Source organism: Streptomyces sp. NPDC057616, from assembly GCF_042800575.1.
In the GTDB taxonomy this organism is placed as follows: domain Bacteria; phylum Actinomycetota; class Actinomycetes; order Streptomycetales; family Streptomycetaceae; genus Streptomyces.
The window spans coordinates 2,202-58,584 of the sequence record NZ_JBHVGU010000041.1; the positions used below are offsets into that span (position 1 = coordinate 2,202).

49 protein-coding genes, 1 pseudogene and 1 riboswitch are annotated in these 56,383 nt (G+C 71.0%); of the genes and pseudogenes, 15 read left to right on the plus strand and 35 right to left on the minus strand.

Annotation, left to right across the window (positions count from 1 at the left end):
- Positions 1–39: 39 nt before the first annotated feature.
- The 6 genes and pseudogenes from ACFU97_RS37390 to ACFU97_RS37415 form a co-directional block, all read right to left on the minus strand.
- A pseudogene (locus tag ACFU97_RS37390) lies at positions 40–2,388 on the minus strand (DUF4118 domain-containing protein); the annotation flags it as partial.
- Positions 2,389–2,514: 126 nt separating this feature from the next.
- Entirely contained in the window at positions 2,515–3,207 is a 693-nt protein-coding gene (locus ACFU97_RS37395) for an ABC transporter ATP-binding protein (RefSeq protein WP_384265369.1), read from the minus strand.
- A gap of 71 nt (positions 3,208–3,278) precedes the next feature.
- Positions 3,279–4,457 (minus strand): alginate lyase family protein, encoded by a 1,179-nt coding sequence (locus tag ACFU97_RS37400; RefSeq protein WP_384265371.1) that lies wholly within the window; start codon positions 4,455–4,457, stop codon positions 3,279–3,281.
- 198 nt (positions 4,458–4,655) lie between these two features.
- Entirely contained in the window at positions 4,656–5,411 is a 756-nt protein-coding gene (locus ACFU97_RS37405; protein WP_384265374.1) for a DUF3710 domain-containing protein, read from the minus strand.
- Between the two features lies 1 nt (position 5,412).
- A complete protein-coding gene (gene dut, locus ACFU97_RS37410; RefSeq protein ID WP_384265376.1) occupies positions 5,413–5,973 on the minus strand; it encodes a dUTP diphosphatase in 561 nt (186 codons plus the stop codon).
- A complete protein-coding gene (locus ACFU97_RS37415) occupies positions 5,970–6,554 on the minus strand; it encodes a PaaI family thioesterase (RefSeq protein WP_384265379.1) in 585 nt (194 codons plus the stop codon). The genes dut and ACFU97_RS37415 overlap by 4 nt, the downstream gene beginning before the upstream one ends.
- Positions 6,555–6,612: 58 nt before the next feature.
- On the opposite strand from ACFU97_RS37415, the gene ACFU97_RS37420 reads away from it, so the two are divergent.
- Positions 6,613–7,077, plus strand: a complete 465-nt coding sequence (locus tag ACFU97_RS37420) for a DUF3093 domain-containing protein (protein ID WP_384265381.1) — start codon at positions 6,613–6,615, stop codon at positions 7,075–7,077.
- Between the two features lie 22 nt (positions 7,078–7,099).
- Here ACFU97_RS37420 and ACFU97_RS37425 read toward each other — a convergent pair whose 3' ends face one another.
- The 4 genes from ACFU97_RS37425 to ACFU97_RS37440 form a co-directional block, all read right to left on the minus strand.
- The gene (locus tag ACFU97_RS37425; RefSeq protein ID WP_384265383.1) at positions 7,100–8,026 is read right to left on the minus strand and encodes a hypothetical protein; all 927 of its coding nucleotides are present in this window, start codon (positions 8,024–8,026) and stop codon (positions 7,100–7,102) included.
- Positions 8,027–8,039: 13 nt separating this feature from the next.
- Positions 8,040–8,336, minus strand: a complete 297-nt coding sequence (locus ACFU97_RS37430) for a DUF4193 domain-containing protein (protein WP_005481602.1) — start codon at positions 8,334–8,336, stop codon at positions 8,040–8,042.
- Positions 8,337–8,729: 393 nt separating this feature from the next.
- Positions 8,730–9,968 (minus strand): sensor histidine kinase, encoded by a 1,239-nt coding sequence (locus ACFU97_RS37435; protein WP_384265385.1) that lies wholly within the window; start codon positions 9,966–9,968, stop codon positions 8,730–8,732.
- A gap of 6 nt (positions 9,969–9,974) precedes the next feature.
- Positions 9,975–10,628: a response regulator transcription factor gene (locus ACFU97_RS37440; RefSeq protein WP_016432179.1), complete on the minus strand. Its 654-nt coding sequence runs from the start codon at positions 10,626–10,628 to the stop codon at positions 9,975–9,977.
- A gap of 424 nt (positions 10,629–11,052) precedes the next feature.
- Between ACFU97_RS37440 and ACFU97_RS37445 the strand changes: the two genes are divergently transcribed.
- Positions 11,053–11,217: a hypothetical protein gene (locus ACFU97_RS37445; RefSeq protein ID WP_164932146.1), complete on the plus strand. Its 165-nt coding sequence runs from the start codon at positions 11,053–11,055 to the stop codon at positions 11,215–11,217.
- A 126-nt stretch (positions 11,218–11,343) separates the two neighbouring features.
- Here the strand turns inward: ACFU97_RS37445 and ACFU97_RS37450 are convergent, their stop codons facing one another.
- Both ACFU97_RS37450 and ACFU97_RS37455 read right to left on the minus strand, forming a co-directional pair.
- Positions 11,344–12,159 (minus strand): inositol monophosphatase family protein, encoded by an 816-nt coding sequence (locus ACFU97_RS37450; protein WP_384265389.1) that lies wholly within the window; start codon positions 12,157–12,159, stop codon positions 11,344–11,346.
- An 8-nt stretch (positions 12,160–12,167) separates the two neighbouring features.
- The gene (locus ACFU97_RS37455; RefSeq protein ID WP_384265392.1) at positions 12,168–13,295 is read right to left on the minus strand and encodes a ferrochelatase; all 1,128 of its coding nucleotides are present in this window, start codon (positions 13,293–13,295) and stop codon (positions 12,168–12,170) included.
- Between the two features lie 196 nt (positions 13,296–13,491).
- Between ACFU97_RS37455 and ACFU97_RS37460 the strand changes: the two genes are divergently transcribed.
- The 3 genes from ACFU97_RS37460 (at position 13,492) to sepH (ending at position 17,467) form a co-directional block, all read left to right on the plus strand.
- Positions 13,492–14,730: an MFS transporter gene (locus tag ACFU97_RS37460; RefSeq protein WP_384265393.1), complete on the plus strand. Its 1,239-nt coding sequence runs from the start codon at positions 13,492–13,494 to the stop codon at positions 14,728–14,730.
- Positions 14,690–16,009, plus strand: a complete 1,320-nt coding sequence (locus tag ACFU97_RS37465) for a D-arabinono-1,4-lactone oxidase (RefSeq protein ID WP_384265395.1) — start codon at positions 14,690–14,692, stop codon at positions 16,007–16,009. Before ACFU97_RS37460 ends, ACFU97_RS37465 begins: the two co-directional genes overlap by 41 nt.
- Before the next feature lie 402 nt (positions 16,010–16,411).
- Positions 16,412–17,467: a septation protein SepH gene (sepH, locus tag ACFU97_RS37470; RefSeq protein ID WP_384265398.1), complete on the plus strand. Its 1,056-nt coding sequence runs from the start codon at positions 16,412–16,414 to the stop codon at positions 17,465–17,467.
- A gap of 66 nt (positions 17,468–17,533) precedes the next feature.
- On the opposite strand, the gene ACFU97_RS37475 is transcribed toward sepH, so the two are convergent.
- Positions 17,534–18,385, minus strand: coding sequence for a sulfurtransferase (locus ACFU97_RS37475; RefSeq protein ID WP_384265400.1), 852 nt, complete (start codon positions 18,383–18,385; stop codon positions 17,534–17,536).
- A gap of 284 nt (positions 18,386–18,669) precedes the next feature.
- Here ACFU97_RS37475 and ACFU97_RS37480 point away from each other — a divergent pair, with 284 nt between their 5' ends.
- Positions 18,670–19,473, plus strand: coding sequence for a VOC family protein (locus ACFU97_RS37480; protein ID WP_384265403.1), 804 nt, complete (start codon positions 18,670–18,672; stop codon positions 19,471–19,473).
- A 25-nt stretch (positions 19,474–19,498) separates the two neighbouring features.
- Here the strand turns inward: ACFU97_RS37480 and ACFU97_RS37485 are convergent, their stop codons facing one another.
- The 4 genes from ACFU97_RS37485 to ACFU97_RS37500 are packed head-to-tail and all read right to left on the minus strand — an operon-like array spanning position 19,499 to position 24,919.
- Positions 19,499–20,146: a thymidine kinase gene (locus ACFU97_RS37485; protein ID WP_384265405.1), complete on the minus strand. Its 648-nt coding sequence runs from the start codon at positions 20,144–20,146 to the stop codon at positions 19,499–19,501.
- A 44-nt stretch (positions 20,147–20,190) separates the two neighbouring features.
- On the minus strand, positions 20,191–21,438 hold the full coding sequence (locus ACFU97_RS37490) for an alkaline phosphatase family protein (protein ID WP_384265408.1): 1,248 nt from the start codon (positions 21,436–21,438) through the stop codon (positions 20,191–20,193).
- A complete protein-coding gene (locus ACFU97_RS37495; RefSeq protein WP_384265410.1) occupies positions 21,438–22,034 on the minus strand; it encodes a DUF5998 family protein in 597 nt (198 codons plus the stop codon). The genes ACFU97_RS37490 and ACFU97_RS37495 overlap by 1 nt, the downstream gene beginning before the upstream one ends.
- 56 nt (positions 22,035–22,090) lie before the next feature.
- Positions 22,091–24,919, minus strand: a complete 2,829-nt coding sequence (locus ACFU97_RS37500; protein ID WP_384265413.1) for a GNAT family N-acetyltransferase — start codon at positions 24,917–24,919, stop codon at positions 22,091–22,093.
- A 208-nt stretch (positions 24,920–25,127) separates the two neighbouring features.
- Between ACFU97_RS37500 and ACFU97_RS37505 the strand changes: the two genes are divergently transcribed.
- Positions 25,128–25,409, plus strand: a complete 282-nt coding sequence (locus ACFU97_RS37505; protein WP_016432192.1) for an HPr family phosphocarrier protein — start codon at positions 25,128–25,130, stop codon at positions 25,407–25,409.
- Positions 25,410–25,571: 162 nt separating this feature from the next.
- Here ACFU97_RS37505 and ACFU97_RS37510 read toward each other — a convergent pair whose 3' ends face one another.
- The 4 genes from ACFU97_RS37510 to ACFU97_RS37525 form a co-directional block, all read right to left on the minus strand.
- The gene (locus ACFU97_RS37510; protein WP_384265416.1) at positions 25,572–26,267 is read right to left on the minus strand and encodes a GntR family transcriptional regulator; all 696 of its coding nucleotides are present in this window, start codon (positions 26,265–26,267) and stop codon (positions 25,572–25,574) included.
- A gap of 188 nt (positions 26,268–26,455) precedes the next feature.
- Positions 26,456–27,232, minus strand: coding sequence for a M23 family metallopeptidase (locus ACFU97_RS37515; protein WP_384265419.1), 777 nt, complete (start codon positions 27,230–27,232; stop codon positions 26,456–26,458).
- A gap of 12 nt (positions 27,233–27,244) precedes the next feature.
- A riboswitch (cyclic di-AMP (ydaO/yuaA leader) is annotated at positions 27,245–27,408 on the minus strand.
- 190 nt (positions 27,409–27,598) lie between these two features.
- A complete protein-coding gene (locus ACFU97_RS37520; protein WP_384265421.1) occupies positions 27,599–28,987 on the minus strand; it encodes a M16 family metallopeptidase in 1,389 nt (462 codons plus the stop codon).
- Positions 28,984–30,378, minus strand: coding sequence for a M16 family metallopeptidase (locus tag ACFU97_RS37525; protein WP_384265424.1), 1,395 nt, complete (start codon positions 30,376–30,378; stop codon positions 28,984–28,986). The genes ACFU97_RS37520 and ACFU97_RS37525 overlap by 4 nt, the downstream gene beginning before the upstream one ends.
- Before the next feature lie 317 nt (positions 30,379–30,695).
- On the opposite strand from ACFU97_RS37525, the gene ACFU97_RS37530 reads away from it, so the two are divergent.
- The gene (locus ACFU97_RS37530) at positions 30,696–33,152 is read left to right on the plus strand and encodes a DNA topoisomerase (ATP-hydrolyzing) subunit A (RefSeq protein WP_384265427.1); all 2,457 of its coding nucleotides are present in this window, start codon (positions 30,696–30,698) and stop codon (positions 33,150–33,152) included.
- Here the strand turns inward: ACFU97_RS37530 and ACFU97_RS37535 are convergent.
- The gene (locus ACFU97_RS37535) at positions 33,149–34,285 is read right to left on the minus strand and encodes a CobW family GTP-binding protein (protein WP_384265430.1); all 1,137 of its coding nucleotides are present in this window, start codon (positions 34,283–34,285) and stop codon (positions 33,149–33,151) included. The genes ACFU97_RS37530 and ACFU97_RS37535 overlap by 4 nt on opposite strands.
- 321 nt (positions 34,286–34,606) lie before the next feature.
- Between ACFU97_RS37535 and ACFU97_RS37540 the strand changes: the two genes are divergently transcribed.
- Complete coding sequence (locus ACFU97_RS37540) at positions 34,607–35,191, plus strand: DUF6082 family protein (RefSeq protein WP_384265432.1); 585 nt, start codon at positions 34,607–34,609, stop codon at positions 35,189–35,191.
- A gap of 60 nt (positions 35,192–35,251) precedes the next feature.
- On the opposite strand, the gene ACFU97_RS37545 is transcribed toward ACFU97_RS37540, so the two are convergent.
- Positions 35,252–35,491 (minus strand): hypothetical protein, encoded by a 240-nt coding sequence (locus ACFU97_RS37545; protein ID WP_363182375.1) that lies wholly within the window; start codon positions 35,489–35,491, stop codon positions 35,252–35,254.
- Positions 35,492–35,840: 349 nt separating this feature from the next.
- Positions 35,841–37,004 (minus strand): citrate synthase/methylcitrate synthase, encoded by a 1,164-nt coding sequence (locus tag ACFU97_RS37550; RefSeq protein ID WP_384265520.1) that lies wholly within the window; start codon positions 37,002–37,004, stop codon positions 35,841–35,843.
- Positions 37,005–37,124: 120 nt separating this feature from the next.
- Between ACFU97_RS37550 and ACFU97_RS37555 the strand changes: the two genes are divergently transcribed.
- The 4 genes from ACFU97_RS37555 to ACFU97_RS37570 all read left to right on the plus strand — a co-directional run bounded on the left by ACFU97_RS37555 (position 37,125) and on the right by ACFU97_RS37570 (position 41,918).
- Positions 37,125–38,441 (plus strand): citrate synthase, encoded by a 1,317-nt coding sequence (locus ACFU97_RS37555; protein ID WP_384265435.1) that lies wholly within the window; start codon positions 37,125–37,127, stop codon positions 38,439–38,441.
- Positions 38,442–38,451: 10 nt separating this feature from the next.
- A complete protein-coding gene (locus ACFU97_RS37560) occupies positions 38,452–39,408 on the plus strand; it encodes a sucrase ferredoxin (protein WP_384265438.1) in 957 nt (318 codons plus the stop codon).
- 138 nt (positions 39,409–39,546) lie between these two features.
- Entirely contained in the window at positions 39,547–41,241 is a 1,695-nt protein-coding gene (locus tag ACFU97_RS37565; protein WP_384265441.1) for an ATP-binding protein, read from the plus strand.
- A complete protein-coding gene (locus ACFU97_RS37570) occupies positions 41,238–41,918 on the plus strand; it encodes a response regulator (protein ID WP_384265444.1) in 681 nt (226 codons plus the stop codon). The genes ACFU97_RS37565 and ACFU97_RS37570 overlap by 4 nt, the downstream gene beginning before the upstream one ends.
- 54 nt (positions 41,919–41,972) lie before the next feature.
- On the opposite strand, the gene ACFU97_RS37575 is transcribed toward ACFU97_RS37570, so the two are convergent.
- The 3 genes from ACFU97_RS37575 to ACFU97_RS37585 all read right to left on the minus strand — a co-directional run bounded on the left by ACFU97_RS37575 (position 41,973) and on the right by ACFU97_RS37585 (position 44,784).
- Positions 41,973–43,034 carry an ABC transporter substrate-binding protein gene (locus ACFU97_RS37575; RefSeq protein WP_384265447.1) on the minus strand — a complete coding sequence of 354 codons (1,062 nt, stop codon included), beginning with the start codon at positions 43,032–43,034 and terminating at the stop codon, positions 41,973–41,975.
- Between the two features lie 81 nt (positions 43,035–43,115).
- Positions 43,116–43,979: an ABC transporter permease gene (locus ACFU97_RS37580; protein ID WP_384265450.1), complete on the minus strand. Its 864-nt coding sequence runs from the start codon at positions 43,977–43,979 to the stop codon at positions 43,116–43,118.
- Positions 43,969–44,784 carry an ABC transporter ATP-binding protein gene (locus ACFU97_RS37585; RefSeq protein ID WP_384265453.1) on the minus strand — a complete coding sequence of 272 codons (816 nt, stop codon included), beginning with the start codon at positions 44,782–44,784 and terminating at the stop codon, positions 43,969–43,971. The genes ACFU97_RS37580 and ACFU97_RS37585 overlap by 11 nt, the downstream gene beginning before the upstream one ends.
- 161 nt (positions 44,785–44,945) lie before the next feature.
- On the opposite strand from ACFU97_RS37585, the gene ACFU97_RS37590 reads away from it, so the two are divergent.
- Entirely contained in the window at positions 44,946–45,638 is a 693-nt protein-coding gene (locus ACFU97_RS37590) for a response regulator (RefSeq protein WP_384265455.1), read from the plus strand.
- Positions 45,639–45,730: 92 nt separating this feature from the next.
- Here the strand turns inward: ACFU97_RS37590 and ACFU97_RS37595 are convergent, their stop codons facing one another.
- The 6 genes from ACFU97_RS37595 to ACFU97_RS37620 form a co-directional block, all read right to left on the minus strand.
- Complete coding sequence (locus ACFU97_RS37595) at positions 45,731–47,323, minus strand: cation acetate symporter (protein ID WP_384265458.1); 1,593 nt, start codon at positions 47,321–47,323, stop codon at positions 45,731–45,733.
- Positions 47,320–47,874: a DUF485 domain-containing protein gene (locus tag ACFU97_RS37600; RefSeq protein WP_384265461.1), complete on the minus strand. Its 555-nt coding sequence runs from the start codon at positions 47,872–47,874 to the stop codon at positions 47,320–47,322. Before ACFU97_RS37600 ends, ACFU97_RS37595 begins: the two co-directional genes overlap by 4 nt.
- A gap of 68 nt (positions 47,875–47,942) precedes the next feature.
- A complete protein-coding gene (locus ACFU97_RS37605; protein ID WP_384265464.1) occupies positions 47,943–48,632 on the minus strand; it encodes a response regulator in 690 nt (229 codons plus the stop codon).
- Entirely contained in the window at positions 48,629–49,780 is a 1,152-nt protein-coding gene (locus ACFU97_RS37610; protein WP_384265467.1) for a sensor histidine kinase, read from the minus strand. Before ACFU97_RS37610 ends, ACFU97_RS37605 begins: the two co-directional genes overlap by 4 nt.
- Positions 49,777–50,301 carry a DUF1453 domain-containing protein gene (locus ACFU97_RS37615; RefSeq protein ID WP_384265471.1) on the minus strand — a complete coding sequence of 175 codons (525 nt, stop codon included), beginning with the start codon at positions 50,299–50,301 and terminating at the stop codon, positions 49,777–49,779. The genes ACFU97_RS37610 and ACFU97_RS37615 overlap by 4 nt, the downstream gene beginning before the upstream one ends.
- Before the next feature lie 206 nt (positions 50,302–50,507).
- Complete coding sequence (locus ACFU97_RS37620; protein WP_384265473.1) at positions 50,508–52,631, minus strand: type IIA DNA topoisomerase subunit B; 2,124 nt, start codon at positions 52,629–52,631, stop codon at positions 50,508–50,510.
- A gap of 444 nt (positions 52,632–53,075) precedes the next feature.
- Between ACFU97_RS37620 and ACFU97_RS37625 the strand changes: the two genes are divergently transcribed.
- Entirely contained in the window at positions 53,076–53,306 is a 231-nt protein-coding gene (locus ACFU97_RS37625) for a hypothetical protein (protein ID WP_384265475.1), read from the plus strand.
- 115 nt (positions 53,307–53,421) lie between these two features.
- Here ACFU97_RS37625 and ACFU97_RS37630 read toward each other — a convergent pair whose 3' ends face one another.
- Together ACFU97_RS37630 and ACFU97_RS37635 are read right to left on the minus strand one after the other, a co-directional pair.
- Positions 53,422–54,306, minus strand: coding sequence for a serine protease (locus tag ACFU97_RS37630; RefSeq protein WP_384265478.1), 885 nt, complete (start codon positions 54,304–54,306; stop codon positions 53,422–53,424).
- 145 nt (positions 54,307–54,451) lie between these two features.
- Entirely contained in the window at positions 54,452–55,984 is a 1,533-nt protein-coding gene (locus ACFU97_RS37635) for an RNA polymerase sigma factor (RefSeq protein WP_384265479.1), read from the minus strand.
- Positions 55,985–56,383 lie beyond the last annotated feature (399 nt).

Here is a 56,383-nt window from a genome sequence, read left to right on the forward strand (position 1 = left end):
CCCGTTTCCTACGCCGTCCACCCCCGGAACTTACCCTTAGCGCTTCAAAGGCCCTAAGATGCGCTCCTTGGCCTCGTCGGGGACGCCGGGGCCGCGGTCGACGACCCGCACCTCCACCCGGTCGGCGATGGCGCTCGCGGCGACCAGGACCTCCTTGCCGGGCGGGCTGTACTTCACGGCGTTCTCGACCAGGTTCGCCATCGCCCGCTCCAGCAGCCCCGGGTCGACGGCGACCATGGGCAGGGTCTCCGGCACGTCGAGGCCGACGCTGCCCTCGGGCACTCCGACCAGCGCCATCGGCACGACCTCGTCGAGGTCGGCCTCGCGGATCAGCGGGGTGACCGTGCCGGTCTGCAGCCGGGACATGTCCAGCAGGTTGCCCACGAGGTGGTCGAGCCGGTCGGCGCCCTCCTCGATGCCCTCCAGCAGCTCCGCCTGGTCCTCCTCGGACCACGCCACGTCGTCCGAGCGCAGCGACGACACCGACGCCTTGATCCCGGCGAGCGGGGTGCGCAGGTCATGGCTGACGGCGGCCAGCAGCGCCGTACGGATGCGGTTGCCCTCGGCCAGCGCACGGGCCCGTTCGGCCTCCTCCTGCAGGCGCGTGCGGTCCAGTACGACGGCGGCCTGGGCGGCGAACGCGGCCAGCACCCGGCGGTCCTCGGCGGGCAGCACGCGGCCGGTGAGCGCCAGCGCCAGGTGGTCTCCGACCGGCACGTCCACGTCGGCGTCCTCCGGCCGCCCGACCGCCGGCCCGAGGCCCGCGCGGCCCGCGCAGGTCCACGGGTCGTGGTCGCTCGCCCGCTCCAGCAGGGCCGCCGACTCCATGCCGAAGGTCTCGCGGACCCGTTCGAGGAGGTCCTCCAGGCCGGTCTCGCCGCGCAGCACGTTGCCCGCGAGGAAGGAGAGGATCTCCGACTCGGCGCGCAGCCGGGCGGCCTGGTGGGTGCGGCGGGCGGCGAGGTCGACGACCGAGGCCACCGAGGCGCCCACGCCGACGAAGATGGCGATCGCGACGATGTTCTTGGGGTCGGCGATGGTGAAGCGGTGCAGCGGCGGTGTGTAGAAGTAGTTCAGCAGCAGGGAGCCCACCGCGGCCGAGGCCAGCGCGGGCAGCAGCCCGCCGAGCAGCGCCGCCGCGACCGTCACCGCCAGGAACAGCAGCATGTCGTTGGCGAGTCCCAGGTGGACGCTGTTGAGCAGCACCGCGAGGACGGCCGGGAGGATCACGCCGACCACCCAGCCGGCGATGATCCGGGAGCGGCCGAGCCGTGCCCCGCGGGCCACCGGCAGCCCGCGCCCCTTGCCCACCTGGCCGTGGGTGATGAGGTGGACGTCCAGGTCCGGTCCGGAGTCGCGGGCCACGGTCGCGCCGACGCCCGGCCCGAAGACGTACTGCCAGCTCTTGCGCCGGGAGACGCCGAGCACGATCTGGGTGGCGTTGGCCCCGCGCGCGAAGGCGAGCAGGGCCGCCGGTATGTCGTCGCCGACGACGTGGTGGAAGGTGCCGCCCAGGTCCTCGACGAGGGTGCGCTGCACGGCCAGTTCCTTCGGCGAGGCGGCCGTCAGCCCGTCGCTGCTGGCTATGTAGACGGCGAGCACCTCGCCACCGGCGCCCTTCTCGGCCAGGCGCGCGGCGCGCCGGATGAGGGTGCGGCCCTCGGGTCCGCCGGTCAGGCCGACCACGATCCGCTCGCGCGAGCCCCAGATCTTGGAGACGCGGTGCTCGCTGCGGTACTGCTTCAGGTACTCGTCGACCCGGTCGGCCACCCACAGCAGCGCCAGTTCCCGCAGGGCGGTGAGGTTGCCGGGCCGGAAGTAGTTGGACAGGGCCGCGTCGACCTTGTCGGGCTGGTAGATGTTGCCGTGCGCCATGCGCCGGCGCAGCGCCTCGGGCGACATGTCGACCAGCTCGATCTGGTCCGCCCGCCGCACCACCTCGTCCGGCACCGTCTCCCGCTGCCGCACCCCGGTGATCGACTCGACGACGTCGCCGAGTGACTCCAGGTGCTGGATGTTGACGGTGGAGACGACGTCGATGCCTGCGGCGAGCAGCTCCTCCACGTCCTGCCAGCGCTTGGCGTTGCGGGAGCCGGGGACGTTGCTGTGCGCGAGCTCGTCCACGAGGGCCACCTGGGGACGGCGGGCCAGTACGGCGTCCACGTCCATCTCGGTGAACGTGGTGCCGCGGTACTCCAGCTCCTGGCGCGCCACCTGCTCCAGGCCGTGCAGCATCACCTCGGTGCGCGGCCGGTCATGGTGCTCGACGAAGCCCACGACGCAGTCGGTGCCCCGCTCCACGCGCCGGTGCGCCTCGGAGAGCATGGCGTACGTCTTGCCGACGCCCGGTGCCGCACCGAGGTAGATCCGAAGCTTGCCGCGTCCCATGGCCCCTATTGTCTTCCCGTTCCCTGCGATGCACGCAGCGTCGACCTTACGGCGAGCGTTCGGGACAAAAGGGACGAGAGGCGGGGCAAGTGCCGTCTTTGACGCATCTCTGACGGGCCCGGCGGGTCAGTGCTCGACGATCTCCCCGTCGCTCAGCTCCAGGACCCGGTCGGCCAGGTCCAGCAGCGTCGCGTCGTGGGTGGCGACGAGAGCCGTGACCCGCTCGCTGTGGACGACGGCCCGCAGCAGTTCCATGACGGCGTGACCGGTCTCCGCGTCCAGCTGGCCGGTCGGCTCGTCGGCGATCAGCAGCGAGGGGCTGTTCGCCAGGGCGCGGGCGATGGCGACGCGCTGCTGCTGGCCGCCGGACAGCTCGCCGGGCCGCTGCGCCGCGTGGTCGGCGAGGCCGACCAGGGCGAGCAGCAGCTCCACGCGCTCCTCGCGCTCGCGGACCTCGGCCCGGCGCAGCCGCAGCGGCACGCCGACGTTCTCGGCGGCCGTGAGGATCGGGATGAGCCCGAAGGACTGGAAGACGAAGCCGACGCGGTCGCGGCGCAGGGCGAGGAGCCCGTCCTCGCCGAGGCCCGACAGGTCGAGGCCGTCGACGGTGACCCGGCCCTCGTCGGGCGCGTCGAGTCCGCCGACGATGTTCAGGAGCGTGGTCTTGCCCGATCCCGAGCGCCCTTTGAGGGCCACGAGCTCACCGCGCGGCACCTCGAAGGAGACGCCGCGCAGGGCGTGCACCGCGGCCGCCCCGTGACCGTAGGACTTGTGGACGTTCTCGACCCGCACCATGGTCTCGGTGACCACCTGGCTCATGCGCCCTCCCCCGTGCAGCCGTCGGCCGGGCGCCAGTATCGCCGTCCGGCGCCCGGTCCTTCAACGGTCGGTCAGCTCGGATTGTCCCCGTGGGTGAGGGTCTCCCAGGCGACGAAGAGGTTGTTGCTCCCCGCCGGGCGCTGCTGCTCGGTCAGCGTCTGGGTGTTGGTCATCGCGATGCCGAGGCGGTTGTGCAGGGCGTTGTAGCCGACCTCGGTGACCGGCCCGAGCCCGAGCTTCAGCGATCCGCCGCACAGCCAGCTCGGGGCGGCCGTGCCCAGCTGGTACTTGGACTGGAACCCGAGCGCCTGCCGCAGCCGCTCGCCGACGTCGGTGCCGTAGAGGTCCTGGCCCTGGATCCGGCTGGTCTCGGCGACGTGCGAGATCGAGGAGATGCCGTAGCCCGTGTGGGTGAAGTCGCGGCAGGTCTCCTGGGTGAGGCCGGTGACGAAGGTGGACTGCCCCTGCCAGTAGCTGACGATCTTCGCCTTCGTGTCGAGGTGCTGGCTCGGCACGGTCTTCGGCAGGTCGCCGTCGGAGGCCAGGTACACATAGGCGGCCGTACGGGTGCGGAACGTCGCCATGGCCTTGTCGTACGACGCCTTGTCGTCCAGGAAGACGGAGATGCCCACGGCGGCCTCCATCATCGTCAGTTCCCAATTGCCGTTGGAGTTGGAGCCGTTGATGATCTCCGGGAGGTAGACGTCGCGGAGCATGGTCGCGAAGCGGCCGGAGTTCGCCCAGGTTCCGGTGTACGTGTACTTGATGATCTCGGCGGCCTTGGGCCAGGAGGAGCCGGCCCAGCCCGTCTGCAGGGGCGCGTTGCTGTTGGTGTGGTCCTTGATCACGGCGGACCAGGCGTCCATCAGCTCGATGGACTTCCTCGCGTAGCGGTCGTCGCGCGTGATGTACCAGGCGAGCGCGTCGGTGTACGCGGCGATCGCGTCCTCGCGCTCGTCCGTGCAGCCGTAGTTGGGATTCGAGTACGAGCCGCACTCGACCGTCGCGCGCGGCTTCGGCGTGCGGTTCAGGTCCGCGTACTTGCTCGCCATCATCTGGTCGAAGGCGCCCTTCCAGGGCTGGGCGCCGGCGTCGACCTTGGTGCGCGCGAAGTCCAGCTGGGCTCTGGAGACGGTGACGCCGGGGTGGACGAAGGCACTGGGGGCGGCGTCCGCGTGGCGGGCGCTGGGCCACGCGAGCATGCCCACGACAAGCGCGGACGTGGCGGCGAGGAGGGCGGTTCGGCGCATGTGGGGGTGCCTTCCGTTCTCGTATGTGAACGCGAAGCGCCTTTATGAACAGACGCGTGTGAGCCGGAACGGTAGGTACAGACCAATGCACCGTCAAGGGGTCGCGTACGCGAAAGAGCCGCACCCCTGGGGGTGCGGCTCCCGATCTGTTCTTCGACCCGGTCTGTTCCCCGACCGGATCCGTGCTCCGCGGAGCGTCTAGCGGACCTCTGTGATCTCCGGGCCGCGCTGGAGCTGGCCCATGCCGCCGGCGAAGCGCGAGGACTCCTCCTGCTGCACGCCCTCGGGCACCATCTGCGCGTCGTTCGGCAGCTTCAGGACGATCGGGTCGCGGGGCGCCATCGGGCCCTCGCCGCGGACCACGACCGTGTCCCGGAAGATCTGCTCGAGCAGGCCGGCCGCCTGCGGCTGCACCGCGCCCTGCCCCGAGATCACACCGCGCAGGAACCAGCGCGGACCGTCCACACCGACGAACCGCACGACCTGGAAACCGCCCGTGCCGTCCGGCAGTTGCACCGGCACCTGGGCCCGCAGCTCCCAGCCCAACGGGCCCTCGACCTCGTCGATGATCCCACCCTGCTGGGTGATGCCGGAGCCGATCTCCTCGCGCACCTCGCCCCAGATGCCCTCGCGCTTGGGAGCGGCGAAGGCCTGCAGCTGGATGGCGCTGTCGCGCAGCACGACGGTCGCCGCGACGATCGCGTCGCCCGCGACCTCGACCCGCAGTTCCATGCCGTCGACCCCGGGCACGAACATGCCGCCCAGGTCCACGCGGCCCTCGGCGGGGTCGCGCACCTCGGAGTCGTCCCAGGGTCCGTCGGGCCGCGGCCCGGGTTCGAGCCGCACGCGCCCGCGCTCTTCCTCGTCCGCCTCAGTGTCGACGCTGTCGACGACCTGCTCGGCCTCGCCGGCCGCGTCCTCGGCGGCACCCTTCTTATTGCGACGTCCGAACACGTCACTGTCCTTCCCGGTCGGATACGACCGATGCGTATCGATTCCCACCCGCCCGGCCGCCCTCGGCGGCCTGACCGTTCGTGCTGCTGGTTCCGGCCACCGAGGCGTGGCCCCCGGTGGACCCGAAGCCCCCTTCGGCCCGCGCCGAGTCGGGAAGCTCCGCGACCTCCTGGAAGCGGACCCTCTCGACCTGCTGGACGACCAGTTGGGCAATCCGGTCGAAGCGCTCGAACCGCACGGCCTCGCGCGGGTCGAGATTCACCACGATCACCTTGATCTCCCCACGGTACCCGGCATCAACCGTCCCCGGGGCATTCACGAGGGCGACACCGCACCGGGCGGCCAGACCGGATCGAGGATGCACGAAGGCCGCGTACCCCTCGGGGAGCGCGACAGACACCCCGGTGGACAGCACGGTCCGCTCACCGGGCCCGAGTTCGCACGCCTCGGTGGTCCGCAGATCGGCTCCCGCGTCGCCGGGGTGCTCGTACGTCGGAAGCGGTACGTCCGGATCGACGCGGCGGATCAGCACGTCGAGCTCGGGACGGGGAGCAGGGCTCACGGGTTCACCTCGAAGGCGCGGGCGCGCCTTTGCTGATCGGGGTCGCTCATGGCGGCACGGATCTCCTCCGGGCGGCCGTTGTCGATGAAGTGGTCGACCTTCACCTCGATGAACAGGCCGTCCGCACGGACCGCGACGGGCCCGTCCGGGCCGCCGATGCGCCCGGTGGTGGTCGAGTAGATCTTGCGGCCCGCCACCGCGGTGACCTCGGCCGTCAGATGCAGGGTGGTGCCCACCGGGACCGGCCGCACGAAGTCGGTCTCCAGCCGTCCGGTCACGGCGATCGTCCGCAGCAGCCAGTTCAGCGAGCCGAGCGTCTCGTCGAGCGCGGTCGCGAGCACGCCGCCGTGCGCGAGACCGGGAGCGCCCTGGTGGGCGGGCTGCACGGTGAACTCGGCGGTGATCGTGACGCCTTCGCCGGCCCGCGCCTCCAGGTGCAGTCCGTGGGGCTGCTCGCCACCGCACCCGAAACACTGTTCGTAGTGGGCACCGAGAGGCTCCCCGGGCGCGGGGGCGTCGGGGTGCCGCACGGGTCGCACCGCGTCGGCGGGAGGCTGAAGAGCTGGGGAAGTACCACTCACAGCCGCAGACCTTACCCGCGCGTCCGGCGATTCCGGACACCGTGCCAAGCTTGGCCTCATGCAGCTCTCCACCGCCCCGTACGAAGAACGCCTCACGGCCCCCCGCTCGTGGTGGCTGATCTCCTTCCTGGTGGGCGTCTCCTTCGCCCTGATCCTGCTGCCGTTCGGCACCCTGCCGCTGCTCGGCGGGCTGGTCGGCGGCACCGCGGCGGCGGCCGTGGTGGCGAGCTCGTACGGCTCGGTCCGCATCCGTGTGGTGGGCGGCTCGCTGATCGCGGGCGAGGCGAAGATCCCGGTCACGGCCCTGGGCGAGGCGGAGGTGCTGGACCCGGAGGAGGCGCGCGCCTGGCGCACGTACAAGGCCGACACCCGCGCCTTCCTGCTGCTGCGCGCCTACATCCCGAGGGCCCTGCGGGTGGAGGTCACCGACCCCGAGGACCCGACGCCGTACCTGTACCTGTCGACGCGGGAGCCCGAGCGGCTCGCGGCGGCGCTGAAGGCGGCGCGGGAGGCGGCCGCGTAGGTGCGGCCAGGGCCGTAAGGGCTCAGCCCGCGGCCTCGTCGTCCAGGTCCAGCGGATCGGCGGGTGCCTCCAGCGGAGGCAGCGCGGGCAGCGCGTCCCAGGGCACCTGGACCTTGCGCAGGTCCCGGCGGATGCGTCCGGCGAGCTTCTTGGTGTCGCGGCGGTTCATGACCGCGCCCACCGCCGCGCCCACCATGAAGGGCATCAGGTTCGGCAGGTCGCGCACCGTGCGCTTCATGATCTGCTGGCGCAGCTGCTGCTTGGCGTGGCTGTTGAGCGCCGAGGTGACGGTCGCCGGCTTGGCCACGTCGATCCGGCGCTCCCCCGACCAGGAGTTCAGATACGCGGTGCTGCGCTGCTTGAGGTTGCCGGGCGGGCGTACGCCGTAGACCTCGTGGAGTTCGGCGATCAGCTTGAGCTCGATCGCGGCGACACCGGTGATCTCGGCGGCGATCTCCGTCGGCATCGCGGGCGGTACGGGCAGCATCGCCGCCGCTCCGACGCCGGCCCCGACGGTGGAGGTGGCGGCCGCCGCGCCCGCCACGAGCTTGTCCGCGAGCTGCTCGGGCCCGAGGCCCGGGAACTGTTTGCGGAGGGTGGCGAGGTCCCGCACGGGGACCCGCGGGGCGATGTCGATGATCCGGTCGGCGACGTAGGCCAGACCGGATCGCGCGGCGCTGCCGCTCTTGCGCACGCCTGCGCGCGCCTTGTCGCGGATGACCGCGGCCCGCCGCTTCGCGACGGGCGCAGACGTCGTCGGCGGGGCCGGGAGGTCACCCCGGCCGGCCGCCGGTTCGAGCGAGGCCGATCCCGTGGACCCGTCCGTACCGTCCGTCGCACCGGAGGGGCCCCGCTCGTCGTCACGCGCGCCGTGAGGGCCGTCGTACGGCCCTTCGTCCGCTCCCGCCATCGGGAAGCGGCGCTTCCAAGGTGGGGTCGAGCCAGTCACGGCCGACCCGGCCTCAGTCGCAGTCGCGGCAGATCGGCTGACCGTTCTTCTCCCGGGCCAGCTGACTGCGGTGGTGCACCAGGAAGCAGCTCATGCAGGTGAACTCGTCCTGCTGCTTCGGCAGCACCCGGACGGCCAGCTCCTCGTTGGAGAGGTCCGCGCCGGGCAGCTCCAGGCCTTCCGCGGCCTCGAACTCGTCGACGTCGACGGCGGACGTCGACTTGTCGTTCCGCCGGGCCTTCAGCTCTTCAAGGCTGTCCGAGTCGACGTCGTCGTCGGTCTTGCGTGGAGTGTCGTAATCCGTTGCCATGTCGCTCTCCCCCTCTGGGTGTCTGCGGTGTCTCCAGCGCACGTAACGCGTGAGAGGCCGGACTTGTGCCCGACCCGAGGCGGAGATTTTGCCTCACATCAAGGTCTGTTACTCAATCGACACCCAACCGGACCCCTCAAGAGTGATCGGCTTGGATGGCGAACGGGACCGTACACGGTCCCCATGCCGCTGTTCAAAGGCATCTCACCCTGTACTTCCCGTGATCAGGTGACCCGAAAACCCGGATTTTCCCGGCTTTCCGGAAGTCATCATGATCACGGAGAGTAGATGGCCAGAAAATCGCCCATGTGATCGATCACACACGGGATAGGCCATCCGGCGGCCAGAAAATTCCGCGCAAAGCGAACATCCCCGCGTGTCCGGGACATGGTCTCAGATCGGCAGTGTCACCCGCATCACGAGTCCACCCCCCTCACGCGGCCGTGCCGAGATGTGGCCGCCGTGCGCGCGGGCCACCGACCGGACGATGGACAGCCCCAGTCCGACGCCCTTGTCACTCCCCGTGCGCTCGGTGCGCAGCCGCCGGAAGGGCTCGAAGAGATTGTCGATCTCGTACGCCGGTACGACGGGTCCGGTGTTGGTCACGACGAGGACCGCCTGCCCGTGCTGGACGTCGGTGGTGACCTCGACCCAGCCGTCCTCCGGCACGTTGTACCGCACGGCGTTCTGCACGAGGTTCAGGGCGATCCGCTCCAGCAGGACGCCGTTGCCCTGGACGACGGCGGGCTTCTGCTCGCCGCGCATCTCCACGCCCTTGGCGTCCGCCTCCGCGCGCACCTGGTCGACGGCCTGCTCGGCCACCTCGGCGAGGTCCACGGGCTTGCGCTCGACGATCTGGTTGTCGCTGCGGGCGAGCAGCAGCAGGCCCTCGACGAGCTGCTCGCTGCGCTCGTTGGTCGCCAGGAGTGTCTTGCCGAGCTGCTGGAGCTCCATGGGCGCGTTCGGATCGGAGAGATGGACCTCGAGGAGCGTGCGGTTGATCGCGAGGGGCGTGCGCAGCTCGTGCGAGGCGTTGCCGACGAAGCGCTGCTGGGCGGTGAAGGCGCGCTGGAGGCGCTCCAGCATGTCGTCGAAGGTGTCGGCCAGCTCCTTGATCTCGTCGTCCGGGCCGTCCAGCTCGATCCGGCGGGACAGGTCCGAGCCGGCCACCGCACGCGCCGTGCGCAGGATCCGGCCGAGCGGGGACAGGACGCGGCCCGCCATCGCGTAGCCGAACGCGAAGGCGATCACGGCGAGGCCGAGCAGGGCCAGCAGCGAGCGGCTGAGGAGGTCGTCCAGCGCGTGCTGGCGCTGGACGGCGTCGCACTGCTTGAGGATCGAGTTCAGCTCGGCCGGCGGCGCCGAGTTCAGGGCGGGGCAGGTGGTGCTGGTCATGTCGAGGTTGGAGCCGGTCACCTGGAAGGACTGGCCACTGCCCTCGTGCAGCGCCTGGGCCGCCAGCAGATAGATGATCGACAGCAGCAGGATGCCGGCGATGAGGAACATGCCGCCGTACAGCAGGGTGAGCCGTATGCGGATGGTGGGGCGCAGCCACGGGAACGGCGGTTCGGGCTTGCGGGGGTCCCAGGTGGGTTTGGGCGGCGCGGTGGGGAGAGCGGGTGTTGCTGCCATTGCGTATCAGATCCGGTAGCCGGAGCCGGGCACGGTGACGATGACAGGGGGCTCGCCCAGCTTGCGGCGCAGTGTCATGACGGTCACGCGCACGACGTTCGTGAACGGGTCGGTGTTCTCGTCCCAGGCCTTCTCCAGGAGCTGCTCCGCGGAGACGACGGCGCCCTCGGAGCGCATCAGAACCTCCAGGACGGCGAACTCCTTGGGCGCGAGCTGGACCTCCTTGCCGTCGCGGAAGACCTCGCGGCGGTTGGGGTCGAGCTTGATGCCCGAGCGCTCCAGGACGGGCGGCAGCGGCACGCTGGTGCGCCGGCCGAGGGCACGCACGCGTGCGATCAGCTCGCTGAACGCGAAGGGCTTGGGCAGGTAGTCGTCGGCGCCGATCTCCAGGCCCTCGACCCGGTCGCTGACGTCGCCGGAGGCCGTGAGCATCAGCACGCGCGTGGGCATGCCCAGCTCGACGATCTTGCGGCACACGTCGTCGCCGTGGACGAGCGGGAGGTCGCGGTCGAGGACGACCACGTCGTAGTCGTTGACGCCGATGCGCTCCAGGGCGGCCGCACCGTCGTACACGACGTCGACGGCCATGGCCTCCCGGCGCAGTCCGGTGGCCACCGCATCGGCGAGCAGTTGCTCGTCCTCGACGACGAGTACGCGCACGTCGCAAGTCCTTCCTGTGTCCGCCCGCGCAGCCGGAAGGCACACGCGGGCAGGGGGTCCGTCTCGGGTTGGTGCCTCCATCCTGCCCTTTTCGGTCATAAGTCGGCAGTAAGACGGGTGGGCGGCGGATGAGCACCGGATGAAGGACAGGTGTGAGACCCGGGAATCAAAGATTTTGTCGTCGGGTTGAGGTTTCCACGGAAGGGAGCGGGGGGAGGACGGTTCATACCCCGCGATCACGCTCTGCTAGTGCCGCAGCACCATGCGGCACGGCGCAATCCGCTTACCGCAGAGTGGGCGTGGGTGTCCGGCACCGTCGCCGCCCGGCACGGCTGCGCCGGGCACTCGCAGGAGACGTGATCGCCCCTTCCGAACGGCACACCCCCGTGCCATCGACCCACGACCCAGGACGAGGGGGCGCAGCATGGACGCTTTCACCGCAGGACTTCTGCAGCGCATAAAGACGACCGAGTCCGACCTGACGCGGGCTCGCGACGAAGGCGACGACTTCCTCGTCGAGGTGGAGCAGGGCGAGCTCGACGACCTGCGCCGCCTCGCCGCCGAACACGGTGTGGAGGTCGGCGCCTAGCGTCCGATCAGCTCGGCAGCACGGCACCGACGGGCCCCCGGCGAATCCAGCGCCGGGGGCCCGTCGTGCTGTGCCGCGGCCACGTTCACCTGCTGTTCGCCGCGGTGCCGGCCTGCGGACACCTCGTCAGTCGTGCCAGGCGCCGAAGTCCTCCAGGAGCCGCTGGAGGGGCTCGAAGACGCCCGGGGTGCCGGCGATCGCGAGATCGCCTCCGGGGCGCTCTCCGGGCCGTCCACCGGTCAGGGCGCCCGCTTCCCGCGCGATGAGGTCCCCCGCCGCGAGATCCCACGCGTGGAGCCCCCGCTCGAAGTAGCCGTCGAGGCGGCCGGACGCCACGTCGCACAGGTCGACCGCGGCCGAGCCGCCGCGCCGGATGTCGCGCAGCAGCGGGATCAGCTTCCTGGCGACCTCGGCCTGGTGGACGCGGACCTCGGTGACGTAGTTGAAGCCCGTCGAGACCAGGGCCTGGTCGAGAGGCGGCGCGGGGCGGCAGGCCAGCGTGCGCTCGCCCTCCCAGGCGCCGGTGGCGCGGGCCCCGCCGCCGCGGACCGCGTGGTACGTCTCGCCGCGCATCGGGGCCGCCACCACCCCGACGACGGTCTCGCCGTCCTGCTCGGCCGCGATGGACACGGCCCAAGTGGGAAGGCCGTAGAGGTAGTTGACCGTGCCGTCGAGCGGGTCGATCACCCAGCGGACGCCGCTCGTGCCCTCGGTGGAGGCGCCCTCCTCGCCGAGGAAGCCGTCGTCCGGGCGGCGCTCGGAGATCAGGTCCGTGATCAGCTTCTCCGCCGCGATGTCCATCTCGGTGACCACGTCGATCGGGCTCGACTTGGTCGCGGCGACCGCGAGGTCGGCCGGGCGGCCGTCCCGCAGCAGCTCCCCGGCGCGGCGGGCGGCCTCCTGGGCGAGCGCGAGCAGGTCCTGGTGCAGGGGGTCGGTCACGGCGCTCCTCACGCGTAGGGGCTGTCGGCGCCCGCGGCGGCCGGGCGGGGTGCGCGGGCCGGGCAGCAGCCGGCCGGGCAGAGGTGGTGGCTCGGGCCGAGCGCGCCCAGGGCACAGGGCGTCACGTCCTCGCCGCGCTCCACCGAGGCGCGCTCCAGGACGAGGTCGCGGACCGCGGCGGCGAAGCGCGGGTCGTCGCCGACCGTGGCCGAGCGGCGCATCGGCAGCCCGAGCTCCTCGGCCTTGGCCCTGGCCTCGGTGTCGAGGTCGTAGAGGACCTCCATGTGGTCGGAGACGAAGCCGATGGGGGCGATGACGACCGCCGGGACGCCGGCCGCGTGCCGCTCCTCCAGGTGGTCGCAGATGTCGGGCTCGAGCCATGGGATGTGCGGGGCGCCGGAGCGCGACTGGTAGACGAGCTGCCAGGGGTGGTCGACGCCGGTGCGCTCGCGCACGGCGTCGGCGATCAGCTGCGCCACCTCCAGATGCTGCTCGACGTAGGCCCCGCCCTCGCCGTGGGCCTCGACCGGGCCGGAGGTGTCCGCCGACGCGGTCGGGATCGAGTGGGTGGAGAAGGCGATGTGCGCGCCCGCGCGCGCGTCCTCGGGAAGGTCGGCCAGGGACTGCAGCACGCCGTCCACCATGGGCCGTACGAAGCCCTCGTGGTTGAAGTAGTGCCGGAGCTTGTCGATCTTCGGCAGCTCGAGACCCTCGGCCTCCAGGGCGGCCAGCGAGTCGGCGAGGTTCTCGCGGTACTGGCGGCAGCCGGAGTACGAGGCGTACGCGCTGGTGGCCAGGACCAGGATGCGGCGGCGGCCGTCGGCGACCATCTCGCGCAGGGTGTCCGTCAGGTAGGGCGCCCAGTTGCGGTTGCCCCAGTAGACCGGCAGGTCCAGGCCGTGCTCCGCGAAGTCCTTGCGCAGGGCGTCCAGCAGGGCACGGTTCTGGTCGTTGATCGGGCTGACCCCGCCGAAGAGGAAGTAGTGCTGCCCGACTTCCTTCAGGCGTTCCTTGGGGATGCCCCGCCCGCGCGTCACGTTCTCCAGGAACGGGACCACGTCGTCCGGGCCCTCCGGGCCGCCGAACGAGAGCAGCAGAAGGGCGTCGTAGGGGCTGGCATCGAGCGCGTCTGACATGGAGCGATCCTCCCACCCGGCACCGACGGCCGGGAAACGGCGGGGTGGCGGGAGGGGGCCGGGCCCGGGTCCTGAGGCGTTCACCGGCGGAATGACGGGTGCATTAGGGTGACCTCACTCGTAAGCTGTATCAGCCGCAGTAGCACCTTACTGATCCGCACCGTCCGGTTACCGATCCGTACCCACCGGAGACCCCGTGCCCAGCCCCTACCGCGCCCTGTTCGCCGCCCCCGGCACCAAGGGTTTCTCCGCCGCGGGCCTCCTCGGCCGGATGCCGCTGTCGATGATGGGCATCGGCGTGGTCACGATGATCTCCCAGCTCACCGGGCGCTACGGGCTCGCCGGCGCGCTGTCGGCCACCATCGCGCTCGCGGCCGCGGCGATCGGGCCGCAGATCTCCCGGCTGGTGGACCAGTACGGACAGCGCCGGGTGCTGCGCCCCGCGACCCTGGTCGCGCTCTCCGCGGCGGCCGGGCTGCTGCTCGCCGCGCACTTCCGGTGGCCGGACTGGGTGCTGTTCGTCTGCGCCGCGGGCATCGGCTCGGTGCCCAGCCTCGGCGCGATGATCCGCGCCCGCTGGGCCGCCCTGTACCGGGGCACTCCGAAGCTGCACACCGCGTACTCCTTCGAATCCGTCGTCGACGAGGTGTGCTTCATCTTCGGGCCGATCATCTCGATCGGCCTGTCCACGGCCTGGTTCCCGGAGGCCGGCCCGCTGCTCGCCGCCTGCTTCCTGGCGGCCGGCGTCTTCTGGCTGACCGCGCAGCGCGCCACGGAGCCCGCACCGCACCCGCGCGAGCAGCACGGCGGCGGTACCGCACTGCGCTCCCCCGGCCTGCAGGTGCTGGTGGCCACCTTCGCGGCGACCGGGGCGATCTTCGGAGCCGTCGACGTGGTCACGGTGGCCTTCGCCGACGAGCGCGGGCACAAGGCCGCCGCGAGCCTCGTGCTCGCCCTGTACGCGGCGGGCTCCTGCGTGGCGGGGGTCGTGTTCGGGCTGCTGCACTTCGCCGGGGCGCCCGCCCGCCGCTGGCTGCTGGGCGTATGTGCGATGGGCGTGAGTATGATCCCCCTCCTACTGGTCGGAAACTTGCCGCTTCTGGCCGTGGCGCTGTTCGTTGCGGGCCTGTCCATCGCTCCCACGATGATCACGACGATGTCCCTCATCGAAGAGCACGTACCGCGCACGCAGTTGACCGAGGGCATGACCTGGGTGAGCACCGGGCTCGCGGTCGGCGTCGCGCTCGGCTCCTCGGTGGCCGGCTGGGTCATCGACGCGGCCGGCGCGCGTGCCGGGTACGGGGTCCCGGCGGTGTCCGGGGCCGTCGCGGTGGCGGTCGGTTTTCTGGGGTACCGCCGGCTGAGCAGGCCGGCTACGCAACGGGGAGGCACCGTTGAGCAGCACAGCGAGCGCGAAGAACGGCACGTGGCGTAACTGGGGCGGCAACGTCTCGGCCCGCCCGGCGCGCGAGGTCGCGCCGGCGTCCGTGGAGGAACTGTCCGCGGCGGTGCGCCGGGCCGCGGAGGACGGCCTGACCGTGAAGGCCGTCGGCAGCGGGCACTCCTTCACGTCCATCGCCGCCACCGACGGTGTGCTGATCCGCCCTCAACTGCTGACCGGCATCCGCAGGATCGACCGCGATGCCATGACGGTCACGGTCGAGGCGGGCACCCCGCTCAAGAGACTCAACATGGCCCTGGCCCGCGAGGGCCTGTCGCTCACGAACATGGGCGACATCATGGAGCAGACGGTCTCCGGCGCCACCAGCACCGGCACGCACGGCACGGGCCGCGAGTCGGCCTCCATCGCCGCCCAGATCAGGGGACTTGAGCTGGTCACCGCCGACGGCTCGGTGCTCACCTGCTCCGAGAAGGAGAATCCGGAGGTCTTCGCGGCCGCCCGGATCGGCCTCGGCGCGCTCGGCATCGTCACCGCGATCACCTTCGCCGTGGAGCCGATCTTCCTGCTCACCGCGCGCGAGGAGCCGATGCCCCTGGACAAGGTGCTCGCCGACTTCCACGAACTGTGGGCCGAGAACGAGCACTTCGAGTTCTACTGGTTCCCGCACACCGGCAACACCAACACCAAGCGCAACAACCGCAGCGCGGGCCCGGAGAAGCCGGTGTCCCCGGTCGCGGGCTGGTTCGAGGACGAGTTCCTCTCCAACGGCGTCTTCCAGGTCGCCCAGTGGGTCGGCCGCGCGGCGCCCGCCACCGTCCCGGCGATCGCCCGGCTCTCCAGCACGGCCCTGTCCGCCCGTGGTTACACCGACATTCCGTACAAGGTCTTCACCTCCCCGCGCCGGGTGCACTTCGTGGAGATGGAGTACGCCGTCCCGCGCGAGGCCCTGACCGAGACGCTGCGCGAGATCAGGGCGATGGTGGACCGCTCCGGTCTTCGGGTCAGCTTCCCGGTCGAGGTGCGCACCGCCCCGGCCGACGACATCACCCTGTCCACGGCGTCGGAGCGCGACAGCGCGTACATCGCCGTCCACATGTTCAGGGGCACGCCGTACCAGGCCTACTTCACCGCCGCCGAGCGCATCTTCACCGCGCACGAGGGCCGGCCGCACTGGGGCAAGGTGCACACACGGGACGCCGAGTACTTCTCCTCGGTCTATCCGCGCTTCGGCGAGTTCACCGCGCTGCGTGACCGGCTCGACCCGGACCGGCGCTTCCAGAACGCCTACCTGCGGCGGGTGTTGGGCTCGTAACCATTGGTTCCGTTTCTGGCGATTGCGTGAAGTACGCCACGTTCAAGATCGCCGGATCCGCTCAACCACCGGCCGGGTACCGCCCCTTGCCAGAAGTTGAGCGGCGCGCCAATCCACGCACGTGGCCCGAATGGAGTACTGTTGCGAGCCCTGGGTCCGGTCTCCCGCCAGGGCGTCCGTGACCTTCAAGGACCGCCATGAGGGGGCTAGTTGCACAGGGTGACGGAGTTGGTCACTTAGCGTTGCGAATAGGTAACCGTGCCATAACGGCGGTCCAGGGCCCGTGCCCGACACGCCGGGCAACTCGGCAAGGTTGTGGCAGGCTGCACCCGGGCAGGCCACACTCGACTAGCGGAAGCAGCGACGCACGTGACGTCGGCAGGCACCACCCGGGAGGTCCCCATGCCCGAACTGCGTGTCGTGGCCGTCTCGAATGACGGCACACGGCTGGTGCTGAAGGCTGCCGACTCAACGGAGTACACGCTTCCGATCGACGAACGCCTGCGCGCGGCGGTGCGTGGCGACCGGCCCCGCCTCGGCCAGATCGAGATCGAGGTGGAGAGCCATCTCCGCCCCCGCGACATCCAGGCACGTATACGCGCCGGTGCGACCGCCGAAGAGGTGGCCCAGCTCGCCGGCATCCCCGTCGACCGCGTCCGCCGCTTCGAGGGCCCGGTGCTCGCCGAGCGCGCGTTCATGGCCGAGCGGGCCCGCAAGACGCCCGTCCGCCGCCCCGGCGAGAACGCCGGTCCGCAGCTCGGCGAGGCCGTCCAGGAGCGGCTGCTGCTGCGCGGTGCTGAGAAGGACACCGTGCAGTGGGACTCGTGGCGCCGCGACGACGGCACCTGGGAGGTCCTGCTGGTCTACCGGGTCGCGGGCGAACCGCACTCGGCGAGCTGGACGTACGACCCGCCCCGGCGGCTCGTGCAGGCGGTCGACGACGAGGCGCGCTCGCTCATCGGCGAGTCCGAGGACCTCGCGGCCCCGGAGCCCAGCTTCCCGTTCGTGCCGCGCATCGCACGGCTGCCGCGCGACCGCCCGCTGGACCGCGCCCTGGACCGGGAGCGGCCGAGCCTGCCCGCGCAGGCGTCCGAGCCCGCAGAGGAGAGCACGGGCGAACGGGACTCGCTGACCAGCCTGTTGGAGGCCGTGCCGAGCTTCCGCGGCGACCTGGTGGTACCGGAGCGCCCGGCTCCGGACACCCCGCCGCCGCCGGCACCGCCCGCGGAGGAGCCTCCCGCCGAGCCCGAGGCGGAGGAGCCGCCGGCCCCCGCGGCCTCGGCCGGTTCCGCCTACGCGGACGTCCTCATGCCGCGCTCCGTCAGCAGCCACCGCGACCGTCTCGTCGGCGCCACCGACCGCCAGGCCGAGGCCGACGGCGTCCGCCCCGGCCGGCGCGCGGCGGTCCCGAGCTGGGACGAGATCGTGTTCGGGACGCGGCGCAAGAAGCAGGACTGACAGCCGTACGAGGACGAGGGCCGCACCCGGTGGGTGCGGCCCCTTCTCGTGCGCGACAGCGCGGTGTCACTGCGGATCGGGCCCCACGGCCACCGGGCGGGACGGGTCCGACGACCACTCCGACCACGACCCCACGTACAGCGCCGCGTCGATGCCCGCGACCGCCAGCGCGAGCACCTCGTGGGCCCCGGAGACGCCCGAGCCGCAGTAGACGCCGACCGGTGAACCGTCCGCCGCACCAAGGGCCTTGAAGCGTCCGGCCAACTCCTCCGCGGGCAGGAACCGGCCGTCGCCGCCCACGTTCTCGTTCGTGGGCGCCGACACCGCGCCCGGGATGTGCCCGCCGATCCGGTCGATCGGCTCCACCTCGCCGCGGTACCGCTCGCCGGCTCGCGCGTCGAACAGCACGCCGGCGCGGGCCAGGGCCGCGGCGCCGTCGGCGTCCAGCAGCCCCCCGGCGCCCGGCACCGGTTCGAAGTCGCCCTCGGCGGGCGTGGGCACGGACGTCTGCGACGGGCCCTCCCAGGTCGGCAGCCCGCCGTCGAGGACCCGTACGTCCGGGTGACCCGTCCAGCGCAGCAGCCACCACGCACGGGCGGCGGCCCAGCCCTGTCCGCCGTCGTACACGACCACCGGCCGCGCGGCCGTGACCCCCGCCCGCCGCATCGCGGCGCCGAACACCTCCAGGTCCGGCAGCGGATGACGGCCGTTCTCGCCGGGCTCGGAGGCGAGTTCGTCGTCCAGGTCGACGTAGACGGCACCGGGGATGTGTCCGGCCGCGTACGCGGCACGTCCGTCGAAGGCCGGCTCACCGGCCGCCTTGGCCACGCTGAGCTGCCAGCGGACGTCGAGCAGGACGGGCGGGCGCTGCCCCGCCAGATCGCTCGCGAGTTCGGAAGCGGAGATGATGGCGTTCATGGTCACCATCCTTGCGCACGGGGTGGCCGCATCGTCCATGTCCGGCTACTCTGCTCGGCCGGACAGCCTCGATCACGAGGCGTACGGGTTCGAGCACATGCTGTACAGCTGATCGACATTCGTCGGCAATCGCACAGAAACGGATGGGAAACCGCACACCGGGCATCCTCCGGGAAGGGCGGCGCGCCCGGAGCGCGCACCGGCGCCGGTGGTGCGAGCATCGGCACGGAGATCCGGAGAGCGGGGCCACGGGGCCACCGCGAGGGGTCGAGGAGAGAGCGACGATGACCGAGGCACGGGGACCGGCCGGTCCGGACGGCGGGACGCACACGCGTCACGCGCCCGGCACGCCCTGCTGGGTGAGTCTGATGGTGCACGGCTTGACCACCACCCAGGAGTTCTACGGCGCGCTGTTCGGCTGGGAGTTCAGGCCGGGCCCGCAGCAGCTCGGCCCGTACGTGCGGGCGCTGCTCGACGGCGCCGAGGTGGCCGGCATCGGCCAGCTGCCGCCGGACCGCCATCTGCCCATCGCCTGGACGCCCTACCTGGCCTCGGACGACGTGGACGTGACCGCCGAGACCGTGCGGCTGTGCGGCGGCACCATCGGCGTGGGGCCGCTGGACGCCGCCGAGGCCGGCCGGCTCGCGATCGGTTCGGACCCCTCGGGCGCCGTCTTCGGCATCTGGCAGGCGGCCGAGCACCTGGGCACGGGCATCACGGGCGTGCCCGGCACCCCCGCCTGGAACGAGCTGCTGACCTTCGAGTCGGTGAGCGTGGCCAAGTTCTACGAGACGGTCTTCGGCTACGAGGAGGAGGCGGTCGTCTCCGCCGACTTCGACTATCTGACGCTGCAGATCGAGGGCCGCCCGGTCGCCGGCATCCACGGCGTGGGCCACGCGCTGCCCCGTGACCGGGGCCCGCACTGGATCACGTACTTCGAGGCCGCCGACGTGGACGAGACGGTGGAGCGTGTGGTGGACCTGGGCGGCCATGTGCTGTCGCCGCCCAAGGACGGAGCCCACGGGCGCGTGGCCACGGTGGCCGACCCCGAGGGCGCCCGCTTCTGCCTGATCGAGAGCCCGCGCTGAGCCGCGGCCCCCGCCCGCCCGGGTCCTAGACCTGCGACATCGGCAGCACGTCCGGGGACAGCGCCGCCGACCCGGACGTCGCCGCCGTCATACGGCGGCGGTGGTGGCGCCGGCACAGGACCTCGTAGCCGATGTCCTCCGGCTGGTTGACGTCCCCGACCACGACCTGCGCACCCTCGACGACCATGGCGCCGCCTATCGTGCGGGCGTTGTGCGTGGCGCGGGCGCCGCACCAGCACAGGGCCTCCACCTGGAGGACCTCGACGCGGTCGGCCAGCTCGATCAGGCGCTGCGAGCCGGGGAAGAGCTTGGTGCGGAAGTCCGTCGTGATGCCGAAGGCGTACACGTCCAGGCCCAGGTCGTCGACCACACGCGCGAGTTGGTCGATCTGCTCGGGCGCCAGGAACTGCGCCTCGTCCGCGATGACGTAGTCCGCGCGGCCGCCCTGCGAGAGGTGGTCGACGAGGTACGCGTACAGGTCCTGCCCGTCCTCGACCTCCACCGCGTCCGTGACCAGGCCGAGCCGGGAGGAGAGCTTGCCCTCGCCCGCCCGGTCGTCGCGCGTGAAGATCATGCCCGCCAGGCCGCGCGCCGAGCGGTTGTGCTCGATCTGCAGAGCCAGCGTCGACTTCCCGCAGTCCATGGTTCCGGAGAAGAAGACCAGCTCGGGCATGGCGAGTTGAGCACCTTTCGGTGTGCGGGATCGGCGGTCGGGCTTCAGGAGCGTACTTCGAGCAGGGGGATCAGCTGCTCGGCAGGGGTCATCGAACCGTGGTTGCCGACCATCGCCGACTCCTTCGGCTCCCGCTCGGAGGCGATGATCAGGACGTCGTCACGGGCGGCCGCGACGACGTCGCCGATGCGCGCGTACACCCGCTCGTCGATGCGCGGGCCGAACCAGCCGGCCGCGATCGCCTCGTCCCGCGAGGCGATCCAGAACTGCTCGCCGAGCACCTCGCGCCAGACCGTCAGGACGTCGTTGTGGGCACCGGGGACCGCGTACACGTGCCGGGCCCGGCCCTCGCCGCCCAGCAGGGCGACGCCGGCCCGCAGTTCCCAGTCCGCGTCGAAGTCGATGCGGTGCTCCTCGTCGAAGGGGACGTCGATCATGCCGTGGTCGGCGGTGACGTACAGCGCGGTGCGCTCCGGCAGTTGCTCGGCGAGGCGCTGCACTAGCCGGTCGACGTGCATGAGCTGGCCGCGCCAGGTGTCCGACGCCACGCCGTAGCGGTGGCCGGCGCCGTCGAGCTCGGCGTAGTACGTGTAGACCAGGGAGCGGTCGCCGGCCGCCAGTTGCTCGGCGGCGAGGTCCATGCGCTCCTCGCCGGACAGCCGCCCGAGGAACGTTCCGCCACTGAGCGCGACCTTGGTCAGCGGGGTGGTCTCGAAGGTGGGCGAGGACACCTGGGCCGCGTGCACGCCCGCGTCGTGGGCCCGCTGGAAGACGGTGGGGTACGGCTGCCACTTCCGCGGCTGCGTCCAGGGCTGCCAGCGCAGCTGGTTCATCAGCTCGCCGGTCTCGGGGTTGCGCGCGGTGTAGCCGGGCAGGCCGTGCGCGCCGGGCGGCAGGCCGGTGCCGACGGAGGCCAGGGAGGTCGCCGTGGTCGCCGGGTAGCCGGTGGTCAGGGGGCGGCCGGTGCCGCCGCGCGAGCTGCCGAGGAGCGAGGTCAGGAAGGGGGCCTCGTCCGGGTGGGCCTTCAGCTGCTCCCAGCCGAGGCCGTCGATCAGGAAGACGCAGTTGCGGTCGGCAGGCGTCAGCTCGGTGATCGCGGCCGTCGTGTCCGGCACGCCCATGCCGGCGGCCAGCGTGGGCAGCAGGTCGGCGAGCGAGCCGCTGCCGTACTCGGGCAGGGGCGCGGAGTCGACGGCGAGGGGTTCGGGGTGGGCGTCCCAGGAGGCGGAATCGGCAGATGTGGGCGCGGAGCGCCCTCGATCATGGGCGGAGGGGGGAGACGGGTGGGCCATCAGCGGCCGGTGTCCGCGGTCGCCTCGGAGAGGGACTGGGCGAAGGCGAGCGCCTGGCGCACCGTCTCCGGCCCGTCCCCGGCCTCGCTGACGCGCAGGCTGAGGTCGTCCGCCGTCGAGTTGCCCGTGTACCCGTGGTCCGCCTCGCAGTTGGGGTCGCCGCAGGCGGCCGGTTCGAGGTCGATGCGGGAGACGGCGCCCCAGCCGATGGTGAGGACGACCTCGCGGGGCAGCGTGCCCGGCTGGTACTGCTCCGGGTTGGCGACCACGCGGCTGACCACGACCGACGAGATCCGGCCGAGCTTCACCGACTCCGTCGAGGTCGTCGCGTACGGCGTCGGGGAGGTGTCGTCCGCCGCCTGCTCGTCGGTGTGGCTGACGATGAAGCGGTTGCCGGTGAGGACGAGCACGGTCACGTGCCGCCGCACCTCGTTCTGGTCGAACGTCGTCTCCTGGTGGACCAGGTACGACCGGATGGGCTCGCCGCCCACGGCGGCCTCCACCGCCTCGGCCACGAGGGCCGGGTAGTAGCCGCTGCGCTCGATCGCCGCACGCAGCCCCTGGGTCGTCGTACTGGTCTTGGCCATGACGTCCATCCTAAAGGGGTGCACCGACTGCGAGGCACCGGTCATGCGGTGTCCGTGTACACGTCTCAGTACAGGGGGAGGGTGCGCGGACCGAGGTCGCCCCGGGCCGGCGGCGGCGCGAGACGGACCGAGGCGCCGAGAACGGTCAGGCCACGCGGTGCGACCACGACGGGCTCCAGGGTGACCGCCACGACCTCGGGGTGATCGTCGACCAGCCGGGACACCCGCAGCAGCAGCTCCTCCAGGGCAGGCGTGTCGACGGGTGTCGAGCCGCGCCAGCCGAACAGCAGCGGCGCCGTCCGGATCGAGCGGATCAGCGAGGTCGCCTCCCGGTCGGTGACCGGAACCAGCCGGTGCGCCATGTCGCCGAGCAGCTGGGAGGCGGCCCCCGCGAGCCCGAACGACAGCACGGCCCCGGCCGCGGGGTCGATGACGGCCCGCACGACGGTGTCCACACCGCGGGGTGCCATCTGCTGCACCACCGGACGCAGTTCCTCCGGCTTCCCGAACAGCTCGGTCAACTCGGCGTACGCGCGGCGCAGTTGCTCCTCGTCGGCGAGGTCCAGCCGTACGCCGCCCAGGTCGGCGCGGTGGCGCAGGTGCGGGGCGGTGGCCTTGAGGGCGACGGGGTAGCCGAGACCGTCGGCGGCCCGGGCGGCGTCGTCCGGGGTGAAGGCGGGGACGGCCCTGCGCACGGCGATGCCGTACCGGCCGAGCAGCTCGTGGGTCTCCTCGGTGCCGAGCGTGAGTCCCTGGCCGCGCGCGAGCATGCCGTCGATGAGCCGGGCGGCGCCCTTCTCGTCGATGTCCTCGTACTCGGGCACCTTGCCGGGCTCGGCCGCCTCGCGCCGCCACTGGGCGTAGTGCACGGCCTCGGCGAGGGCGCGGACCGCGCGCTCGGCCGCGGGGTAGGCCGGGATGAGGCGGGGGCCGGTGCCGGAGGGGGCGGGTTCCTCGGTCCGCACCGGCGGCGGCAGCTGCTGCGAGGGGCGCAGCCGGCGGGCGCCGGAGGCCTTGGCGCCCGGCTCGGGCGCGGTGCTCGTCGCCGCCGACAGGGCCTCGGCGAGACCGCCGAGTTCCACGTGCACCACGAGCACCGGCTTGCCCGGGACCTGTTCGGCCGCCGAGCGCAGCGCCTCCGCGAGCTCCGCGTCCCCCGTCGAGCCCTCACCGATCGCCGGGATCGCGGTGACCACCACCGCGTCGCACGCGTCGTCCGCCAGGGCGCGCGACAGCGCCGCGTGGAAGTCGCCCGCCGACGCCTGCGTCGTCAGGTCGAGCGGCCGCAGCGGCCGCAGCCCTTCGGACAGGCAGGCGTCGTAGGTGAGCAGTCCCAGTGATTCGGAGTTGCCGAGGATCGCCACGCGCGGTCCCGTCGGCAGCGGCTGGCGCGCGAGCAGCAGGCCCGCGTCGACCAGCTCGGTGATCGTGTCCACGCGGATGACCCCGGCCTGTCTGAGCAGTGCGGAGACCGTCGTGTACGGCAGTTGCGTGGCCCGTACCGCGTGCCCCTGGGGTGCCGAACCGGCGCCCTGCACCACGACCAGCGGCTTGGCGGCCGCGGTCCGCCGGGCGAGCCGGGTGAACTTGCGCGGGTTGCCGATGGACTCCAGGTACATGAGGACGACGTCGGTGTCGGGGTCGTCGTACCAGAACTGGAGCAGGTCGTTGCCGGACACGTCGGCGCGGTTGCCGGACGACACGAAGGTCGAGACGCCCGTGACCCCGGTGACTCCGCCGCCGCGGCGCTGCAGCCGGGACAGCAGGGCGATGCCGATGGCGCCGGACTGGGCGAACAGCCCGATCCGGCCGGGGCGGGGCATGTCGGGGGCGAGGGAGGCGTTCAGCCGTATCCCGGGCGAGGTGTTGATGATGCCGAAGGCGTTCGGGCCGACGATGCGCATGCCGTACGTGCGCGCGTGCCGCACGAGTTCGCGCTGGCGCTCGCGCCCCTCGGGCCCGCTCTCGGCGTACCCCGCGGAGACGACGACCAGGCCCTGCACGCCGTGCTCGCCGCACTCGGTGACGACCTCGGGCACGTGGTCGGCCGGGACGGCGACCACCGCGAGGTCGACGGGCCCGTCGATGTCCCGCACCGAGCGGTACGCCGGCACCCCGTCGAGCTCCTTGACCTCTTCGGGCAGCGCCTTGTTCACGGCGTACAGCGACCCGGTGAAGCCGGCGTCCCGGATGTTGTCGAGGATGCTGCGTCCCACACCTCCGGGCGTGCGGCCGGTGCCGACGACCGCGACGGAGCCGGGCAGGAGCAGCCGCCGTACGGACCGGCCCTCGGCGCGCTGCTCCCGCGCGCGCTGCACGGCGAGCGAGCGGTCGGTGGGCTCGATGCCGAACTCCAGGTGGACGACGCCGTCCTCGAAGCTGCGCTTCTGGGTGTAGCCGGCGTCGGTGAACACCTTGATCATCTTGACGTTGGCGGGGAGCACCTCGGCGGTGAAGCGGCGGATGCCCCGCTCGCGGGCGACCGCGGCGACGTGTTCGAGGAGCGCGGAGGCGACGCCGCGCCCCTGGTGGGCGTCCTGCACGAGGAAGGCCACCTCGGCCTCGTCGGCCGGTGCCGAGGCGGGCGTTCCGTCGGCGCCGATGCGGTCGTAGCGTACGGTGGCGATGAACTCGCCGCCGACCGTGGCCGCGAGTCCCACCCGGTCCACAAAGTCGTGGTGCGTGAAGCGGTGGACGTCCTTGGCGGACAGACGAGGGTACGGCGCGAAGAAGCGGTAGTACTTCGACTCGTCCGAGACCTGCTCGTAGAAGCTGACCAGGCGCTCGGCGTCATCAACGGTGATGGGGCGGATGCGCGCGGTGCCGCCGTCGCGCAGCACCACGTCGGCTTCCCAGTGGGCGGGGTACTCATGCCGGTCCGACGAGGTCTGCATGGGCCCCAGAGTACGGCTCGCGTCCGACAACGGCGCGAGGCAGTCTGTGGGGAGGACGGCAGTCGCCGAGAACGGAACAAGGACGAAGTCGGGCCGAGGCCGCGGCCCGACGACCCACCTCCAGGACGGAGCGGAGGACCGCTCCGGACATGCTTCACGTTGTGGGAAACTGGTCTAGACAACCCTGAACACCGAAGGGCAGCATCACATGGCTGAGCGCCGCGTCAACGTCGGCTGGGCCGAGGGCCTCCACGCCCGCCCCGCTTCCATCTTCGTCCGGGCCGCCACGGCCGCAGGTATCCCGGTGACGATCGCCAAGGCCGACGGCAACCCCGTCAACGCGGCCTCCATGCTGGCCGTCCTGGGCCTCGGCGCCCAGGGGGGCGAGGAGATCGTCCTCGCCTCCGACGCCGAGGGCGCCGACGCGGCGCTCGACCGGCTCGCGAAGCTGGTCTCCGAGGGTCTCGAGGAGCTTCCCGAGACCGTCTGACCACGCCACCGCAGAAGGGCTCGTCCGAATTATCGGGCGAGCCCTTCGCATTTCCCCCACCGGCCCGGCAGAAATTCCGATCAACGCCAGCGGAATTACCGGTCGAAGGCAGCAGAAATAACCCCCCGGCCAATTCCACCCTCTTTGTATACGGCGCGCATGTTAATGCCGCAGGCCCGTCACGTTTACGGCATGTTGCGAGGTCCTCACACGGTCGGTGCGATCACCGCCCGGGGCGAACCGCAGCCGGTGCGCCGCGGCGGAGCGCTCGGTGTGCAGGGTCGTCACCGCACGCGCGCGCTCGCCGTCGCCGCGGGCCACGGCGTCGACGATCGCGCCGTGCTCCGCCCAGGACTCCACGGGGCTGGCGGGCGCCTCCTCGGTGTACATCCAGGCGATCTTGTGCCGCAGCTGCGTCAGCATCGAGGTCAGCGCGGGACTGCCGGAGGCCTGGGCGAGCGTCTCGTGGAACCAGCCCTCCAGGGAGCGCAGATCCTCACTCGTGCCCCGCCTGGCCCGCTCCTGCCCCAGCCTCACCAGGCCGCGCAGCACCTTCAGATGGGCCTCGGTACGCCGCTGGGCGGCCCGGGAGGCGGCGAGCGGCTCCAGCAGCATGCGCATCTCCAGCAGGTCGGCGGCCTCCTGCTCGTTCGGCTCCGCCACGCACGCGCCCGCGTGCCGGCGGGTCACCACGAAGCCCTCCGCCTCCAGGGTGCGCAGCGCCTCGCGCACGGGGACGCGCGAGACGCCGTAGCGGCGGGCGAGGAGTTCCTCGGTGAGCCGGCTGCCGCGCTCGTAGACACCCGCGACGATGTCGTCCCGGATCGCCGTGCACACCGAGTGCGCCGGAATACGCATGACCGACCTCCGACTTAATCCCCGTGAAACGCCAAAGATTGACGTGTGTTCCGGTGACTCTATTGCACGGGGCCGGAATTTCCGACGGCGGGCGGGAATCCATGGATATTTTTTGGACACCGGGGCCGGCGAAACCGAAAGGCCCCGGCTCGGAAGCCGGGGCCTGAGGGAGATCGCGCGCGGGTTCGTCAGACGTGGACGCCGTGCGAGCGCAGGTAGGCGACGGGGTCGATGTCCGAGCCGTACTCGGGCGTCGTACGGGCCTCGAAGTGCAGGTGCGGTCCGGTGGTGTTGCCGGTCGAGCCGGAGAGGCCTATCTGCTGCCCCGGGGTGACCGTCTGGCCCACCGAGACACCGATGGACGACAGGTGGCCGTACTGGGTGTACGTGCCGTCGTGCATCTTGATGACGATCTGGTTGCCGTAGGCGCCGCCCCAGCCGGTCTGGACGACGGTGCCCGCGCCGACGGCGTGCACGGACGTGCCGCTCGCGGCGTGGAAGTCGATGCCCGTGTGGCTGCCGGAGGACCACAGGGAGCCGCCGGTCTTGTAGCCCGTCGAGACGTACGAGTTCGCTATCGGGGCGACGAAGCTGTTCAGGCGCCTGCGCTCGGCCGCGCGGGCGGCGCGCTCCTTGGCCTCACGCTCGGCCTTGGCCTTCGCGGCGGCCTTCAGGCGCGCGGCCTGTTCGGCGGCCTTCTTGCGGGCGGCCTCCTCGGCGGCACTCTTCTGGGCCTCGGCCTGGGCGTCGATCTTGTCGGCGATCGTGTTGCCGATGGTGATGACGGGGTTGAGCCCGGTCTGCTCGACGGAGTTCTCGACCGAGTTCTCCGCGGCGAACGAGGGAGCGGCGAGACCGCCGACGATGCCGGTCGTGGCGAGGGCCGCGACGCCGGCGGCCTTGACGGTGCTCCGCTTGATCCTGCTGGGACGACGGTGCTTCCCGGTGGCGCAGTTGAACGCCATGAACTGGCTGGTCCTTTCCTTCCCTCTCGCCTACCGGGTTAGCTGACGGGTTCGGAGCAGGAAGGTCTCCTACGGACCCCCTCGCCGGAGCGCGGGCGTCCGATTCACCCCAGGGACTGCGATGGGTCCCCGGCTCCCCTGGCTCGCGCCGTACGGGGACTCGGCGATGGCTGTCCGGTGCCGCGGGCGCGGCGCACTGCCTGACGAACAGCCCGGACGACGCTAGGCAGAGCCGTCTTCAATTCCCAAACGGATCCGGTCTTTTGTAGCGCATCCCACAGGGCAGACAGGCAACTCTCCCCCAATTCGGACATACAAGGGCCCTGGTGACGCATCCGTCACCAGGGCCCTCACGCGCGCGTGCCTCTACTCGGCGGACACCACGGTGACTTCGCCGATGCCGAGGGCCTCGACGGGCTCCTTGATCTGGGCCGCGTCACCGACGAGGACCGTGACCAGGCGGTCCACCGGGAAGGCGTTCACGGCGGCCGCGGTGGCCTCCACGGTGCCGGTGGCGGCGAGCTGCTGATACAGCGTCGCCTGGTAGTCGTCGGGCAGGTGCTGCTCGACCTGGTCGGCCAGCGTGCTCGCGACGGCCGCCGCGGTCTCGTACTTCAGCGGCGCCACCCCGACGAGGTTCTGCACGGCGACGTCGCGCTCGGCGTCCGTCAGGCCGCCCTCGGCCAGCGTGCGCAGCACCGTCCACAGATCCTGCAGCGCCGGGCCGGTGTTGGGCGTGTCGACGGAGCCGCTGATGGCGAGCATCGCGGCACCGGTGCCGTCCGGGGCGGACCTGAGGACCTGGCCGAAGGCGCGCACGCCGTAGGTGTAGCCCTTCTCCTCGCGCAGGACGCGGTCCAGGCGCGAGGTGAGGGTGCCGCCCAGGCAGTACGTGCCGAGCACCTGCGCGGGCCAGACGCGGTCGTGCCGGTCGGCGCCGACGCGGCCGATGAGCAGCTGCGTCTGGACGGCTCCGGGGCGGTCCACGACGACCACGCGACCGGTGTCGTCGGCGGTCACCGGCGGCACCGGACGGGGCTCGGCCGAGGAACCCGTCCAGGCGCCCAGGGTGTCGCCGAGCAGCGCGTCCAGGTCGATGCCGGTGAGGTCGCCGACGACCACCACGGTGGCGGTGGCGGGCCGGACATGGCGGTCGTAGAAAGTGCGTACGGCCGCGGCGTCGATCTTCTCGACCGTCTCCTCGGTGCCCTGGCGCGGGCGCGACATGCGCGACGTCGCCGGGAACAGCTGCTTGGAGAGCTCCTTGGCGGCGCGGCGGGAGGGGTTGGCCAGCTCGTGCGGGATCTCGTCCAGGCGGTTGCGGACCAGCCGCTCCACCTCGCTGTCGGCGAACGCGGGCGCCCTGAGGGCGTCGGACATCAGGCCGAGCGCCTTGGCCAGGCGGGAGGCCGGGACCTCGAGGCTCAGGCGCACACCCGGGTGGTCGGCGTGCGCGTCGAGGGTGGCGCCGCAGCGCTCCAGCTCGGCGGCGAACTCCTCGGCGGAGTGCTTGTCGGTGCCCTCCGAGAAGGCCCGCGCCATGATCGTGGCGACGCCCTCGACGGCGGCCGGCTCGGCCTCCAGGGGCGCGTCCAGGGACACCTCCACGGCGACGACCTGCTGGCCGGGGCGGTGGCAGCGCAGCACGGTCATGCCGTTGCCGAGCGCGCCGCGCTCCGGGGCCGGGAACGCCCAGGGCCGGGCCTCGCCCGCCTGGGGCTGCGGGTGGAACTCCATCGTGGCGAGCTCGGTCACTTGGCCGCCTCCTCGTTGTCGTCGCCGGCTTCGACCGTGGCCTCGGCCTCGGGGTCTTCCGGGGGATTCGCGTCCTCGGCGGCCTCCGCCGAGACGGGCTCGTAGACGAGCACCGCGCGGTTGTCGGGGCGCAGGCGCGCCTTGGCGACCTCCTGGACCTCCTCGGCCGTCACCTCCAGGACGCGCTGCACGGCGGTGAGGGCGAGCTGCGGGTCGCCGAACAGGACCGCGAACCGGCACAGTTCGTCCGCGCGGCCCGCGACCGTGCCGAGCCGGTCGAGCCACTCGCGCTCCAACTGCGCCTGGGCGCGCTCCATCTCCTCGGCCGTCGGGCCCTCCTCGGCGAACCGGGCGAGCTCCTCGTCGATGGCGGCCTCGATGACCGGCACCTCGACGTCACCGGAGGTCTTCACGTCCAGCCAGCCCAGCGAGGGGGCTCCGGCGAGGCGCAGCAGTCCGAACCCGGCCGCGACGGCCGTACGGTCACGCCGTACGAGCCGGTTGTAGAGGCGGGAGGACTCGCCGCCGCCGAGGACGGTGAGCGCGAGGTCCGCCGCGTCGCACGCGCGCGTGCCGTCGTGCGGCAGCCGGTAGGCGGCCATCAGGGCGCGCGCCGGGACCTCTTCCTCGACGACCTCGCGCAGCTGCTCGCCGATCACGTCGGGCAGCGAGCCGTCCCGGGGCGCGGGCTTGGCGTCGTGCGCGGCGATGGAACCGAAGTACTTCTCGACCCAGGCGAGCGTCTGCTCGGGGTCGATGTCGCCGACGATCGACAGGACCGCGTTGCCCGGCGCGTAGTACGTGCGGAAGAACGCGCGCGCGTCCTCGAGCGTCGCCGCGTCCAGGTCGGCCATGGAGCCGATGGGGGTGTGGTGGTAGGGGTGACCCTCGGGGTAGGTGAGGGCGGTGAGCTTCTCGAAGGCCGTGCCGTAGGGCACGTTGTCGTAGCGTTGCCGGCGTTCGTTCTTGACGACGTCCCGCTGGTTCTCCATGGACTCCTCGTCCAGGGCGGCGAGCAGGGAGCCCATGCGGTCGGCCTCCAGCCAGAGGGCGAGCTCCAGCTGGTGGGTGGGCATGGTCTCGAAGTAGTTGGTGCGCTCGAAGCTGGTGGTGCCGTTGAGCGAACCGCCCGCACCCTGCACCAGCTCGAAGTGGCCGTTGCCCTTCACCTGTCCCGAGCCCTGGAACATCAGGTGCTCGAAAAGGTGAGCCAGGCCGGTACGCCCCTTGACTTCGTGCCGGGAACCCACGTCGTACCAGAGGCACACCGCCGCGACCGGGGTCAGATGGTCCTCGGAGAGCACCACGCGCAGGCCGTTGGCCAGGCGGTGCTCCGTCGCTGTCAGGCCCCCGGAGCCTGCCTGGTCTGTGGCCGTGTGACCCATGGTCATGTACGTCCCTTCGATCGCCGAGGCGGTGGTTCGAACCGCGGTTTTCCTGCCGTTCCTGCCACTGTATGCAAGCGTGCGGAGCGTGGGCGAAGTTCCCGGACGACGTACGCCCACAGCGGATCGCGTAACCTGCGGGCAGCCGCGGCGAGGGTGATCCCCGAGCGCCGGGCCGGGCCGCCCGCACCGGGTCCTGGCCCGCGTTGTCAGTGCCGCGGTCCACAATGGTCCGCGTCAGAACTCGTTTCACGCTTCAGGCAAGAGTGAGCCGAAGGGGCGCGACCCGTAGGCGAGCGACCAGAAAAGAGGAGCCGGCAGCGATGGCCCGCCGCAGCACGAAGACCCCGCCGCCCGACGACTCGTACGAGGAGAAGATCCTCGACATCGACGTCGTCGACGAAATGCAGGGCTCCTTCCTCGAGTACGCGTACTCGGTCATCTACTCGCGAGCCCTGCCCGACGCCCGCGACGGCCTCAAGCCGGTGCACCGCCGCATCGTCTACCAGATGAACGAGATGGGGCTGCGCCCCGACCGCGGCTATGTGAAGTGCGCCCGCGTCGTCGGCGAGGTCATGGGCAAGTTGCACCCGCACGGCGACGCGTCGATCTACGACGCCCTCGTGCGCATGGCCCAGCCCTTCTCCATGCGCGTGCCGCTCGTCGACGGCCACGGCAACTTCGGTTCGCTGGGCAACGACGACCCGCCGGCCGCCATGCGGTACACGGAGTGCCGCCAGGCCGCCGCGACGAGCCTGATGACCGAGTCGATCGACGAGGACACGGTCGACTTCGCGCCCAACTACGACGGCCAGGAGCAGGAGCCGGTCGCGCTGCCGGCGGCCTTCCCGAACCTGCTGGTCAACGGCGCCTCGGGCATCGCGGTCGGCATGGCCACGAACATGCCGCCGCACAACCTCTCCGAGGTCATCTCGGCCGCCCGCCACCTGATCCGCCACCCGAACGCGGACCTGGACACGCTGATGAAGCATGTCCCGGGCCCCGACCTGCCCACCGGCGGCCGCATCGTCGGCCTCGCCGGCATCCGGGACGCGTACGAGACCGGCCGCGGCACCTTCAAGATCCGCGCCACCGTCGAGATCGAGACCGTCACCGCCCGCCGCAAGGGCCTGGTCGTCACCGAACTGCCCTTCACGGTCGGCCCGGAGAAGGTGATCGCCAAGATCAAGGACCTGGTCGGCTCGAAGAAGATCCAGGGCATCGCCGACGTCAAGGACCTCACCGACCGCGAGCACGGCCTGCGCCTGGTCATCGAGATCAAGAACGGCTTCGTGCCGGAGGCCGTCCTGGAGCAGCTGTACAAGCTGACGCCGATGGAGGAGTCCTTCGGCATCAACAACGTCGCGCTGGTGGACGGCCAGCCGCTCACGCTGGGCCTCAAGGAGCTCCTGGAGGTCTACCTCGACCACCGCTTCGAGGTCGTGCGCCGCCGCAGCGAGTTCCGCCGCACCAAGCGCCGCGACCGCCTGCACCTGGTGGAGGGCCTGCTGACGGCGCTCGTCGACATCGACGAGGTCATCCGCCTGATCCGCTCCAGCGAGAACAGCGCGCAGGCCAAGGAGCGCCTGATGGAGCGCTTCTCCCTGTCGGACGTCCAGACCCAGTACATCCTCGACACGCCGCTGCGCCGCCTCACCAAGTACGACCGCATCGAGCTGGAGTCCGAGAAGGACCGGCTCAACGAGGAGATCGCGGAGCTGACCCGGATCCTCGACTCGGACGCGGAGCTGCGCAAGCTGGTCTCCGCCGAACTGGCCCAGGTGGCCAAGAAGTTCGGCACCGACCGGCGCACGATCCTGCTGGAGTCGTCCGGCGCCCCGGCGTCCGTGGTGCCGCTCCAGGTCGCGGACGACCCCTGCCGCGTCCTGCTCTCCTCCACCGGCCTGCTGGCCCGTACGGCGAACGGCGAGCCCTTCCCCGAGGACAAGGCCGCCAAGCGCGTCAAGCACGACGTGATCGTCTCGGCGGTCCCGGCGACGGCGCGCGGCGAGATCGGCGCCGTGACCTCGCTCGGCCGTCTGCTGCGCATCAACGTCGTCGACCTGCCGCAGCTCCCGGAGACGGCGTCGGCGCCGAACCTCTCGGGCGGAGCGCCGCTCACGGAGTTCGTCTCGCTGGACGGCCCCGAGACGGTGGTCTGCCTGATCACGCTCGACGAGTCCTCCCCCGGCCTCGCCCTCGGCACGGAACAGGGCGTGGTCAAGCGCGTGGTCCCCGACTACCCCACCAACAAGGAGGAGTTGGAGGTCATCACGCTCAAGGAGGGCGACCGGATCGTCGGCGCGGTCGAGCTGCGCACGGGCGAGGAGGACCTGGTCTTCATCACCGACGACGCCCAGCTGCTGCGCTACCAGGCCTCGCAGGTCCGTCCCCAGGGCCGTCCCGCGGGCGGCATGGCGGGCATCAAGCTGACGGACGGCGCCAAGGTCATCTCCTTCACGGCGGTGGACCCGGCGGCCGACGCGGTGGTCTTCACGGTCGCGGGCTCGCGCGGCACGCTCGACGACTCGGTCCAGACGACGGCCAAGCTGACCCCGTTCGACCAGTACCCGCGCAAGGGCCGCGCCACCGGCGGCGTCCGCTGCCAGCGCTTCCTCAAGGGCGAGGACTGCCTCTCCCTGGCCTGGGCGGGCGCCGTCCCGGCCAAGGCGGCCCAGAAGAACGGCACACCGGCCGACCTCCCGGACATCGACCCGCGGCGCGACGGCTCCGGGGTGTCGCTGGCGAGGACGGTGTCGGTGGTGGCGGGACCGGTCTAGCCCGGAGGCTCCATGGGAGCGGCCTCGTCCGGATCCTGTACGTCCTCGGGGTCCTGGACGTCCTCCGGATCCTGTACGTAGCGGAGAACGCCCCACATACCGGCCTCGTCGGCGGTGTGCGGGGCGTCGCTCCTGCACGCGTCGAGCCCCTTGCCGAGGGCGTGCGCGTCGATGCCGGAGCCGATGAGGACGAGCTGGGTGAGGCGTGCGCGGTCGGCGCCGCCGAAGCCGTTGGGGTTCCCGGGCCACGGCTCGGGATAGAACCGCAGGAAGGGTCCCACGGCGTGCACGGCGTAGCGGTTGCGGACGTCGTACGCCCCGAAGTCCACGTACCCCTTGATCCGGTACAGCCCCGCGGGCCTGCTGTCGAGGAACTCCATCAACCGGCGTGGGTCCATGGCCACTTCGGAGGTGAAGGAGAGGGTGTCGTAGGCGGCGTGCAGATGCTGCGCGTGCTCGTGGGATTCCTCGCCGTCCCGTACGTGCAGGTCGTCGAAGGACAGCTGCCCGACGCGCTCCTCGCCGGGCCGGCAGTCGAAGAGGAACTCGGGGTCGATACGGCCGTAGGAGGCCGGGACGACGGCAGCGCGGTCGACGAGGGACCGGACGAGCCCGAGGACGCGCTCGGCGTCCGGCGCGCGGTCGAGCTTGTTGACGACGACGAGATCGGCGAGGGCGAGATGCCGGTCCACCTCGGGATGCCTGGCGCGGGTGTCGTCGAACTCGGCGGCGTCGACGACCTCGACCAGCCCGCCGTAGACGATCCCCTGGAGCTCGCTGGCGAGCACCATGCGCACGAGTTCCTGCGGTTCGGCGAGTCCGCTGGCCTCGATGACGATGACGTCGATACCGGCGGAGGGGCGGACGAGCCGCTCGAGGTAGTCGTCGAGCTCACTGGCGTCGACGGCGCAGCACAGGCATCCGTTGCCGAGGGAGACGGTGGAGTCCCCGAGCGCGCCGGCGACGGCCATGGCGTCGATCTCGATGGCCCCGAAGTCGTTGACGACGGCGCCGATGCGGCTGCCACCGCTGCGGTGCAGGAGGTGGTTGAGGAGGGTGGTTTTGCCGGAACCCAGGAATCCGGCGAGTACGACGACCGGGATCTGCCGACTGCTGTGGCTCGGCTGACTCAACGTGCGACCTCTTCCACGCTTCCTTGTGCGCCGGATCGCGGCTGCGGCGCACGTGCGACTTGTGAATGCCGGACCAGGATACGAGCCGGAACAATCACTCCTGAGTGAACGATTGTTAGCAGCTCCTACGGGGCAGACGTTGGGCAAGGCGCCGGAGTGTGCGACCCTCGCTTCCCTCCGTGCGCCGCCTCTCCGCCTCCCTGCCGATCAGAGCCGCTCGGCATCCTGGGAGACGGCAAGCGCCGCCCACCGCTCGCCGGTCCCCCACAGTCGACCCGCACCCCGACGACCGGCGGACGGCCGCCTGATTCGGGGGTTGACATGGCCACACAGAACATGGGTTCGCGGGGACTGAAGTCTGCCGCCGCGGTCGGTATCGGTGTTGTGGCGGGAGTTCTCGCCACGCTGGTCCTGCAGCGCCAAGCACTCGAAGCGCTGCGCACCCGCTTGCAACACCTGGAGCGGCACACACACGCCGACCAGAACGCGGACGCCCGGCAAGCCGCCAACCTGGCCACTCAGCAACGCCAGCACTGGGAGCTCCTCAGCAAAGCGATCGACGATCCCGAACTCGCCGAGGTCCTGGACCTCTACGAACCGCCTGTCTCCCTCAAGCAGCGCCGCCAGTACCTCTTCGCAAACGCTCTCTACACCAACCTGCTTCTCTACTACCGCATCGGCAATCTGAGCAAGGACGAGTTCTTCAAGCACGTGCGCGGCATGTTCCAGAACCCGATCGTCAGGGAGTACTGGTACGCCACCCAGCAGCATCGGGCGAGTCTCGCGGACACCGATGAGGCAGAACTCGGACTGCTGGTGGACGACCTGCTGCGCCAACTCGAGGACGCGGACACCGAGGAGTGGTGGGTGGTGGGGGAGCCGCCGGGCGAGCCAAGCGGCGAATGACGCCTCGGACCGGCCCGGAGCGGAGGTGTGTCGCTCGGGCCGACCCTCTGCGAGATCGAGCTAGGCGTCCGGGATGTCCGTCTTGGCCTTTACCAGAGTTTCGCGAGTAATCACGACAATGCGCTCATAGTCAGCACGTGCCGCATCAGGCGGAAGCTGGGATTCCAGCGAATCGGTCATATCCGTGCCGATTACGGCGAAATTCCCATCCGCCAATTCGAAGATATCGGGGCAGGTGGCCCCGGTGGTGCTACCTCGATGGCGTGGAGCCACGCCAAGGCGGCGGACGATCTGACTCACTGTTGAAGTTCCCATCTCATACCAACAAGGCGACCAAGCACCTGCGCACGCAATGCCGTGCGCGGTGGCATCCTTGCAGGTCTGAGCGCAATCTCTGTCACACAGGCCGTTCACCCCACCGCATGGTGCGGGCAGAAACACTCGGGCAGAGCACCGATGGCGCCCATGCCCTCGTAGTGAACACTCCACCACCCCGGCAGGGTACGGCCATTTATTGGTTTGTTATCACCAAGGCGCGAGTTCCGCCTACAGGTCGAATGAACGACCCAAGAGTGACCGAAGTTGTCGAAGTCTCTCCATTTCGGCCTTGCAGGGAGACAAAACACCCGACACGAGTCGGCGAAGCACGTCAGAACAGCGGCACCGCCACCGGCGCCCCCGGCCCCACATACCGTGCCACCGGCCGGATGATCTTTCGGTCCTCCGCCTGTTCCAGGATGTTCGCGCTCCAGCCCACCACCCGCGCCGCGGCGAAGGTCGGGGTGAACATCTCGCGGGGCAGACCGCACAGCTCCATGACCACGCCCGCATAGAACTCGACGTTCGTGTGCAGCTCACGCCCAGGCTTCAACTCCGCCAGGATCGCCTCCACATGGCGTTCGACCTCCAGGGCGAAGTTCACCCGCGGACCCCCGAAGCGCTGCGCCACATCACGGAGCATGCGGGAGCGCGGGTCCTCGGTGCGGTAGACCGCGTGACCGAAGCCCATGATGCGGTCACCTGCGAGGACACGTTCACGGATCCACGCGTCGATGCGGTCCGGCGTACCGATCGCGTCCAGCGTGTCCAGCGCACGACTCGGCGCACCCCCGTGCAGCGGCCCGGACAACGCCCCCACGGCCCCCACCAGACACGCGGCCACATCCGCCCCCGTCGACGCGATCACTCGCGCAGTGAAGGTTGATGCATTGAAGCCGTGATCAATGGTTGAGATCAAGTACTGCTCGATCGCCCGCGCCCGCGCGGCGTCCGGCTCCGAACCGGTCAGCATGTAGAGGTAGTTGGCCGCGAAGGACAGATCCTCACGCGGCTCCACCGGATCGAGCCCGCGCCCCAGCCGGTACAGCGCCGTGAGCAGTGTCGGTACGGCCGCGGCGGCCACCAGCGTGTCCCCGCGCCGCGCGTCCGCGTCGATGTCGTACACCGGCCGGAACCCCTTCGCCGCGCCGAGCAGCGACAGCGCCGTCCGCATCCCGGCCAGCGGCCCGGACCCGGCGCTCGCCGCCGCGATCGCCGGCAGCGCCGCCCACACCTCCTCCGGCAGCCTCCGCAGAGCGGCCGTCTCGGCGACGAACCCCACGCGGCGCGCCGCGTCCGGCAGTTCGCCGTGGACCAGGAGGTACCAGACGTCCTCGAAGCCCCGGGTCTGCGCGAGCTCGACGGCCGAGTACTGCCGGTAGTGGTAGAAGCCCTCGAGCCCTCGGACGTCCCCGACCTCGGTGTCGGTGACGACGACGCCGGCGAGCCCGCGCGGCACATCGATGGTGGCGGCTGCTGACCTGTTGACGGACATGATTCCTCCCTGGACTTGATTCGACTGTCCATGCTTGACTATTTCTCTGTCAATATTGATTGAATCAATCTTAGTCAACGCAACCAATCCATGCATCGTCATGCCGATACGGTGACCCCCATGCGCGATCCAGAGCCCTCCCCCGGTCACGCCGAACGGCGGCTGACCACCAAGGAAGCCGCCGAACTGCTGGGCGTGAAGCCCGAGACCGTGTACGCGTACGTGAGCCGCGGCCAGCTCAGCAGCCGCCGTGTGCCCGGCGGCCGGGGCAGCACCTTCGACGCCCAGGAGGTGGAGACGCTCGCGAAGCGCAACCGGCGTGAGAGCAGCGGGAGTTCATCCTCGGGAGGCGAGCTGTCCGTCCGGACCCGGATCACCCTCATCGAGCCGAACGCGTACTACTTCCGGGGCGTCGACGCCACCGAGCTGGCCACGCACCACACCTACGAAGAGGTCGCCGAGTGGCTGTGGACCGGCCGCCTGCGCCCCGGCATGACGTTCACCGCGCCTGAGCCGTCCGTCGCCGCGGCCCGCCGTGCCGTCGACGCGCTGCCCGAACACACCGGCCCCACCGACCGGTTGCGGGTCGCGGCGATCGCCGCCGCGGTCGCGGACCCCCTGCGCTTCGACCTCTCCGAGGACGCCGTGCTCGGCACGGCGCGCACCCTCATCCCCACCCTGGTCGCCGCCCTGCCGCCGGCGTCCCGGCGCCGCCGCCTCGACGACGGCCCGCTGGCCCGCCGCCTGTGGACGTGCCTGAGCGGAAAGGAGGCCGACGAGGCCTCGCTGCGTGTGATCGACACCGCGCTCGCCCTCCTCGTCGACCACGACCTCGCCGCCTCGACCCTCGCGGTGCGCGTCGCCGCCTCGGCCCGGGCACACGCCTACGCCGCCGTCTCCGCCGGACTCGGCGTGCTCGAAGGGCCCCTCCACGGGGCGGCCAGCGGGCTCGCCCACCGCCTCCTGCTGGACGTGCTCGACGATGGCGACGCGGCCCCTGTGATCGCGGAGGAGCTGCGCGCGGGCCGCCGTATCCCCGGACTCGGCCACCGGCTCTACCCCGGCGAAGACCCACGCGCGCGTGTGCTGTTCGGTCTCCTGGAGGAGCTCCCCCACGCCGCCCCCGCCCTCGCCGCGGCCCGCGACATCGTGGCCACGACCGCCCGCCACACTCCGCTGCACGCCAACGTCGACCTGGCCCTCGCCGTGTTCACCGCGTCCAGCGGCATGCCGGCCACGGCGGGCGAGACGATCTTCGCCGTGGCGCGTACGGCGGGCTGGATCGCCCACGCCCTGGAGGAGTACGGCGAACGCCCCCTGCGCATGCGGCCCAGCGGGCACTACGTCGGCCCGAAGCCGCCCCAGGCGCTGCCCACGCCGGAGCCCGAGGAGGACTCGAAGGCCGCCGAGAAGTCGCGGAGCAGCCGGTCAGGTTAGGCTCACCTCTGTGAGTACGTGCTCAACCGTCTCCCGGGAGCTCGACGAGCCGATCGCGGGCACCGCGGCCACCGCGAGGACCTGGCTGCTGCTGGAGCAGCCGGGCCCCTGGGGCGCCAAGGCGCTCACGTCGAGCCATCTCGATCCGGCACTCGGCCGCGCGCTGGAGGCGGCCGCGGAGGGCACCGGCGTGCGGATCGCACTGATCCGGCGCCCGGGCCGTCACGCCGACTGCGGCACACCCGCCGCCCGGCAGGTCTACGCGGCCCACACCGCCCCCGGCGACGCGTGGCTGCACTCCGCCGTGGTCGACGATCCGCGCGCGCTGCTCGATCTCGACTTCGCCGCGCTCGGCCGGGGCGAGCACCGGACCTTCGACGCGGCGCTCGCGGCCCGGCCCCACACCGGTGGCCCGCTCGCTCTCGTCTGCACCAACGGCAAGCGCGACCGCTGCTGCGCCCTGCTCGGCCGCCCGCTCGCGGCCGAGCTCACCGCCTCCGGCGTGGAGGGAGTCTGGGAGGTCACTCATCTGGGTGGCCATCGCTTCTCGCCCACGCTGCTCGTGCTGCCCCACGGATACGCGTACGGCCGCGCACAGGCCCATGCCGTCAAGGAAGTCCTCAGCGGTGTCCAGGAGGGGCGGATCGTCGTGGAGGGGTGCCGCGGGAGCAGCGCCTGGGAGCGGCCCGGTCAGGCGGCCGAGCTCGCCGTGCGCGTAGCGGCGCACGAGTACGGGGCGGACGCCCTGCGGGTGGAGGCGACGAGCGTGGAGGCGACGAGCGGCGCCGCACCCCGCTGGCAGGTCACGGTCGCGCACGTGGACGGACGCCGGTGGTCCGTCGAGGTGGTCCAGGGCGCATCCCTGCCGCCCCGCCCGGAGAGCTGCGGGACGTCGGTCCTGGGCTCGCCCGCATGTATGGAGGTCGTGGCGATGCACCAGGTGAGGACCGCCGCACTCGCGAGGTGATGCGGTGGATCAACACCGTTCATCAATACCGCTCATCAATGCCGATCAATGCTTCCACCTGCGCCGTTCTGTATTGATCAAGAGATCCGTGCCACACCCCCTACGGCAGTTCCGGCCGGTCCACGTACCGTCGTGGTCATGAGCCCCACTCCCCCCGCCCGCCGTCTGCGCCTCGGTCTGCCCAAACGGGTGTTCTCCCAGGTACTGCTGATGCAGGTGGTGATCGCCGCGGGGGTCGCGGTGCTCGCGACGGGGCTCTTCCTCGCCCCTCTCAGCAAGCAGCTGGACCAGGAGGCGATGCGCCGCGCCCTGGCCATCGCGGAGACCACGGCCCAGGACCCGCAGGTCGCCGAGGGTCTGCTGACCACCTCGCCGACGCGGAACGGCCCGGTGCAGAAGGAGGCCGAACGGATCCGGCGGGCCACGCACGCCGAGTACATCGTGGTCCTGAACCGGCACTGGATCCGCTGGTCGCATCCCACCCCGAGCGAGATCGGCCGCCCCGTCTCCACCGACCCGAGCGACGCTCTGGGCGGCAAGGAGGTCATGGAGATCGACCGGGGCACCCTGGGCCGCTCGGCGCGCGGCAAGGTGCCCCTCAGGGACTCCGACGGCAAGATCATCGGGGCGGTCTCGGTCGGGATCAAGTACGACAGCGTGCGGGCCGAACTCATCGGCGCGATCCCGGAGCTGCTCGCCTACGCCGGCGGTGCCCTGGCCGTCGGCGCGCTGGCCGCCTGGCTGATCTCGCGGCGGGTCCAGCGCCAGACGCGCGACCTGGCCTTCTCGGACATCTCGGCGCTGCTCGCCGAGCGCGAGGCGATGCTGCACGGCATCCGTGAGGGCGTCGTCGCCCTGGACCGCTCCGGCCGCATCCGCCTCCTCAACGACGAGGCGCACCGCCTGCTGGGCATCGACGACGAGGCCGTCGGCCGGTCCCCCGAGGAGGCGCTCGGCGGCGGACGTACCGCCGACATCCTGGACGGGCGGGTGGAGGGCACCGACCTGCTCACCGTGCGCGGCCAGCGTGTCCTGGTCGCCAACCGCATGCCCACCGGCGACGGCGGCGCGGTGGCCACCCTGCGCGACCGCACCGAGCTGGAGCAGCTGGGCCGGGAACTCGACTCCACGCGCGGCCTGATCGACGCCCTGCGCGCCCAGGACCACGAGCACGCCAACCGCATGCACACGCTCCTCGGCCTGCTCGAACTGGAGATGTACGACGACGCCGTGGACTTCGTCGGCGAGGTCGTCGGCGACCACCGGGCCACCGCGGAGCAGGTCACGGAGAAGATCCACGACCCGCTGCTCGCCGCCCTGCTGGTGGGCAAGGCGACGGTCGCCGCCGAGCGCGGCGTCGCCCTGTGGGTCTCGGACCGGACCTGGCTGCCGAACCGGCTGATCGATCCGCGCGGGCTCGTCACGGTCGTCGGGAACCTGGTGGACAACGCGCTCGACGCCGTCGCGGGCACGCTCCACGCGCGCGTGGAGATCGAGTTGCGCGCCGAAGGGCGTACGGCCGTCCTCAGGGTGCGCGACACGGGGCCCGGCATCCCGGCGGAACAGCGCGAACTCGTCTTCACCGACGGATGGTCCACGAAGGAGCAGCCGGCCCATCGCCGGCGCGGTATAGGCCTCTCGCTGGTGCGCAGGCTCGCCGAGCGGCAGGGCGGCAGCGCCTCGGTCGGCGAGGCGGCCGGCGGCGGCGCGGAGTTCACGGTGGTCCTGCCGGAGGCGCTCACCGACCCGGCGCCCGAGCCGGCACCCGAGCAAGCACCCGAACCGGCGCTGACCGCGCCCCTGGAGGTTTCAGCCGAGGAGGAGTCGCGATGATCGAGGTCCTGGTCGTGGACGACGACACCCGGGTCGCGGCCGTCAACGCCGCCTACGTCGAGAAGGTGGCGGGATTCCACGTCGCCGGCGAGGCACACAACGCCGCCGAGGCGCTGCGTCAGGTGGAGGCGCTGCCCCGTCTCGACCTGGTCCTCATGGACCACTATCTGCCGGACGAGACGGGCCTGGCGGTGGTCCGGGAGATGCGCCGCCGCGGCCACCAGACCGATGTGATCATGGTGACGGCGGCCCGGGACGTGGCGACCGTGCAGGCCGCGATGCGGCACGGTGCGCTCCAGTACCTGGTCAAGCCGTTCGCCTTCGCGGGGCTGCGCACCAAGCTGGAGGCGTACGCGAAGCTGCGGCGCACGCTCGACGGCGGCGGCGAGGCCGAGCAGGCCGAGGTGGACCGCATCTTCGGCGCCCTGTCCGCCACTTCGGAACCGGGGCTGCCCAAGGGCCACTCCCCCACCACCGCGGAGCTGGTGCGCCAGTCCCTGATGAGCGCCGAAGGCCCGCTGTCGGCACAGGAGATCGCCGAGCGGACCGGGGTGAGCCGCCAGACCGCCCAGCGCTACCTGAAGCTCCTGGAGCGCACCGGACGGGCCAGGCTGACCCTCAAATACGGCGACGCGGGCCGCCCTGAACACCGTTACGTGTGGGCGACCCGCGCCTGAGGGCACGGCCTGTGGGGATGGGGGAAGGGGCCGTACCCCTTCGTTGATACGGATTCAGCCCTTGGCCTTCTCCACGAACTCGGTGGTGAACGTCTTGCCCAGATCCACCTTGGCGTTCTTGATGTTGGGGTTGAACGCCTTGAGCACCTTCTCGACCGTCTCGGGGCCGTCCTTGGGCATGACGCCGTCCTTGGTGAACATCGGCAGCGTGCTCTCGATGGCGGCGGCGTAGAGGAGCTTGTTGCCCTGGGAGTAGTCGGCGGGCATCTTGGCGGCGATCTGCGACGAGCTGTGGGTGGACATCCACTTGAGCGTCTTGACGAATGCATTGGCCAACTTCTGGACGGTGTCCTTGTGGCTGTTGACCCAGTCCGTCTGCATGTACAGGCTTGACGACGGGTAAGGGCCGCCGAGCGCCTCCTGCGACCCCTCGGGGGTCCGCATGTCGAGCAGGACCTTGCCGGCCTTCTTGTCCAGGATCGTGGCGACGGTCGGGTCGGTCGTCATGCCGCCGTCGATGGAGCCCTTCTGGAGCGCCGAGATGAAGGTCGGGCCCGCGCCGACGGCGACCGGCGTGAACTCGTTGACGTTCACTCCGTTCTTGACGGCGAGGTACTTGGTGAGGAAGTCGGTCGACGACCCGAGCCCGGTGATGCCGAGCTTCTTGCCCTTGAAGTCCTTGGGCGACTTGATGTCGCCCGCCGCCTTGTTGGAGACGATCTCCACCTCGCCGGGCGCCTGCGAGAGCTGCACGACGGACTCGACCGCCTTGCCCTTGGTCTGCAGATCGAGGGTGTGGTCGTAGAAGCCGACGGCTCCCTGGACCTGGCCGGAGACGAGCGCGGTCTCGGCCTGGACACCGGCCGGCTCGCTCAGCAGCTCCACGTCGAGGCCCTCGGCGTCGAAGTAGCCGAGCCGCTGGGTGAGCATCGCCGGCATGTAGATGACCTTGTCCAGGCCGCCGACCATGATCTTGACCTTCGTACCCTTGCCGTCCCCCTTGCTGCCGGAGCCGGTGGAGGCGGTGCTGGCCGCGTCGTTGGCACAGGCGGTGAGGGAGGAGACGGCGAGCAGACCGGCGGCGGCCAGGGTGGAGTATCTGACGGACTTGCGCATGGCGGTTCACGTCCTTGTGAGAGGGCGGTGCGGGAGAGAAGTGGGGGGTCGGGGAGCCGATTCGGGCTCCCCGGGGGCGGTTCAGCTGTCGGATCCCGCCGGCTTCCAGCGGAAGATGCGGCGCTCGGCGAAGGTCAGCAGCCCCTCGGCGGCGAGTGCCACGACGGCGAGGATGACCATCGCCGCGTACACACCGGCCGTGTTGAAGGTGCCCTGCGACTGCGCGATGAGCAGGCCGACACCCTTGGTCGCGCCGATGTACTCGCCGACGATGGCGCCGATCAGGGCGAAGCCGAAGCTGACGTGGAGGCTGGTGAAGATCCACGAGGTGGCGGAGGGGATGACCACCTGGAGCGTCACGCGCCGGTTGCTCGCGCCGAGGATCCGGGCGTTGGCGACGAGGTTGCGGTCGACCTCGCGGGCGCCCTGGAAGGCGTTGAAGAAGACCGGGAAGAAGACCAGGACGACGGCCGACGCGACCTTGGAGGCGGGGCCGAGCCCGAACCAGATCACGAAGATCGGGGCGAGGACGATCCTGGGGATCGAGTTGAGCACCTTGATGTATGGACCAAGGACATCGGCGAGGAAGGTGATCCGCCCGAGAACGATGCCGAACACGACACCGGCGATCACACCGAGCACCCAGCCGAGCAGCGCCTCGTAGAGCGTGTACCAGATCTGCTCGCCCAGGGAGCCGATGGCGGTCCCGTGCGTCATCCAGGTCCAGATCTGGTCCCAGATCTTCGACGGCATCGAGAAGTTGAACGGGTCGATGACCTTGGCCCGGGCGAGCGCCTCCCACAGCCCGAGGACGGCGATCAGGAGCACGACGCGGGCGGCCGTGACGACGATCTTGCGTCTACGGGCGGCACGAGCGCGCGTCTGCGTGCGGTCCGGCGCCTTGGCCGTGTCGACGACCGGCGTGCTGAGAACCTCAGGCGACATGCGCGGCACCCCTCTCACGGGTGATCCGGACCTCTTCGCCCAGGGACTCCCAGATCTCGCGGTAGATCTCGATGAAGCGCGGCTCGAGGCGCACGGACTCGACCTTGCGCGGCCGCGGCAGGTCGATGTCGAAGACCTGCTTGACGGTGGCGGGACCGGCGGTCATCACGACGACCTTGTCGGCCAGCGCGATCGACTCCTCCAGGTCGTGCGTGACGAAGACGACGGAGGCGCCCGTGCCCGACCACAGCTCCAGCAGCTCGTCCGACATCAGGGCCCGGGTCTGCACGTCGAGCGCCGAGAACGGCTCGTCCATGAGCAGGATCTCGGGGTCGTTGACGAAGGTCGCGGCGAGCGCCACACGCTTGCGCTGGCCGCCGGAGAGCTGGTGCGGGTAGCGGTCCTCGAAGGCCGCGAGCCCGACCCGGGCCAGCCATTCGCGCGCCTTCTGCTTCGCCTCCGCCTTGGGCACACCGCGAAAACGCGGGCCCGCCATGACGTTGGACAGGACCGTGCGCCACGGGAAGGTGGCGTCCTGCTGGAAGACGAAACCGACCTTGTCGCCCACGCCGTTGACCGGTTGGCCGGCGACCAGCACGTCGCCCTCGGTGGGCTCTTCCAACCCGCTGACGAGGGTCAGCGTGGTCGACTTGCCGCATCCCGTGGGGCCGACGACCGCCACGAACTCGCCGCGCCCGACCGTGAGGTCCAGCTCCCTGACGGCCGTGTGCAGACCCCCCGACGGGGTCTTGAAGATCTTGCTCGCGCCCCGTAGCTGGATGGCGGGGCTGGTGTCTGCGCTCATGGCCGTGGACGGTAGATGTGGCCCGCACCACAGCAGCAGCCTTGTGGGCGCATGCCGTTCTTTTGCTTGCAACAGCCTGTTGTGCTCATTTTGCTCGCGCTAGAACTGCGGAGCCGAAACACGGGCGAAACGTTCGCCAGGCCTTGACAGAAAGAGGCCCGATGATTGACGTCCTGGTCGTGGACGACGACTTCCGCGTCGCTGAGATCAACGCCAAGTACGTGGGAAAGGTTCCCGGCTTCCGGGTGGCCGACCGCGCGCACAACGCTGCTCAGGCGCTTGCCAGCGTGCAGCGCGGAGGCATCGACCTGGTGCTGCTCGACCACTACCTGCCCGACCGGACGGGGCTCGAACTCGTCCACCGCATGCGGGAACAGGGCCACGGCACGGACGTCATCATGATCACGGCGGCCAGCGACGTGGGCACCGTGCAGGCCGCTATGCGCCTGGGCGCACTGCACTATCTGGTCAAGCCGTTCACCTTCGCCGCCCTGCGCACCCGCCTCGACTCCTACGCCGCCCTGCGCCGCACCGTCGACCGGGTCGGCGGCCGCGGCATCGCCGGCCAGGACCAGGTGGACCGGATCTTCGGCGCGCTGCGCACGACGCCTGCCGCCTCCTCACCGAGCTTGCCCAGCGGCCACACGGAGCCCACGAGCGACCTGATCTGCGACGTGCTGCACCACGCCGACCACCCGCTCTCGGCCCACGAGGTGGCCGCGGAGACGGGCCTGAGCCGCTCCACGGCCCAGCGCTACCTCCGCCACCTCGAACAGGCCGGCCGCCTCCGCCTCTCCCTCAAGTACGGCGACACGGGACGACCGGAACACCTCTACGCATGGGTGGCGCCGTAGCCGGCATCCGCAGCCGGCACACCCCACCGGACGCCGTACGACGACGCCTACGACGGCACGCTGTGCCCTACGACGGCGCCGCGCAGCCGTTCCTACGCGGCCCCCGCACCCGTCAGCGACCGCACCTCGGTCTCCGCGTGCTTGGCCTCGTCCGGGGTCTCGGAGGAGGTGACCGTGCCGAGCCAGCCCGCGAGGAAGCCCGCCGGGATCGACACGAGGCCGGGGTTCTGGAGCGGGAAGTACTGGAAGTCGACGCCGGGGAAGAGCGATTCGGGGCTGCCGGAGACCACCGGCGACAGCACGACGAGGACGAGTGCGGGAACCAGCCCGCCGTAGACGGCCCACACCGCGCCGCGGGTGGTGAAGCCGCGCCAGAACAGCGAGTAGAGCAGCGCGGGGAGGTTCGCCGACGCGGCGACCGCGAAGGCGAGGCCGACCAGGAAGGCGACGTTGAGGTCGCGGGCCAGCAGGCCGAGGGCGATGGCGACCACGCCGATGCCCACCGAGGCGACGCGGGCGACGGCCACCTCGCTGCGCTGCTTCGCACGGCGGCGCCGCAGGGACGCGTACAGGTCGTGGGCCACGGACGCCGAGGAGGCGAGCGTGATGCCGGCGACCACCGCGAGGATCGTGGCGAAGGCGACGGCGGCGACGACCGCGAACAGAACCGTTCCACCGGTGGAGTCGGGGCCGCCGCCCAAATCGAGTGCGAGGAGCGGGATCGCGGTGTTGCCCGCCGCGTTCGCCCCGCGGATCGCCTCGGGGCCGACGATCGCCGCCGCGCCGAAGCCGAGGACGAACGTCATCAGGTAGAAGCCCCCGATGAGCCCGATCGACCAGAGCACCGAGCGCCGTGCCGCCCGGGCGGTGGGCACGGTGTAGAAGCGGGACAGGATGTGCGGCAGCCCGGCCGTGCCCAGCACCAGGGCGAGGCCGAGGCTGATGAAGTCGAACCGGGCGGTCCAGTCGCCGCCGTACTTCAGTCCCGGTGCGAGGAACGCGTCGCCGTGGCCGCTGCGTTCGGCGGCCGTCAGCAGCAGCCGGTCGAGGTCGCCGTGGAACCGCAGCAGGACGAGCACGGTCAGGGCGACCGTACCGGCCAGCAGTAGAACCGCCTTGACGATCTGGATCCAGGTGGTGGCCCGCATCCCGCCCAGCGACACATAGATGACCATGAGCGCGCCGACGCCGATCACGGTCCAGGCCCGCGCCGCCGGGCTCGTCCCTCCGAGCAGCAGCGCGACCAGGCTTCCCGCCCCGACCATCTGCGCCACCAGATAGAGAACGGAGACGGTGACCGAGGAGGTTCCCGTCGCGATCCGGACGGGCCGCTCGCTCATCCGGGCCGCGACCACGTCGGCCAGGGTGAACCGCCCGCAGTTGCGCACCAGTTCGGCGACGAGGAAGAGCACGACCAGCCAGGCGACCTGGAATCCGACCGCGTACAGCAGCCCGTCGTACCCGAACAGGGCGATGAGTCCCGTCAGCCCCAGGAAGGATGCCGCGGACATGTAGTCACCGGCGATGGCAAAACCATTCTCCATGGGCGAGAAGAGACGCCCGCCCGCGTAGAACTCCTCCGCGGAACCCTGCCGGTTGCGGCCGACCCAGGTGGTGATCGCCAGTGTGACGACGATGAAGGCGCTGAACAGGCCGAGCGCCAGCGCCTGATGATGGCCCGTCACGACACCCCGCCCTGGCGCGTCAGCTCCTGTGTGTCCCACCGCAGTTCGAGGGCGGCCCGGTCCCTGCGCAGCCGCGCATGCCGGGCGTAGGCCCAGGCGAACAGGAACGTCGTGAGGAACTGCCCGAGCCCCGCGAGCATCGCCACGTTCACGGAACCGGCCACGGGATGGGCCATCAACCCGGGTGCGCTCGTGGCTGTCACGACGTACCCCACGTACCAGACGAAGAACACGGCGACGCCCGGCACCACGAACCTGCGATACGCGCTGCGCACCTCCTGGAACGCCGCGCTGCGCTGCACCTCGAGATAGATGCCGGCTGCACTCTCGTCCTCGCCGGCGCGGCGCGCGGGAACGTCCGTCGGCACAGGGACCCGTCCGCCCGAGCTGTCCGACTCGCCCCATCCGGAGGCGAGTGCGTCGTACCAGGGGTCGTCGTACCTCACGTCTCCGGACGCCTCGGCGGGCGAAGGGCCGGACCCCTCGCGATACTCGGCCGCACCATCGGTGCCACCCCTGCCTGCGCGGGGACGGCTGTTGCTTGACTGCATGCCCAAGGATGGACAGAACGGGAAGATCCCCGACTCTTCTCCCCGCGCTCTTCACCCCATCAGGTGACTCACCCCGTCGGCGGTCTCGCCAGCCCTTTCGCATACGCGTAACGCACCGCCTGCGCCCGGTCCTTGAGACCCGTCTTCGCGAAGAGGTTGTTGATGTGGGTCTTGATCGTCGCGGTCGAGACGTGCAGCCTGCGGGCGATCTCCTGATTGCTGAGGCCCTCGGCGATCAGCAGCAGCACCTCGGTCTCGCGCGCGGTGAGCCCGTCCGGCGGCTCGGTCACGGACACGGGCTGGAGCTCCGGTTCCGGGGCTGACAACCGCTCCAGCAGACGCCGTTGGATGCTCGGCGACAGTCCCGCGTCCCCGGACAGCACGCTCTGCACGGCCCGTACGATCTCGTCCCCGCCCGCGTCCTTGGTGAGATAACCCCGGGCGCCCGCCCGCAGGGCCGGGAACAGGGAGTCGTCGTCCGCGTACGTCGTCAGCACCACGACCTGCGTGCCGGGGTGATCGGCGCGGATGCGCCGGGTCGCCTCCACGCCGTCGCAGCGGGGCATCCGCAGGTCCATCAGCACGACGTCCGGGGCGAGTTCGGCGACGAGCTGCACCGCCTCGTCCCCGTCCCCCGCCGCGCCGACCACCTCGATCCCGGGCAGCAGGCCCAGCAGCATCACGATCCCCTCACGCACGACCGTCTGGTCGTCCGCGACCACCACCCGCGCAGGCCGCTGCTCGGCCGCTTCCGTCATGCGGGCACCTTCAACGTCACCACGAACCCCTCCTCGTCCGGCCCGGCCTCCAGCGAGCCGCCCAGCAGCTCGGCGCGCTCCCGCATGCCGAGCAGACCGTACCCGGCGCCCGCACCGGCGAGCTCGCCCGGCGAACCGCCGGAGTCCCGTACGTCCAGCGTGACCTGCTGATCGCTGTAGTCCAGCCGCACCTGCACCTTGGCCCCGGGCGCGTGCTTGCGGACGTTCGTCAGGGCTTCCTGCGCGACCCTGCGCACGGCCTGCGAGGCCTCGGCGGGCAGCTGCCTGCGCTCACCCGTAATGGTGACCTCGGCGCCCGCCGTCGCACCGGCGAGCTGTGAGAGGAACTCCTCCAGCGGGGTCATCTCGCCGCGCAGCGCGGACAGCGCCTGCCGTGTCTCGTCGAGTCCGTCGCGTGCCATGCCCCGCGCCGCCACCACCCGGTCGAGGATCTGCTCGCGATCCGCGCCCCGCTCGATCAGCAGGCGGGCCGCCTCCAGGTGCACGAGCTGGGCGGAGAGGCTGTGCGCCAGCACGTCGTGGATCTCCCGGGCGATCCGGGCCCGCTCCGCGAGCGCCGCCGACTCCGCCTCCGCGGCCCGGGCGGCGCGCTCCTGGGCGAGCAGCCTCTGGGCGTTGCCGCGTGCCTCGGCGTCGAGCCGCAGCACGTACCCGGCGAGGGCGAGGCCTCCTGTGGTGGCCGCCGTGGTCAGCCACACGTCGTTGTTCACCGCGGCGTACGAGGACAGGGCGACGGAGGCCATCGGCAGGGCGACCGCCAGCGGAAGCCGCTCGAGAGCGGTGACGGCACAGCCGCACCACAGCACGAGCGCGGGTCCCTGGAATCCTCCGGCCTGGGCCGCGACGGCCAGCCCCAGCAGCAGGAGCATGCAGACCAGGGACGGCCACAACTTGTGCTGCAGGGTGGTGCGGTAGAAGGCCCAGGCGAGGAACGCGGCGACGACCACGCCCACCCCGCCGGCGACCAGCACCCAGCCGTGGACCCTGCTGCTGTGGAACGCGGCCCACAGCAGGAAGCCGAGGGCGGCCAGCCGCACGACCCAGGCGATCATGCGCCGGGGCTGTGAGGTGCCTGCTCGCCCCAGAGCCTCCCGTGAGGGCCAGCGTGTCCAGGCGTTCTCCGTCACACACGCTCCTTCCGCGCGGGGCGGACCATGGGGTCACCGTACGCCGCGGTGGTTCCGGCGGCCGGGGCGACGGCCTGGGCCCGCCATACGAGGATTCCCGAGCGGACCAGGAGGGTGGCCGCGAGGGCGGCGAGCAGGGCGGAGCTGTCCTGGTGCACGCCCACGGCGGAACCGAGTGCGTAGAGACCGACGCGCAGGGCGATGCCGACGATCCAGACGGTCACGCTCGCCTTGGTGCTCTTGCTCCACACCGAGCCGTCGGGCTGCGCCCATATCCGGGTGGTCCAGGCCCAGCCGGCTCCGGTGGCGAGGCCGATGAGCAGCTCGGCGCCGAGCAGGACGGCCGAGGCGGTGCGGTGATGGGCGTCCAGGATGCCGGGCTCGCGCAGTGCGACGACGGCGAGGATCAGGGGCACGAGCCACCAGCGCCGCCCGGCGCCTATCTGCTGGGCGCGGAACTGCCGGACGATCACCAGGACGACCACGGCCGCGATCACCAGCGCGTTGACGAGCCCGGACATCAGTGCCTCCGTGAGCGAAGAGGGATGTGCGGCAGCGAGTGCTGCCGACGCCTTCGACGCTACGGAAGTTCGCAGGTCAGCAGATCGGAGCGGGGGTGGATCGTGGGTGGAACCGGTGCCCGCCGTCGGCTCCACCCACGGGTGGAGCCGACGTACGACACCGCTGGTACCGGCCGGGGCCGGCTCCGTTCGGCGAAGCGCAGCGGCTACGCGTCGATGCGCGACCGGTCCAGCGTCGCGGCCGAGCTGGAGATGAACTCCTTGCGCGGCGCCACGTCGTTGCCCATCAGCAGGTCGAAGACGGTCTCGGCCGAGTCCAGGTCGGAGAGGTTGATCCGGCGCAGGGTGCGGTGGCGCGGGTCCATCGTCGTCTCGGCCAGCTGGTCGGCGTCCATCTCACCGAGACCCTTGTAGCGCTGGATGGAGTCCTTGTAGCGCACGCCCTTGCTCTGGAACTCCAGCAGCTTGTCGCGCAGTTCCCGGTCCGAGTACGTGTAGACGTACTTGTCCTGGCCCTTCTTCGGCTGGACGATCTCGATGCGGTGCAGCGGCGGCACCGCGGCGAAGACCCGGCCCGCCTCGACCATGGGCCGCATGTAGCGGTGGAACAGCGTCAGCAGCAGGGTGCGGATGTGCGAGCCGTCGACGTCGGCGTCGGTCATCATGATGATCTTGCCGTAGCGGGCGGCGTCGATGTCGAACGTCCGGCCCGAGCCGGCTCCTATGACCTGGATGATCGCGCCGCACTCGGCGTTCTTGAGCATGTCGGTCACGGACGACTTCTGGACGTTGAGGATCTTGCCGCGGATCGGCAGCAGCGCCTGGAACTCGGAGTTCCGGGCGAGCTTGGCCGTGCCGAGCGCCGAGTCTCCCTCGACGATGAACAACTCGCTGCGGTCCACGTCGTCACTGCGGCAGTCCGCGAGCTTCGCCGGCAGCGACGAGGACTCCAGGGCCGTCTTGCGGCGCTGCGCGTCCTTGTGCTGGCGGGCGGCGATGCGCGTACGGGCGGCGGCGACCGCCTTCTCCATGACGACACGCGCCTGCGCGGCGGCGTCCCGCTTGGTGGAGGTCAGGAACGCCTTGAGCTCCTTGGAGATCACCGTGTTCACGATTCGCCGCGCTGCCGAGGTACCGAGGACCTCCTTGGTCTGGCCCTCGAACTGCGGCTCGGCCAGGCGCACGGTGACGACCGCGGTCAGGCCCTCCAGGGCGTCGTCCTTGACGATGTCGTCCTCGGCGACGCGCAGCATCTTCTTGGCCCGCAGGACCTCGTTGATCGTGCTGGTCACGGCGGTCTCGAAGCCCGCGACGTGGGTGCCGCCCTTGGGGGTGGCGATGATGTTCACGAACGACTTGAGGGTCGTGTCGTACCCCGTGCCCCAGCGCAGCGCGACGTCGACGTCGAGCTCCCGGGTGACCTGGGTGGGCGTCATCTGCCCGTGGTCGTCCAGGACGGGGACCGTCTCCCTGAAGGTGCCCTGTCCGGACAGGCGCAGGACGTCGCAGACCGGCTTGTCGCTCGCCAGGTACTCGCAGAACTCGCTGATGCCGCCGTCGAAGCGGAAGGACTCCTCGCCCTTGCTGCCGCCCTCGCCCAGGCCGAGCTCGTCGCGGACCACGATCGTCAGGCCCGGCACCAGGAACGCCGTCTGTCGCGCGCGCTGGTGCAGCGTCTGCAGGGAGAGCTTGGCGTCCTTGAGGAAGATCTGGCGGTCGGCCCAGTAACGCGTGCGCGTGCCGGAGCGGGTCTTGGGGATCTTCTTGACCTTGCGCAGGCCGCTCTTCGCCTCGAACTTGGCGTTGGCACCGTCGGCGGCGAAGGCACCGGGGACACCGCGGCGGAAGCTGACCGCATGGGTGTGCCCGTCCCGGTCCACCTCCATGTCCAGGCGGGCCGACAGGGCGTTCACCACGGAGGCGCCGACGCCGTGCAGACCGCCGGAGGCGGCGTACGAGCCGCCGCCGAACTTGCCGCCGGCGTGCAGCTTGGTCATGACGACCTCGACGCCGGACAGGCCGGTCTTGGGCTCGACGTCGACCGGGATGCCGCGGCCGTTGTCCCGTACCTCCACCGAGCCGTCGTCGTGGAGGATGACGTCGATGTGGTCGCAGTAGCCCCCGAGGGCCTCGTCCACGGAGTTGTCGATGATCTCCCAGAGGCAGTGCATCAGGCCACGACTGTCGGTGGACCCGATGTACATGCCCGGGCGCTTCCGCACGGCCTCGAGCCCCTCGAGGACGAGCAGGTGCCGCGCGGTGTAGTTGGAACCGTCCCGGTCTGCTCCTGCCAGCAGCGCTGTGGACGGCACGGACGTCTCGGCGGTCACGCGGTTCGCTCCTCGCTGAATTTCAGGTGGGGCCCTCGTGGGTAAGGGCGCGGCTTCGGTAGCCGTCAAGAGGGTACCGAGGCCTGGTAGAGCCGTTGTAACGCCACCCTCGGGCTGAAGTTAAGAGTAGACCAGTATCGCATACGTGTTCGATCCCTCGATGGGGTGAAGTACATATCACGTTCCCTTCCAGGCATGAACCATTTAGGCTCCGGGCACGTCCTCATGAACAACCGGCAACCCAGCCGGGAGGACGAGACCATGGCAGACCGCGCGAAACCGTAAGACACGACTGACACGCAATACGGCACATTCGCCGCCAACCGCCAGCAGACAGCCGTCCTCGAAGATTTTTTTCGAGGAGAAGCCCGGGGCGGGAACGTTTTGGGGCTGGTTGGATGTTGACCCTGGTACGACAGCTCGTCGAGCTAGAGAAGAGGCGACGTGACTACTGTTCTGACCCCCGCGAGCCCGCTGACGGCCGCTGACCGGTGCGACCGCTGCGGCGCGCAGGCCTACGTGCGCGTTGTCCTGCTCAGCGGCGGAGAGCTGCTCTTCTGCGCCCACCACGGTCGCAAGTTCGAGCCGGAACTCAAGAAGATCGCCGCTGAGATACAGGACGAGACGGAGCGGCTCACGACCGTTCCTGCATCCGCTGCTGACGAAGAGCGCTGACACCTCGCATCCACGACGAGCCAGATCCGGCACAGGCCGGCACACGGGCGGCGCGGCCCCAAATTCCGGGGACCGCACCGCCCGCGCTCGTGTCTGAAACGCCGCTCTGGCTCCCTCAGCGGCCCCCTGAGGGCCCACTGGCCCCGACGGCCCCCGAAGCGCCGACACTGCGCTCCCGCGCCCGTACGACCTCGGAGACGCGCGTGTAGACGCCGGGATTCCGCGCACGGCCGCAGCCGCTCCCCCAGGACACGAGCCCGATCAGCTTCCCCTGGGCCACCAGGGGGCCGCCGCTGTCCCCCTGGCAGGCGTCGTGGCCGCCTCCCGTCTCACCGGCGCACAGCATGCTCTTGGCAAGGTAGGCGCCCTCGGCACTGCCCGGATAGGCCTGCCGGCAGCGGGCGTCGGACAGCACGTGCACGTGCGTGGCCCGCAGACTGCGCGCGTAGTCGCCACCGCCCGTGAGATCGCCCCATCCGGAGATCATGGCACCGGTGCCCGGCTTGTAGGCGGCATCGCCGGGGCCGGCCATCCCGATCACCGAGCTCTGCGGAAGCGGTTCGGCGAGCGTCAGCAGGGCGAAGTCCCCGGCGTTGGTGGCGCTGTCGTAGTCCGGATTCACCCGGACCGCGCGCACCGGGATCTCCTGGCCGTCGCGCGAGAGCAGGTCCGTGCGGTTCGCGATGACCTTGAGGTCGCCGACGTTCTTCGGCGACGCCCCCAGGACGTCTTCACCCATACAGTGGGCGGCCGTGAGTACGGTCGTACGGCCGATGGCCACGCCGCCGCAGAACTGCCCGGCCCGCGTACCCCCGAACCGGTCACGGCTGGCCAGCGCCACCGTCCACGGGCTCTCGGACACGTCGATGGGGAAACTCCCTATGACGACGCCGCCGGCGGCCACGGGGGCGGCGGGGGCGGCGGACAGCAAAGGTATTGCGCTCGCTGCGGCCACAAGAGCCAGCGGCCGGGCGAATGCCCGGACAAAGAGTCGACGCATGCAGACTCCTCACTCTGGGTTGGTCCTGGGAGACCCAGAGTCATCCAGCCCGCCACACCCCGCACCCGCGCGACCACACGAAAGGCCCGGTCCTCCGAGGAGGACCGGGCCTTCGATGTCGTACGACCGGGCGTACGAACAGGACTCAGTCGAGGTAGTCGCGCAGCACCTGCGAGCGTGACGGGTGGCGCAGCTTCGACATGGTCTTGGACTCGATCTGGCGGATGCGCTCGCGCGTCACGCCGTAGACCTTGCCGATCTCGTCGAGGGTCTTCGGCTGACCGTCGGTGAGACCGAAGCGCATGGAGACCACGCCGGCCTCGCGCTCGGACAGGGTGTCGAGGACCGAGTGCAGCTGCTCCTGGAGGAGCGTGAAGCTCACGGCGTCGGCCGGGACGACGGCCTCGGAGTCCTCGATGAGGTCACCGAACTCGCTGTCGCCGTCCTCGCCCAGCGGGGTGTGCAGGGAGATGGGCTCGCGGCCGTACTTCTGGACCTCGATGACCTTCTCGGGGGTCATGTCGAGTTCCTTGGCCAGCTCCTCCGGGGTGGGCTCGCGGCCCAGGTCCTGAAGCATCTGGCGCTGCACGCGCGCGAGCTTGTTGATGACCTCGACCATGTGCACCGGGATACGGATGGTGCGGGCCTGGTCGGCCATGGCGCGGGTGATCGCCTGACGGATCCACCAGGTGGCGTACGTGGAGAACTTGTAGCCCTTGGTGTAGTCGAACTTCTCGACCGCGCGGATCAGACCGAGGTTGCCCTCCTGGATCAGGTCCAGGAAGAGCATGCCGCGGCCGGTGTAGCGCTTGGCCAGGGAGACCACCAGACGGAGGTTGGCCTCCAGGAGGTGGTTCTTGGCGCGGCGGCCGTCCTCGGCGATGATCTCCAGCTCGCGCTTGAGCTTCGGCGCCAGCTTGTCGGCGTTGGCCAGCTTGTCCTCGGCGAACAGGCCCGCCTCGATGCGCTTGGCGAGCTCGACCTCCTGCTCGGCGTTGAGCAGGGGGACCTTGCCGATCTGCTTGAGGTAGTCCTTGACCGGGTCGGCCGTGGCGCCCGCGGCGGCGACCTGCTGGGCCGGCGCGTCGTCCTCGTCCTCGTCGGAGAGCACGAAGCCGGCGCTCTCGGCACCCTCGGGCTCGTCGCCCTTGGGGGTCTCCTCGATCGCCTCTTCCTCGACGCCCTCGGCGTCGTCCTTCTTCGCGCTGGTCTTCTTGGCCGCCGTCTTCTTGGCGACCGTCTTCTTCGCGGCTGCCGGCTTCTTGGCGGCGACCGCCTTCTTCGCAGCGACCTTCTTGGCGTCGTCCTCGACCGGCGTGTCGGCGGCGGCCGGCGCCTCCGGGGCGGCGGTGGCGGTGGCCTTCTTGGCCGTCGCCGTCTTCGCCGCGACCGTCTTGGTGGCGGTGCGCTTGGCCGGACTCTTCGCTGCGACGCTCTTTCGGGTGCGCTTGGGCTCCGCGGCACTGACCATCAGCGTCACACCCTCTTCCTCGAGGATCTGGTTGAGGCTGCGCAGTACGTTCTTCCACTGAGTGGCCGGAATCTGGTCAGCTTCGAAGGCCCGACGCACATCGTCGCCGGCGATCTGCCCCTCAGCCTTTCCCCGCTCAATAAGAGCCATGACAGAGACGGACTCGGCGATCTCCGGCGGGAGCGTACGGGATGTGCTGGCCGACACGAACAACCTCTCGGAACGTTGGAAAACGGCTTCCGGCCCCGTCCATGACGGACAGGAGCCGACCGACGGCTTGGGGGATTGGGCCGACGGCGCGGGCGGGGGCCGGGGAGATGCACAGCGCCGCGAACGGCGTCCGTATTCCCTCCTCGGCTGTCACCTCTTAGGTCATCGCGCTGTTTCCACGAGTGTTACGCCCAATCTACGTGGCCCGAGTCACAGCCCGTAAGCGCTCAAAAGCGAACAGATACGGGCATAAGAGGTCGTCCTGGGGCCGGATCGCTGCCTTGCTGGAGTGTCACGCTGCCCTCACGCCGTCGGACCCCGCAGGATCTCCCCACTCCCCCGCGGTTCCACGGAAGCGGGGCAGCCGGCGCCACGTTCCACCAAAGGAAGAAAAAC

Excerpts from the sequence above, each read along its gene's own strand:
- ACFU97_RS37590 (WP_384265455.1), top strand. The coding sequence starts at position 44,946 with ATGATTGACGTCCTGGTCGTGGACGACGACTTCCGCGTCGCTGAGATC.
- ACFU97_RS37605 (WP_384265464.1), bottom strand. The coding sequence starts at position 48,632 with ATGACGGAAGCGGCCGAGCAGCGGCCTGCGCGGGTGGTGGTCGCGGAC.
- ACFU97_RS37430 (WP_005481602.1), bottom strand. The coding sequence starts at position 8,336 with ATGGCAACGGATTACGACACTCCACGCAAGACCGACGACGACGTCGAC.
- ACFU97_RS37445 (WP_164932146.1), top strand. The coding sequence starts at position 11,053 with ATGGACGCTTTCACCGCAGGACTTCTGCAGCGCATAAAGACGACCGAG.
- ACFU97_RS37420 (WP_384265381.1), top strand. The coding sequence starts at position 6,613 with ATGCAGCTCTCCACCGCCCCGTACGAAGAACGCCTCACGGCCCCCCGC.
- ACFU97_RS37490 (WP_384265408.1), bottom strand. The coding sequence starts at position 21,438 with ATGGCCCACCCGTCTCCCCCCTCCGCCCATGATCGAGGGCGCTCCGCG.
- ACFU97_RS37510 (WP_384265416.1), bottom strand. The coding sequence starts at position 26,267 with ATGCGTATTCCGGCGCACTCGGTGTGCACGGCGATCCGGGACGACATC.
- ACFU97_RS37525 (WP_384265424.1), bottom strand. The coding sequence starts at position 30,378 with ATGACCATGGGTCACACGGCCACAGACCAGGCAGGCTCCGGGGGCCTG.
- ACFU97_RS37475 (WP_384265400.1), bottom strand. The coding sequence starts at position 18,385 with ATGAACGCCATCATCTCCGCTTCCGAACTCGCGAGCGATCTGGCGGGG.
- ACFU97_RS37395 (WP_384265369.1), bottom strand. The coding sequence starts at position 3,207 with ATGAGCCAGGTGGTCACCGAGACCATGGTGCGGGTCGAGAACGTCCAC.
- ACFU97_RS37540 (WP_384265432.1), top strand. The coding sequence starts at position 34,607 with ATGGCCACACAGAACATGGGTTCGCGGGGACTGAAGTCTGCCGCCGCG.
- ACFU97_RS37455 (WP_384265392.1), bottom strand. The coding sequence starts at position 13,295 with ATGTCAGACGCGCTCGATGCCAGCCCCTACGACGCCCTTCTGCTGCTC.
- ACFU97_RS37480 (WP_384265403.1), top strand. The coding sequence starts at position 18,670 with ATGACCGAGGCACGGGGACCGGCCGGTCCGGACGGCGGGACGCACACG.
- ACFU97_RS37575 (WP_384265447.1), bottom strand. The coding sequence starts at position 43,034 with ATGCGCAAGTCCGTCAGATACTCCACCCTGGCCGCCGCCGGTCTGCTC.
- ACFU97_RS37485 (WP_384265405.1), bottom strand. The coding sequence starts at position 20,146 with ATGCCCGAGCTGGTCTTCTTCTCCGGAACCATGGACTGCGGGAAGTCG.
- ACFU97_RS37585 (WP_384265453.1), bottom strand. The coding sequence starts at position 44,784 with ATGAGCGCAGACACCAGCCCCGCCATCCAGCTACGGGGCGCGAGCAAG.
- ACFU97_RS37530 (WP_384265427.1), top strand. The coding sequence starts at position 30,696 with ATGGCCCGCCGCAGCACGAAGACCCCGCCGCCCGACGACTCGTACGAG.
- ACFU97_RS37500 (WP_384265413.1), bottom strand. The coding sequence starts at position 24,919 with ATGCAGACCTCGTCGGACCGGCATGAGTACCCCGCCCACTGGGAAGCC.
- ACFU97_RS37550 (WP_384265520.1), bottom strand. The coding sequence starts at position 37,004 with ATGTCCGTCAACAGGTCAGCAGCCGCCACCATCGATGTGCCGCGCGGG.
- ACFU97_RS37515 (WP_384265419.1), bottom strand. The coding sequence starts at position 27,232 with ATGGCGTTCAACTGCGCCACCGGGAAGCACCGTCGTCCCAGCAGGATC.
- ACFU97_RS37505 (WP_016432192.1), top strand. The coding sequence starts at position 25,128 with ATGGCTGAGCGCCGCGTCAACGTCGGCTGGGCCGAGGGCCTCCACGCC.
- ACFU97_RS37600 (WP_384265461.1), bottom strand. The coding sequence starts at position 47,874 with ATGCAGTCAAGCAACAGCCGTCCCCGCGCAGGCAGGGGTGGCACCGAT.
- ACFU97_RS37495 (WP_384265410.1), bottom strand. The coding sequence starts at position 22,034 with ATGGACGTCATGGCCAAGACCAGTACGACGACCCAGGGGCTGCGTGCG.
- ACFU97_RS37570 (WP_384265444.1), top strand. The coding sequence starts at position 41,238 with ATGATCGAGGTCCTGGTCGTGGACGACGACACCCGGGTCGCGGCCGTC.
- ACFU97_RS37565 (WP_384265441.1), top strand. The coding sequence starts at position 39,547 with ATGAGCCCCACTCCCCCCGCCCGCCGTCTGCGCCTCGGTCTGCCCAAA.
- ACFU97_RS37400 (WP_384265371.1), bottom strand. The coding sequence starts at position 4,457 with ATGCGCCGAACCGCCCTCCTCGCCGCCACGTCCGCGCTTGTCGTGGGC.
- ACFU97_RS37555 (WP_384265435.1), top strand. The coding sequence starts at position 37,125 with ATGCGCGATCCAGAGCCCTCCCCCGGTCACGCCGAACGGCGGCTGACC.
- ACFU97_RS37580 (WP_384265450.1), bottom strand. The coding sequence starts at position 43,979 with ATGTCGCCTGAGGTTCTCAGCACGCCGGTCGTCGACACGGCCAAGGCG.
- sepH (WP_384265398.1), top strand. The coding sequence starts at position 16,412 with ATGCCCGAACTGCGTGTCGTGGCCGTCTCGAATGACGGCACACGGCTG.
- ACFU97_RS37615 (WP_384265471.1), bottom strand. The coding sequence starts at position 50,301 with ATGTCCGGGCTCGTCAACGCGCTGGTGATCGCGGCCGTGGTCGTCCTG.
- ACFU97_RS37435 (WP_384265385.1), bottom strand. The coding sequence starts at position 9,968 with ATGGCAGCAACACCCGCTCTCCCCACCGCGCCGCCCAAACCCACCTGG.
- ACFU97_RS37630 (WP_384265478.1), bottom strand. The coding sequence starts at position 54,306 with ATGCGTCGACTCTTTGTCCGGGCATTCGCCCGGCCGCTGGCTCTTGTG.